Genomic DNA, 57,671 nt, shown 5'->3' on the forward strand with positions numbered 1-57,671 from the left:
CGTGTCGGCGTCGGCGGCATCGACCTCGGCACGCTTGCCTGCGCGCAGAACGGCCGCGCACGCCACCTCGACGAAGAGCTTTTCTTTGGAGCCGTAGTAGTAGGTCACCTGGTTGGGATGGGCGCCGGCGGCCGTGCAGATCTGCGCGATGGAGACGCTGTCGCCGTGCTCGAGGAACAGCTCGGTTGCGGCGTTGAACAGCGCCATGCGCGTCTGCTTGCCCGACTCACGCGTCGCGCGCGCTGCGGGAACTGCCTCGGTGGCCATCACGAACTCCTACTTGTTTGTACGACAAACAATAACTCGGCGTTGTTTGTATGGCAAACAATTTCTTCCCGACGCGATGACATGTCGACTTCTATCGACATGTCTGATGTGCGGGATTACTCTCTGAACATCGAGCACCCGAGAACTTCGGCTTTTCTGCGAGGAGGCGCCCTGCAATGCTCGCGCGATCCGGCTTCTCCCTGCCCACACGCACGACTCTCACGGGCGACTGGGCAGATTTGTTGCGCGAGCATTTTGTCGCGCTCGACGTATCCGATATCGGAGACGGCGATCGATTCAGCGGGGCCGTCCACTCGGCCCAACTCGCACACGTTCGGGTATCCGCAGTTCAATCGATGGAACAACGAATAGTCCGTAGCAACAGCCTCATCAAAAGCGACGGCGCGGACTATCTGCAGATCGGGATGATCCGCCGCGGTAGCGCGGTAGTGCGCCAAGACGACCGCGAATGCGTCCTGCGACGTGGCGACTACGTCCTGTACGACACCACGCGCCCCTTCGATTGGCAGATCGAGGGACACGCACACGACGGCATCTGGGGACTCGAGGTGTTCACCTGGCCACGGTCGTACCTGTCGCTCAGCGACGCGGAGGTCACGAGCCTGACCGCCATCGCCTTCGACGGACACGCGGGCCTGAGTGGCCTGCTCGGTCGCTTTCTTCACGATCTTGCCTCCGTCCGCATGACGTCCGACGCAAGCGGAGACGAAGAGGAAGTCGTCAACGAGATCGGCAACCTGGTCAAGTCCGTTCTTCACACAACTGCGCGACCGATCACCTCGCGGCGAACCAGCCTCTACGAATCCGCCCTGTCGGTCATAGACGCCCGCATCGCAGACCCGGCCCTGTCTCCGGTGGACATCGCGGGATCGGTCAAAGTCTCCATTCGGCAGTTGCACCGAGCCTTCGCCGAACACGGCACGACGGTGTCACGGTCGATTCGCAGCCGTCGACTCGACGGTTGCCGTCGTGAGATCGTGCAACGACACGGAGTAGAGCGGTCGCTGACCCAGATTTCTCACCGCTGGGGATTCACCGACCTGGCCGCCTTCAGTCGAGCCTTCAAGGCGGAATTCGGGATCAGCCCGCGGCGGTACCGGTCGCAAGCAGCGGCCCCCACAAGTACTACCCGCTGATCTGTAACATCTTCGGACACTTACCCATTGAACATGGTGTTCAAAATTTTCTGTCGCCGAAGCGTATCCACAATTCTTGGCACGGTAGGCCAAGCATCGGGCGCTGACGGCCAAGTTTGCCCGGCTGAGCGGGCGTAGATTTTCGGCACGGCGTTGCCAAGTGCCAGGCACCCGATTCGACCACCTACATCACAGGGAGCACTCATGGAATCTGCAATCGGCGAACACCTTCAATGCCCGCGCACTCTGACCAGGCGGGTCCCGGATACCTATACGCCACCGTTTCCCATGTGGGTCGGGCGCGCAGACGACACATTGCACCAGGTCGTGATGGGCTATCTCGGCGTGCAGTTCCGCGGCGAGGATCAGCGCCCGGCAGCACTGCGGGCGATGCGGGATATCGTCGCCGGCTTCGACTTGCCGGACGGACCGGCACACCACGATCTCACCCATCACATCGACAACCAGGGCTACGAGAACCTGATCGTGGTCGGTTACTGGAAAGATGTTTCTTCCCAACATCGTTGGAGCACATCACCTCCAGTGTCCTCCTGGTGGGAGTCCGAAGACCGCCTGTCGGACGGATTGGGGTTCTTCCGCGAGATCGTGGCACCGAGAGCCGAACAATTCGAAACGCTCTACGCGTTCCAAGACGACCTCCCCGGGGTGGGAGCTGTCATGGACGGTGTCAGCGGCGAAATCAACGAGCACGGCTACTGGGGTTCGATGCGCGAGCGGTTTCCGATCTCCCAAACCGACTGGATGCAGGCCTCGGGCGAACTGCGGGTCGTCGCCGGTGACCCCGCCGTAGGTGGACGCGTAGTAGTGCGGGGACACGACAACATCGCACTGATCAGGTCCGGGCAGGACTGGGCCGACGCGGAAGCAGACGAGCGCAGCCTCTACCTGGACGAAATCCTGCCCACTCTTCAATCGGGCATGGACTTCCTCCGCGACAACGGCCCGGCCGTCGGGTGCTACAGCAACCGATTCGTACGCAATATCGACATCGACGGAAACTTCCTCGACTTGAGCTACAACATCGGCCACTGGGCCTCCCTCGACCAACTCGAACGGTGGTCGGAATCCCACCCGACCCATCTACGGATCTTCACGACGTTCTTCCGGGTGGCCGAGGGCCTGTCGAAATTGCGTCTCTACCATGAGGTCTCGGTATTCGATGCCGCCGATCAGCTCTACGAGTACATCAATTGCCATCCCGGGACCGGAATGCTGCGCGACGCGGTGATCACCGCCGAGCACTGACCGAAGTCGCCGGCAATCTTCGGCCACATTCTTTCCCTCGGAGGCAACTCGAGATATGTTGACGGGTGTCGACATATCTCAGTAGAGACCATCGAGGAAGCGCGGACAGCAGACAGTGACTACTCAACGAAACGAAGAGTTGGCGTTTGCTGTGCTGGCCGACCAAGTGCGTCGACAGATTCTCGACACGCTGGCTACCCACGGCGAGTGCAACGCGGGCTTCATCAGCGATCAAATTTCGACGGTCGGTCGCACCACGGTATCCACACATCTCAAGGCGCTGCGGTTGTCCGGCGTGATCGTCGAACGGCGTCAAGGACGTCATCGCCTGTTCTCGATAGATCCATCGGGGCCCGCCAACGATGCACTCCAGTTCCTGCGCGACGTCCTCGGGCGAGCGCTGGAAGCAGGTTCGAACGCCTCCGAGTTGCCGGCCACTGCGACTGAGGATTCAGACGTCGCATCGGTGCGTCGCCGAGCGTGAGGCCCTGTTGAGCCCCAGCACCTATTTCAGGCAGGAAGTAGAACGTGCCAGGTCTCTCCGTAACGGCACAGATCGTGACGACCGACCCACCAGGGTCAGCCTTCGAGCGCCTCGAAACGGGGCAACTGCTCGAACTCGAATGTGAGCAACTGACGGTCGGGGCCGCTGCCGCCATCTCCCTTCCCGTCGGCGACGGCGCACGCGCAGATCCAGTCGGAATGCCGATCACGCTGTTGGGATACGTCGCCGGCGTGAAGCGGGGCCGATCGGTCGTGATCGTGCACCACCAACCGTGGCGCGGCCGCCTGACGATCCGGTTCTTTCCCGACGGCGCCGGGACCCGGATCGTTCTCGAGTCCAGCCTCGATCAGGACGGCATTTCCTGGCTTGCCAACAAGCGCGGATTCGCTCCACCCGAACCTCCGCGTTCCGACCGACATCGGATCGGGCTGCTGGTCAGCAAATCCGGCCCGGCAGCTGTATTCGCCCAGGCGACAGAAACACTCGCAGCACTGGCCGTGGAAGAAATCAACGCCGACGGAGGCATCGGCGGCGTTCTCGTCGACTTGGTGATCGGCGATGACGCTTCCGACTCGGCGGCCGGAGCGGCGACCGCACTGCGATTGGTGAAAAGCGGATGTCGCGCCGTTTTCGCGTGCGTGACATCGTCGACCTTCAATGCCGCTGCATCTGCATTGCAGAACACCGGTGTGCTGTTGGTGCACACAGTTCTCAACGAGGGAGGTCGATCGCGTCCGGGAGTCCTTCGATTGGGTGAGCGCCCACTCGACCAGACGCGAGCGGGTATACCCGCAATGATGTCCGAGACCGGTTCTCGCACTTGGTTCCTGGTCGGCCAGCAGTATTCGTGGTCGTTCGGTGCGCATTGGGCGGCCCGGCGTGTGATCGCCGAATCCACAGGTTCGGTGGCCGGCGAAGTCTACGTACCGTTGGGGACAACCGACTTCTCACGCATCATCGAGTCGATAGCCGACTCCGGGGCCGAACTGATTCTTTCCACCCTGGTGGGCCATGACGAGGTCTTCTTCGAACGACAATGCGCCCAGCACGGACTGCGGGCCACCACGCGGACGTTTGCATTGGTCCTCGACGAGGCCACTCAGCAGCTCATCGGCAATTCCGATGCCGACGGAGTCTGGGCGGCATTCGGCTACTTTCAATCCGCAGCCGGCGATCACGACCTCGAAAAGCGATACAGCGCGAGCTCGAACGAACTCCTGCCTCCGCTCAGTTCCCTGTCGGAGACAACGTACGAAGCGATCGTCGCTTACGCACGCGCCGTCGAACGAACGTCCGCAGGCGATCCGGAAACAGTACTTCGGCAGCTTGTCACGACATCGAAAAGCTCTACGAACAACGGTGTTCCACTGCATCGACCGATTCTGCTCGCTGAATCACGCCGTGGGCGCCTGTACCCCCGCTCTCTCTGAGCGCGCGTAACCCGAACTTAACGAGTCAATATGTCGATACCTATTGACGCAATTATGGATCCGGCCCTAGTCTGAAAGACAAGTGAAGCCGATCACATCAGGAGCACACTTCTCATGGCGACAATCCGACCTGACGACAATGCAATAGACACCGCCGCAAGGCATTACGGCATCACTCTCGACCAATCAGCCCGGCTCGAGTGGCCGGCACTGATCGACGGAGCACTGGGCTCCTACGACGTCGTCGACCAGTTGTACGCCGACGAGGCAACCCCGCCGACCACGTCACGTGAGCACACGGTGCCAACAGCGAGCGAAAATCCTTTGAGCGCTTGGTATGTGACCACAAGCATCCCGCCGACGTCGGACGGCGTTCTGACCGGCCGACGCGTGGCGATCAAGGACAACGTGACCGTGGCCGGAGTTCCGATGATGAACGGGTCTCGGACAGTAGAGGGGTTCACTCCGTCTCGCGACGCGACTGTGGTCACTCGACTACTGGCGGCCGGTGCAACCGTCGCGGGCAAAGCTGTGTGTGAGGACCTGTGTTTCTCCGGTTCGAGCTTCACACCGGCAAGCGGACCGGTCCGCAATCCATGGGACCCACAGCGTGAAGCAGGTGGATCATCCGGTGGCAGTGCGGCTCTCGTCGCAAACGGTGACGTCGATTTTGCCATCGGCGGGGATCAGGGCGGATCGATCCGGATCCCGGCGGCATTCTGCGGCGTCGTCGGACACAAGCCGACGTTCGGGCTCGTCCCGTATACCGGGGCATTTCCCATCGAGCGAACAATCGACCATCTCGGCCCGATCACACGCACGGTCCACGATGCTGCACTGATGCTCTCGGTCATCGCCGGTCGCGACGGTAACGACCCACGCCAAGCCGACAGCGTCGAAGCAGGTGACTATCTGTCCACCCTCGACTCCGATGTGGATGGTCTGCGAATCGGGATCGTTCGAGAAGGTTTCGGGCACGCGGTCTCACAGCCCGAGGTCGACGACGCAGTCCGCGCAGCGGCACACAGTCTGGCCGAAATCGGTTGCACGGTAGAGGAAGTAAACATCCCGTGGCACCTACATGCTTTCCACATCTGGAACGTGATCGCCACGGACGGTGGTGCCTACCAGATGTTGGACGGCAACGGATACGGCATGAACGCCGAAGGTTTGTACGATCCGGAACTGATGGCACACTTTGCTTCTCGACGCCTTCAGCACGCCGACGCTCTGTCCGAAACCGTCAAACTGGTGGCTCTGACCGGCCACCACGGCATCACCACCCTCGGCGGCGCGAGCTACGGCAAAGCCCGGAACCTCGTACCGCTCGCCCGCGCCGCCTACGACACTGCCTTGAGACAATTCGACGTCCTGGTGATGCCCACACTGCCCTACGTCGCATCCGAATTGCCGGCGAACGACGTGGATCGTGCAACCTTCATCACGAAAGCTCTCGGGATGATCGCCAACACAGCACCGTTCGACGTGACCGGACATCCGTCCCTGTCCGTTCCCGCCGGCCTGGTGAACGGGCTTCCGGTCGGAATGATGATCACCGGCAAGACCTTCGACGATGCGACGGTCCTCCGGGTCGGGCGCGCATTCGAAAAGCTTCGCGGCGCGTTTCCGACGCCTGCCGACCACATCTCCGACTCTGCACCACAACTCAGCCTCACCTAGTTCTGTATCCGCACTTGCACAACAAATTCCACCGATTCACACATGATCAGCCCGCATAGAAAAGGTGAACCAGATGTCAGTAACGATCGACCACACAACGGAGAACGCCGCACCGGCCCAGGCGCCGGTCTCCGACCGGGCGTGGGCCCTGTTCCGCGCACTCGACGGTAAGGGATTGGTACCCGACGGTTACGTCGAGGGATGGAAGAAGACCTTCGAGGAGGACTTCAGTCCAAGGCGCGGAGCGGAATTGGTCGCGCGGGCGTGGACCGACCCCGAGTTCCGGCAGTTGCTTCTCACCGACGGTACCGCCGCGGTTGCCCAGTACGGATATCTGGGCCCCCAGGGCGAGTACATCGTGGCAGTCGAAGACACCCCGACCCTCAAGAACGTGATCGTGTGCTCGTTGTGTTCATGCACCGCGTGGCCCATTCTCGGCCTGCCCCCTACCTGGTACAAGAGTTTCGAATACCGTGCGCGAGTGGTGCGTGAGCCACGGAAGGTTCTCTCCGAGATGGGAACCGAGATCGCGTCGGACGTCGAGATCCGCGTCTACGACACCACCGCCGAAACTCGCTACATGGTTCTCCCGCAACGTCCCGCAGGCACCGAAGGCTGGAGCCAGGAACAGCTTCAAGAGATCGTCACCAAGGACTGCCTGATCGGCGTCGCAGTCCCGCAGGTCCCCACCGTCTGATCACCCCGACAAGAAAGAAGCACACCATGGATGGAGTACACGATCTTGCCGGAGTTCAAGGCTTCGGCAAAGTCCCGCATACCGTCAACGCCGACATCGGCCCCACCTTCCACGCCGAGTGGGAACACCTGCCGTACAGCCTGATGTTCGCCGGTGTCGCCGAACTCGGGGCATTCAGCGTCGACGAAGTTCGATACGTCGTCGAGCGGATGGAACCACGCCACTACATGATGACCCCGTACTACGAGAGGTACGTCATCGGCGTCGCGACACTGATGGTCGAAAAGGGAATCCTGACGCAGGAAGAACTCGAAAGCCTTGCAGGGGGACCGTTCCCACTGTCGCGGCCCAGCGAATCCGAAGGGCGGCCGGCACCCGTCGAGACGACCACCTTCGAAATCGGTCAGCGAGTACGCGTGCGCGACGAGTACGTTCCGGGGCATATTCGAATGCCTGCGTACTGCCGCGGACGAGTGGGAACCATCTCTCATCGGACTACCGAGAAGTGGCCGTTTCCCGACGCAATCGGCCACGGGCGCAACGACGCCGGCGAAGAACCGACGTACCACGTGAAGTTCGCCGCCGAGGAATTGTTCGGTAGCGACACCGACGGCGGCAGCGTCGTAGTCGACCTTTTCGAGGGTTACCTCGAGCCTGCGGCCTGATCGTCCAACATTCCGGGCGGCGGTCACGCGATCACAGCGTTTCGCGTGACCGCCGCCTGATCACAGCAATTCTCTCATTCGGAAGGACACTGGAAATCATGGTCGACACACGACTTCCGGTCACGGTGCTGTCAGGTTTCCTGGGCGCCGGGAAGACGACACTACTCAACGAGATCCTGCGAAATCGAGAGGGTCGGCGGGTCGCGGTGATCGTCAACGACATGAGCGAAATCAACATCGACAGTGCAGAAGTCGAGCGTGAGATCTCGCTCAGTCGCTCCGAAGAGAAACTGGTCGAGATGACCAACGGCTGCATCTGCTGCACCCTGCGAGAGGATCTTCTCTCCGAGATCAGTGCCTTGGCCGCCGATGGCCGATTCGACTACCTACTCATCGAATCTTCGGGCATCTCCGAACCGCTGCCCGTCGCAGAGACGTTCACATTCATCGATACCGACGGCCACGCCCTCGCCGACGTCGCCCGACTCGACACCATGGTCACCGTCGTCGACGGCCACAGTTTTCTGCGCGACTACACGGCTGGGGGCCGCGTCGAAGCCGATGCCCCGGAAGACGAACGAGACATCGCGGATCTGCTTGTCGATCAGATCGAATTTGCCGACGTCATCCTGGTGAGCAAGGCCGATCTCGTCTCGCACCAGCACCTGGTCGAATTGACCGCAGTCCTGCGCTCTTTGAACGCATCCGCTGCGATAGTTCCGATGACGCTCGGTCGCATCCCACTCGACACGATTCTCGACACCGGTTTGTTCTCACTCGAAAAGGCTGCACAGGCCCCCGGATGGTTACAAGAACTCCAAGGTGAACACATCCCCGAAACCGAAGAGTACGGAATCAGTTCGGTGGTGTACCGCGAGCGCGCACCCTTCCACCCCCAACGGCTGCATGATTTCCTCAGCAGCGAGTGGACCAACGGAAAGTTACTTCGGGCCAAGGGCTACTACTGGAATGCCGGCCGGTTCACCGAGATCGGGAGTATTTCTCAGGCCGGTCATCTCATTCGCCACGGATACGTCGGCCGTTGGTGGAAGTTTCTACCCCGTGACGAGTGGCCGGCCGACGATTACCGTCGTGACGGAATCCTCGACAAGTGGGAAGAACCCGTCGGAGACTGCCGACAAGAACTCGTCTTCATCGGCCAATCCATCGACCCGTCTCGACTGCACCGAGAACTCGACGCGTGTCTACTCACCACAGCCGAGATCGAACTCGGGCCAGACGTGTGGACCACCTGGAGCGACCCCCTGGGCGTCGGCTATACCGACCAGACCGTTTGATATTGGTCCGGTTTGCCGTAAGTTGTGCGCAATGGGGGTATCACGCAACCGAACTCGGGCGTTGTTGATCGTCGCGGCGATCGCAGCCGGGACCGTGGCGGCAGCTACGCCGGCGGGGGCCACCTGGACAGTCGCGCCGATGTGCGGCGAGTGGCGGGTCGAAACCGTAGCGCAAGGGTTGGAACAGCTCGAAAACCTCGAGCCCGATGACAACGGCGGGTTCTACCTCTCCGGCGAGTCGAAGATCTATCACGTCGACGCCGCAGGACAGGTACGAACTGTCCTCGACGACATGGCTGCCCCTGGCGGTTTGCAACTCGACGGTTCGAGGCTGTCCTTCCTCACCAGACAGGACGGCAAGCTGTGGCACCTGGACACCTCGACGGATCAGCTGTCCGCACCCGTCGACTTCGCGGGCAACGGCCTGCTCCGGCTTCCCGACGGCGATCTGCTGACCACGTGGGTCGGAACAGAAGGAGGTCCGCCAAAGGGCGTCTCGCGCTATCTGCACGACTCCGGAGCCGTCGTTCCCAATTGGTCGACAGTGCCGCGTTCGGAGGGACTCGCGCTCAGTCCGGATCATCGAGCCGTGTACACCGATGACCTGTTCACCGGTCAGATCATTCGAGTGCCCTTGGATACCCCTGACGCGTGGACAGTTGTAGCGACGGTCCCGAGCCTGATACCCGGACTCGACGATCTGACCATGTCGCAGGATGGAATGCTCTACGCCGCTGCTCACGTCGAAGGCTCGATCTATCGCGTACACCCTGAAACCGGCACTTCCTGCGTCGTCGCTTCGGGTCTGTCGAATGGGTGGAACGGGCCGAGTTCCGTGCGTATCGGACAGGACGGCGACGGCTGGGCGCTCTACGTCACCGGCTTCGACGGAACGCTGCGTCGCCTGGTACCTCCGTCGGGCGTCGAACTCGCACCCGTCCGCTGACGCCGATCTCTTCGGCACGAGATTCCCCGACCTGGCGATACTTAAAATCACGCTGATTTGAAGGCATGCCCGCAGCGCAACGGCCCCTTGTCCGAAAACTGTCAACAGTTCTACACGGAGAAATGGCTACCCTTAGGTTTACGCTGCACGCATGTTTTCTTCCGTCGCAGCGAAGATCCGCCTGGTGGTGGCACTGCTCCTCACTGCCCTCCTGGCGCTGACTCTGTCATCGTGCTCGAGTGGCTCGGATTCGTCGGCAGCCCCCACAGACCTGTGTGCACCTCCAGGAGTGGGAGCTGCAACCGCGGCGCCCACCAATCTGGACGCGGCAGCGGGTGCGGGCGCCGAAGACCGCTACACCACGGCCACCGTCACCCCTGTCGATCAGATCGACACCTCGAAGCTGAATCTGATCAAACCCGGGGTCATCACGGTCGGCACGCTCGGTGACGCGCCCCCGAGCATCTGCGTCAACTCCGAGAATCAGTACACCGGATACGACAACGAGCTGCTGAAGGCCGTCGCGGACAAGCTGGGCCTGAAGGTCGAGTTCGTCGGCACCGAGTTCGCCGGGCTTCTCGCCCAGGTTGCCGGTCGACGCTTCGACGTCGGCTCGTCGTCCATCACCACCACGGACGACCGTCGCAACACCGTCGGCTTCACCAACGGTTACGACTTCGGATACTTCTCCCTCGTCGTGCCTAACGGCAGCCCGATCACCGGCTTCGGAGACCTGGATGCCTCCAAGCGCATCGGCGTCGTGCAGGGAACCGTGCAGGACGACTACGTCGTGAACACGCTCAAGCTCGATCCCGTGAAGTTTCCCGACTACGCCACGGCGTACGCGAACCTCAAGTCCGGACAGATCGACGCCTGGGTAGCTCCGTCTCAGCAGGCCGAAGGTGCAATCGCTCCCGGTGACCCGACCTCGATCATCCAGAACACCTTCTCGGTCAACAACTTCGTCGGCTGGGCGGTGAACAAGGAAAACCAGCCGCTGATCGACGCCCTCAACTCCGGCCTCGACGCAGTCATCGACGACGGAACCTGGTCTCAGCTGTACGCCGACTGGGTACCGCGCCAACTCCCTGAAGGCTGGAAGCCCGGATCCAAGGCCGCGGCCACTCCGGAACTGCCCGACTTCGCAGCCATTGCCGCGGAAAACGCAGCAAACGGCGACGGTGGCGATACCGCGTCGTACCAACCGAAGTCGACGCTCGAACAGCTCAAGGACACGTTCTTCGACTGGGATCTGTACAAGAAGGCATTCCCCGATCTCCTCAAGACCGGTCTTCCCAACACCCTGATCCTTGCGCTCGCGTCCGGCATCATCGGCACGATCCTCGGCATGCTGCTCGCTGTCGCCGGTATCTCGCGCACCCGTTGGCTGCGCTGGCCGGCCCGCGTCTACACCGACATCTTCCGTGGCCTGCCCGCAGTCGTCATCATCTTGATCATCGGGCTCGGCGTCGGACCGATCGTCAAGGGAATCACCGGTAGCAATCCGTACTGGCTCGGTGTCGCGGCGCTGTCCCTGCTCGCGTCGGCATACATCGGTGAGATCTTCAGATCCGGAATCCAGAGCGTCGAGTCCGGGCAGCTCGAGGCTTCACGTGCCCTCGGTTTCAGCTACCGAAAGTCCATGTCGCTGGTCGTCATCCCGCAGGGTGTACGACGCGTTCTGCCGGCGTTGATGAACCAGTTCATCTCGCTGATCAAGGACTCGTCGCTGATCTACTTCCTCGGTCTCCTCGTCACCCAGCGGGAACTCTTTGCCGTCGGACGTGATCTCAACGCCCAGACCGGCAGCCTGTCCCCGCTCGTTGCGGCAGGCTTGTTCTACCTTGCTCTGACCATCCCGCTGACGCACCTCGTCAACTACATCGACAACCGACTCCGGACCGGACGCGCCGACACTTCAGGCACGTTGGATCCGCTCGAGCAGGCCATCGTCGTGGAAAGGGGCTGAGGACATGACCACCAGCTCTGAACTGAAGTCCGTATCGCTCACCGGCAAGGACCTGCATCTGTCCTTCGGCACCAACAAGGTGCTTCGCGGCGTCAACCTGCACGTCGACGCCGGAAACACCGTCACCGTCATCGGGCCCTCCGGTTCAGGCAAGTCGACGCTCCTGCGCGTGCTGAACCGTCTGCACGAGCCCGAGCAGGGTGACGTGCTGCTCGACGGGAAGTCCGTCCTGAAGGACAACCCCGACGAGCTTCGCCAGCGAATCGGCATGGTGTTCCAGCACTTCAACCTGTTCCCGCACAAGACCGTCGCGGAGAACATCGCACTCGGGCCGAACAAGCTCAAGGGTTTGTCGAAGGAGCAAGCTCGGGCGCTCGCGCTCGAGCAGCTGGATCTGGTGGGGCTCAGGGAGAAGGCCGACTCGCGGCCCGGCAACCTTTCGGGAGGTCAGCAGCAGCGCGTCGCCATTGCCCGCGCCCTGGCGATGAAGCCCGAGGTCATGTTCTTCGACGAGGCGACGTCAGCTCTCGACCCCGAACTGGTCAAGGGTGTTCTGGCATTGATGGCCGATCTCGCGAAGTCCGGCATGACCATGGTCGTCGTGACGCACGAAATGGGTTTCGCGCGTTCCGTTTCCGACAAGGTGCTGTTCATGGATCGCGGCGCCGTCGTCGAAACCGGTACTCCGGAACAGCTTTTCGACGATCCCGAAACAGATCGACTGCAGGCGTTCCTGTCACAGGTTCTCTAACCCAGGACGCTTCAGAGATCGACGGGCGTTGATCCTCGACGCCTGAAGCATCAGATGGTCACGTTCGGCGAGGTTGGATGCCTTGTGCGCTGCATCGGCATACAACCTCGCCGCCGTCTCCAGGTCTCCGTCGCGTTCACGCAGATAGGCCTCGACTGCGGCATGGCGTGGAAGTGAATCGTCCAGCGCTGCAAGAGCTGCCAATCCGGCGCGTGGTCCGTCTGCCTCGCCGACGGCCACCGCTCGGTTGAGCCGGACGATCGGGCTGTCGGTCAAGGCTGCGAGTTCGTCGTACCACTCCACGATCTGCACCCAGTCGGTCTCGTCTGCTGTGAGAGCGTCGGCATGGAGTGCAGCAATGGCGGCCTGGGCCTGGAACTCACCGAGCCGGTCGCGGGCGAGAGCTGACTGGAGGATTGCGACTCCTTCGGCAATCGAATCGGTGTCCCACCGGCTGCGATCCTGCTCGGCTAGCGGAACCAGACGGCCGTCCGCGGCAGTTCGCGCGGCTCGACGAGCGTGATGGAGCAGCATCAGTGCGAGCAACCCTGCGACTTCGGGGTGATCGATCGCGGCCGCCAACTGCCGGGTGAGCCGGATGGCCTCGGCAGCCAGGTCGACGTCGCCGGAGTACCCCTCGTTGAAGACCAGATAGAGGACACGCAGGACGGTGGCGACATCGCCGGGTTGCTCGAACCGGACGCCGGAGACCGTGCGCTTGGCTCGGCTGATGCGCTGAGCCATAGTCGCCTCGGGCACCAGGTAGGCCTGCGCAATCTGGCGGGTGGTCAGCCCGCCGACAGCGCGCAGCGTGAGTGCGACGGCGGACGACGGCGTCAACGACGGGTGCGCGCACAAAAAGTAGAGCTGGAGTGTGTCGTCCACGCCCGGCACCGACCCGCTGACCGGCCGCTCGCCTGGCTGCTCGTCCGCCAGAAACTCCCGCTTGCGACGAGCCGCATCCGAACGGATCCCGTCGAGGAACCGCCGCCAGGCCACCGTGACCAGCCAGCCCTTCGGGTCCCGCGGCGGGTTGTCCGGCCAGACCCTGACCGCCTCGAGCAGAGCGTCCTGCACGGCGTCCTCGGCCGACGCGAAATTTGCTCCGCGGCGGACGAGGATGCCGAGCACGCTCGGAGTCAGACTCCGAAGCAGGGCGTCGTCCATGACAGGTTTCAGTCCGTGATGGTCGGCGGCTCGGTCAGGAACGGGCGCAGTTCGAGCCATTCGTGAATCGGCTTCCCGCCTGCGCCGGGCGCGGCCGAGAGCTCGCCGGCCAATTGGACGGCACGGTCGTAGTTGTCGACGTCGATCACCATCCAGCCGGCAATGAGGTCCTTGGTTTCCGCGAACGGACCGTCGGTGACCGGCGGGCGACCCTCACCGTCGTACCGGACAAAGGTGCCCTCAGGAGCGAGAGCCTGACCGTCGACGAACTCGCCCGCCTTCTCGAGCCGATCCGCGAAGTCCTGCATGTACTTCACGTGGGCAGTGATCTCGTCCGGCGTCCACTGGTCCATCGGCACGTCGTTGACTGCAGCCGGAGCGCCGCGGTAGTGCTTGAGCAGCAAGTACTTGGCCATCGTGAATCTCCTCTGTGTCGGTGCCACCCATTCTGGTCGCACTTCACTACAGGGACGAAGCAAGTCGGGGATTCTCGACATCGCGGGGCCTTCGGCCCTGTGCGCCTTTTTGGTAGTGCCCGCAACCAGAAAGGCGCACGGGGCCGGAGGCCCTAAATCCACCCCTGCCGGCGGGCGATCACCGCAGCTTCGTGCCGGTTGGCTGCACCGAGTTTGGTGACAGCTGACGACAGATAGTTCCGGGTGGTTCCTGCCGAGAGGTGTGCCCGGGAAGCGATCTGCTCGATGGATGCTCCGTCGGCCGCGTACTCGAGTACGTCCGCTTCGCGCGGAGTAAGCGGTGAGTCGCCGGCGCCGATTGCCTCGGCAGCCAACGACGGATCGACGTACCGCCCGCCCGCGTGGACGCTGCGGACCACCTCGGCGAGCGTCGCCGCAGGCGTCGTCTTCGGCAGAAATCCTCGGACGCCTGCCGACAGTGCCTTCTTCAGATACCCGGGACGCCCGTGGCTCGTCACGATGATCGAGACGCACCCCGAGACCGTCTGCGCAATCTGTTGCGCCGTCTCGATGCCGTCGATACCTGCCATTTGAAGGTCGAGCACGGCTACGTCAGGTTGATGTTTTGCAGCAGCGACCACGGCATCCTCGCCGGATTCGGCTTCCGCGACGACAACTATGTCGTCCTCGAGCGACAACATCATGGCCAGAGCCGAGCGGATCAGGTTCTCGTCGTCGGCCAGCAGTACCTTGATCGGCTCGGTCACCGAGACTCCTTCGTTCGGGACGGAAAGTGGGCGGTGAGGGTGAAGCGATCTTCGTCCTGCACGGTTTCGACAATTCCTCCGACGGCGCCGACGCGCTCGCGCAATCCGTTCAGGCCGGTTCCGTTGTTCGGCTCTGCGATCCGTGCGCCGTCGTTGGCGATCACGACGCCGTCCGCGAACACTTCGATGCTGCAATTCTCGGCACTGGAGTGCCGGAGAATGTTGGTGACGCCTTCACGGACGACCCAGGCGGCAGCTTCGGCCAGTTCCACCGGCAGCTGATCTGCCGATCCACGTATCGCGGTGGAGATTCCGGCGGCCTCGAGCAGAGACTGCGCACCGGCCAGCTCGGACGCCAAGGCGATGGACCGGTATCCCCGAACCAACTCGCGCGCTTCGTCGAGTGAATCTTGCGCAAGTTCGCGTACTTCGTCCATCTGCGCGGCGGCACGATCGTCGCCGCGTCGTGAAAGAGTAGCTGCAAGTTCACTTTTCACCGCAATTGCAGACAGTGCCCGCCCTACGACGTCATGGAGATCGCGTGAAAATCGCAACCGTTCCTCGGCGACGGACAGAGCGGCAGCGGCTCCGCGTGCCTCGTCCAATTCGGTGACCATCCGCAGCAGCCACACCGACATGTAGACGGTCAGCCCCATGAAGGCGGCGACGATTCCGACGGACACGCCGCTTTCCGGACCCGCAAGCAGTCCCAGTACAACCCCGGCGGCCACCGAGCCCACGATCAGCCAGCGCAACGACGTCAACCCCGCAAGGGGCACGACAAGGATTGCCGCCAGCCAGAAGTACGGGCCGTTCTCGCCATTGCTTCCCAAGGCAATTCCCGCCGAGCAGAACGCCGACAACGTCATCACGGCAAGAGGAATCTGGACGGGCTTGGCCACGACTCCGCCCAGATCAGGCATCCGAGACACGGCGATGACGCACGCAACGGCACTGATTCCGAGGAAGACACCCGACAGGTACCGATCCGCAACTATCTCGGTGACCGCACCGAAGCCACCGAAAACCACTGCGACCATGATGAACGATTGCCGCGTGTAGAGGCGAACCTTGTCGACGTTCGACGCGGTTCGCCACGTCCGTCTCGGATTCCAGCGTCCGAAGTTCTGCGCGATCATGCCCACTACCTTCTCAGAGTTCTACGAACGCGGTTCCCAGCGGAAGTGGACGTTCGCGATCAGAACCGAACCGACGATCCACGCCAGCATGACCAACAACGGTTGCGCAGCCGAACCGAAGGTGTCGACAAATCCCGCTGCCGCACCGGGCGCATCGCCCAGATCAGCCAGTTCGCCAGTGGTCCGCCCCAGCCATCCGAGATTGAGAAGGTCGACTACCGCGGCCAGCGGAGTGAAATCGAGAATGCGAGCAACGTTGTCCGGCACGACATTCCTGATCGAAGACATACCTGCCGTCGCCAGAATCAGAATCGGCATGCAGGTGATCTGCGCCGCCTCTGCATTTCGCGTTACAGCCGAAGTGATCAATGCCAGCGCCGTGAAGAGCGCGGCGCCGCCGATCACCGCGACCAGCACCAGGACCGGATTGACCGGAGCACTACCGCCCAGAACCATCACGGCGATTCCGATCACCACCGTCAACAGGCCGGTGAGAACCCACGACGGCACTGCCGGGCCCGCGAGGATCTCGGCGTCGCTGCATTCCCCGGTCCGTAGTCGCTTGAGAACCAACTCGTCACGACGCGTCGCGTACACCGACAGGAGGTTGTAGAAGACCACGAACACGAGCAGGAAGAGTGCAAACACCTCGAGGCCTGCCGACACCGACTTGTCGGACAACCCGCCATCGCGTGAGAGGTACAGCATTCCCACGGGAAAGATCAACGGGAGGACGATTGCGTTGAAGAGCAACAGTCGATTTCGTCCCAGGAGCGTGAACTCCGAACGAGACAGGGTTGCTATGCGGTTCATGCCGACGCTCCTTCGAGAGTTGCGTGATGATCGAATTGGTCTGCAATGGAGAGGAATACGGTCTCCAGGGATGCCGCGCGGGCATCCAGGCCGGTCAGCAGGATGTTGTTGTGCTGTGCCCACAGCAGCAGTTCCGTCAGCGTCTCCTGCACTGTGCGAGTGGTGATCACCACCAGATCGTTTTCGACGCGTACCTCGGCGCCGGCCAGGGCCGGGAGCGGAAGACCGGGACGGTGCAGTTTGATCTGGGCAGGATGATCCGCGACGACGTCCGCCACGGTTCCGCTGCGCACCACCGATCCTCGGTGCATGATCGCCAACTGGTCGCACAGGGACTCGGCTTCGTCCAGGTAATGCGTCGTCAACATGATGGTGACGCCCGACGCTTTCAAGTCAGCGATCAATTGCCAAGTGTTACGTCGACTTTCGGGATCCAAACCAGTAGTCGGCTCGTCGAGAAACAGGACGAGTGGCCGGCCGATGATCGCGCACGCCAGATCCAGTCGCCGCGCCTCACCTCCCGAGAGGAACTTCACGCGGGTATCACCACGGTCACGCATGTCCACGCGCTCGAGCACCTCGTCCACGGGCAGCGGATTCGAGCAGGTTCCGGCCCACATCGCCAAACTCTCACGAGCAGTCAGGTCTTGGGGCAAGCCACCCTTCTGGAGCATGATGCCAAGCGACGGGCGAATCTGCTTGCGGTTGCGCACCGGATCCATGCCCAGAACGCGCACCGTTCCGGCACTGGCTCGTGAAAGACCCTGAATCACTTCGAGGGTGGATGTCTTGCCGGCACCATTGGTTCCGAGGAGGCCGAACAGCTCGCCTTCCTGAACACTCAGATCCAGATTGCGAACAGCATCGAACGCCTCCTTACCGGAGCCGTAACGCCGCGACATTCCGACTACGTCGATCACGGGATCGCCCTTCATCGCTGCGCCTCCGCTCGGTTCCAGCCGCGCAGTCCGATCACGAATCGGATACCCGCATAGACAGCGAGAGCGGCAACAAGAATCCAGAACACGGGATTGGAGCCGATGATCGCGAACAGCACTCCGATGATCGCGATATTCACGACGATCACAACAAGTTCGCGGCCCATCGTGGGTGCGGGTCCGATGTCCATCAGGTCCGTCAGGAGGCTTCCCTCATGTGGTTCTCTCATGCATCCAAGCTTCGCGGGAAGTCAGAGCCGAAAACAGTGCACAGCGTCATCACCTGCGGTGACACCGTCACGGATCAGCGATGACAAATGTCATGCGACGTCCCCGCGGGGACGCGTCGTAAACCGCGGGTAAGGGTCACCTCGTTGTTTTGCCGTTCATTTTTACGTTCCTTTACCCTTGCTTCGAGCTTCTACGGTTCCCGAAGTCCGTACATCGAATCTCGGGAGTTCACGGTGGCTATCAAGCCTTTGGCCTTGTTCGTCAAACACGACGGCGTGTCTGCACGCGCGTCGATCACCTGCCAGTACAAGTGCGGAAACGCGTGCTCTCACGAGGTCCCCAACACCTCGGGCGGCGAGTACTTCCGCGACATCGCACGCACAGCGCTGAGTCGTCGCGGCTTGCTCCGGGGCAGCGGCATGGCAGTGCTCGCGGTGGGAGCGGGCAGCGCCCTCGTCGCCTGTTCGGACGAATCCGCAAGTGCCGAACCGGGAACCGGATCGACGAGCGGCAGCAGCAGCGGATCGACACCGGCGGGGACGAACTTCGGCGCCGTCGCGCCCAACAAGGAAGACAAGGTCACCGTCCCTGACGGATACGATCAAGCCGTCGTGATTCGCTGGGGTGACGCCGTTCTCGCCGGCGCCCCGGCTTTCGACTTCGACAAGCAGACTGCGGCAGCGCAGGAACTGCAGTTCGGATTCAACAACGACTTCGCCGGATTGCTCCCGGTCGACGGGCAGCCCAACACCTACCTACTCGTGGTCAATCACGAATACTCCACCGAGCCGGCGATGTTCCGCGGCTACGATGCGGAGAACCCGACCGAGGAGCAGTTCAAGATCGGCCTCGCCAGCCACGGACTGTCGGTCGTCCAGGTCAAGGGCGAATCCGACAACGGCAAGCTCGTACCGGAGATCGGATCGAACAACCGCCGCATCACCGGAACCACGGAATTTGTCGTGACCGGCCCCGCTGCAGGCAGCGACTTCCTCAAGACGAGTGCCGATCCCACGGGAACCAAAGTGCTCGGCACCCTCAACAATTGCGCCGGCGGCGTCACACCTTGGGGCACAGTGCTTTCCGGCGAAGAGAACTTCAACCAGTACTTCGCGAACGCCGAGGGTGTCACCGATCCCACGGTCGCAGCGCGACTGAAGCGCTACGGTCTTGCCGGCGCCGCTTCCGAGCGCAAGTGGGAACGCTTCGACAAGCGGTTCGATCTGGTCGCAGAACCCAACGAGGTCAACCGATTCGGATACGTCGTCGAGATCGATCCCTGGGATCCGTCGTCGACTCCGATCAAGCACACAGCGCTCGGACGTTTCAAGCACGAAGCCGCCACCATTTACATCACGGCGGACGGCACCGTCGTCGCCTACAGCGGCGACGACGAGCGCTTCGACTACATGTACAAGTTCGTCTCCAGCCGAAAGATGCAGGACGGCAAGAGTCAAGCAGCCATGCGCCACAACATGACTCTGCTCGACGCCGGAACACTGTACGTCGCAAAGCTCAGCGGAAACTCCGCCGGCGAGATCGACGGCAGCGGCAAACTTCCGTCGGACGGCAAGTTCGACGGAACCGGCGAGTGGGTAGCCATCCTGCGCACCGGCGAAGACGGCAAGGGCGAATCGCTGGTAGACGGTATGAGCGCCGAAGAGGTCGCCGTCTTCACCCGCCAGGCCGGTGACAAGGTCGGGGCAACGAAGATGGATCGCCCCGAGGACTTCGAGGCAAACCCGAAGAGCGGCAAGGTTTACGTCGCACTGACCAACAACACCAAGCGCGGAGTCGACGGTGGCGCCGCGGCCGACGAGGCGAACCCGAGGAACAACAACAAGAACGGCCAGGTCCTCGAAATCACCGACGACCACGCCGGCACCACCTTCGGCTGGAATCTTCTTCTCGTCTGCGGAGATCCGGCCACAGCCGATACTTACTTCGGCGGGTTCGACAAGAGCAAGGTCAGCCCCATCTCATGCCCGGACAACCTTGCCTTCGACCCGCACGGCAATCTGTGGATCTCCACCGACGGCAACGCACTCAAGTCCAACGACGGGCTGTTCAGCGTTGTCCTCGAAGGCGAAAACCGCGGTGAGACAAAGCAGTTCCTCACCGTTCCCATCGGCGCCGAAACCTGCGGCCCCATCGTGGACGAGAAGCGCGTCATCGTCTGCGTCCAGCACCCCGGCGAGACCGACGACGCCAGCATCGAAAGCCCCGCATCCCATTGGCCCGACGGTGGTTCCGCCCAGCCTCGCCCGTCGGTAGTTGCAGCCTGGAAGAAGGACGGATCTCGGCTCGGCTCGTAACACACATGAAAACGACGTGGGGCAGATCGCATACTCTGCGATCTGCCCCACGTCGTTTACCTCAGATTCTCAAGAGAATCAGTTGTCACCGTCCTCGCGACGCTTACGCGTCAGGAGAACAACACCCGTTCCCAGCGCCAGCAGCAGAACCAATCCACCTGCTGCGAGCAACCCGGTGTTCACGCCACTCTCACCAGCGCCACCACCCGAGTTGATCGTCCCGCCCTGAGGAGCAGACGGCTTCGGCTGACCCGGCTGACCCGGGTTTGCTGTCGGCGGCTTCGGCTGTCCCGGAACCGTGCTCGGAACCGGCTGACCCGGAACCGTCGGCGGTACGACGATCGGAGGCACAACGACGATCGGGGGAATGATGATCGTCGGTGTAACCGGCACCGTCGTGTTCGGAACCGTCGTGGTCGGCGGAACTGTCGTGACCGGCGGCGTTGTCGTCGGCGGCGTCGTTGTCGTCACGCCACACGGATCCACAATCTCTTCCGCGACAACTTCTTCTGTCGTGGTCTCCTCTGTGGTGGTCTCCTCCGCGGTGGTGGATTCCTCCGTACCGGTCACATCAGCGTCACCGGCAGTGATCGCGCTAGCCGTCGTCGTCGCAACCGTTGTCGTCGGAACCATCCGCGTGGTCGTCGTCGGAGGAACACAGGGCTCCGTCGTGACCGGCGGCGTCGTGGTGGTCGTCGGCGGCACCGTAGTGGTGGTCTCCGGCGGGTCTATCGGGTGTTCGGTGCAGAGAGCGTCGCCCGGGACACAGTCCACTGGCGGGTTCTCGCCACCAACCACCAGGTAGTTGTTCAGGACACCCGGAGTGAATCCGGGACCTGACAACGTTCCGATCTCAGGATTGACCTTGACGGTGTACGTCACTGTCGCGGTCTCGCCCTTGGCCAGCTTTCCGGTGACCGTGAAGACGTTGTCGACGACACCCGAAACAACCAGCGTGGAAGTGGTAGCCGGATCCTTCGTCATTACTGCATCGTCGAGAACGTCGGTGAGATCGTCGTAGAAACTGATCTCACCATCCGCGGTGCCCACATTCTTGAACGTGAGCGTGTACGTGATCTCCTGGCCGCCAACCACACGGTTCGTGGTGGACGGAACAGAGGACTTCAGTACCTCGATCGCGGGTGTGCCATCCACCGGATGCTCGGTCGTCACCGGCGGAGGAGTGATCTCCGGACCCGTCGGCGGCTTCGCAGTACCGGTGACCTTGTTGTTGATCAGAACCCCGCCGGCAACACCGTCGTTGATCTTCACCTGATAGGTCAGAACAACCGACTTACCGGCCTCGAGAACGCCAGTCCACGAGAGCGTCGTCCCCGACAGGGTCGGAGCAGCACCGTCGACACCGTCGACAGTCGCCTTCAGCGAACCGTCCACCAACGTCGCGTTGTCGAGAACCTTCGACAGATCATCGGTCAACACCACCGGATCAAGGGTCGTGTTACCCGTGTTGGAACCGGTCACCGTATACGTGATCGTCTGACCCGCAGCAACATTGGTACCCGACACCGGATCAGCAGCCTTCGCAACCGTGAACCCCGGAACCTTCACCGGATGCTCGGTCGTCACCGGCGGAGGAGTGATCTCCGGACCCGTCGGCGGCTTCGCAGTACCAGTGACCTTGTTGTTGATCAGAACCCCGCCGGCAACACCATCGTTGATCTTCACCTGGTAGGTCAGGACAACCGACTTACCGGCTTCCAATGCACCGGTCCAGGTGAGCGTGGTGCCCGACAGGGTCGGAGCAGCACCGTCGACACCGTCGACAGTCGCCTTCAGCGAACCGTCCACCAACGTCGCGTTGTCGAGAACCTTCGACAGATCATCGGTCAACACCACCGGATCAAGAGTCGTGTTACCCGTGTTGGAACCGGTCACCGTATACGTGATCGTCTGACCCGCAGCAACATTGGTACCCGACGCAGGATCGGCAGCCTTCGCAACCGTGAACCCCGGAACCTTCACCGGATGCGTCGTGCACAGCTGCGTCACCGGATCACACACCTCCGGAGGATCAACCGGCGGAGTCGTCCCCGGAACAACGAAGTTGTTCACGAACACCCCACCGACCACATCGGCATTGACCTTCACCGAATACGTCACCGTCTTCGTTTCGCCGGCCGCCAAGGTTCCCGTCACCGAGAAACCATCACTGCCGACCATCGTCGCAACCAACGGAGCATCAGCAGCCAAACCACTCAATGCACCCTTGTCCACAACCTGACGCAAATCATCGAAGTACGCCACCTCACCCGCACCGTTACCGGTGTTCGAGAACGTAAGCGTGTACTTGATGTCCTGACCGGCAACAACATTCGAACCCGACACCGGATCAGAAGACTTCACCACAGCAATCTTCGGAGAGACCACCGGATGCGTCGTGCACAGCTGCGTCACCGGATCACACACCTCCGGAGGATCAACCGGCGGAGTCGTCCCCGGAACAACGAAGTTGTTCACGAACACCCCACCGACCACATCGGCATTGACCTTCACCGAATACGTCACCGTCTTCGTTTCGCCGGCCGCCAAGGTCCCCGTCACCGAGAAACCATCACTGCCGACCATCGTCGCAACCAACGGAGCATCAGCAGCCAAACCACTCAATGCACCCTTGTCCACAACCTGACGCAAATCATCGAAGTACGCCACCTCACCCACACCGTTACCGGTGTTCGAGAACGAAAGCGTGTACTTGATGTCCTGACCGGCAACAACATTCGAACCCGACACCGGATCAGAAGACTTCACCACAGCAATCTTCGGAGACAGAACCGGATGCTCCGTCGTCACCGGCGGAGGAGTGATCTCCGGACCCGTCGGCGGCTTTGCAGTACCGGTGACCTTGTTGTTGATCAGAACCCCGCCGGCAACACCATCGTTGATCTTCACCTGGTAGGTCAGAACAACCGACTTACCGGCTTCCAATCCACCGGTCCAACTCAACGTCGTACCCGACAGGGTCGGAGCAGTCGCAGCAGCACCGTCGACAGTTGCCTTGAGCGAACCGTCCACCAACGTCGCGTTGTCGAGAACCTTCGACAGATCATCGGTCAACACCACCGGATCAAGAGTCGTGTTACCCGTGTTCGTACCGGTCACCGTGTACATGATCGTCTGACCCGCATTGACGCCGGTACCCGATGCCGGATCGGCAGTCTTCGCGACAGTGAAACCGGGAACCGAGTGATTCGTCTCAACCGGCGGCGGAGTGATGTCCGGACCGGTCGGCGGCTTCGCAGTACCCGTGACCTTGTTGTTCAGGACCGTACCCGCAGCGACACCGTCGTTGACCTTCACCTCGTAGGTCAGGACAACCGACTTGCCGGCTTCGAGAACGCCAGTCCACGAGAGCGTCGTACCCGACAAAGTCGGAACAGCCACGGAAGCTCCGTCAATGGTCGCCTTCAGCGAACCAGGAACGACAGCAGCATTATTGAGGACCGCACCCAGATCGTCATTGATCTGTACCGGATCAAGCTTCGTCTTGCCGGTGTTGGTGCCGGTGACGGTGTACTTGATCGACTCGCCGGCCTGAACCGTCGAACCGGAGATCGGATCAGCAGTCTTCTCCAGTTTGAAGCCGGGAACCGAGTGATTCGTCTCCACCGTAGGAGGAGTGATGTCCGGACCGGTGGGTGGCTTCGCAGTACCGGTGACCTTGTTGTTCAGAACCGTGCCCGCGGCAACGCCGGCATTGACCTTCACCTGGTAGGTCAGAACAACAGACTTACCAGCCTGGAGATTGGCGGACCACGACAAAATGCTGCCCGACAGGGTCGGAGCAGCGACAGCAGCACCGTCGACGGTCGCATTCAGCGAGCCCGGAACGATGGCAGCATTGTTGAGAACCGCACTCAGATCGTCTTTGATCGTCGCGGGAGTCAGGGCCGTCTTGCCGGTGTTAGCACCGGTGACCGTGTACGTAATGGTATCGCCGGCCTGAACCGTCGAACCTGTCGCGGGCACAGCGGTCTTCGCGACTGTGAACCCGGGCATGGGATGCGTCGTGCAGAGATTGGTTGCAGGATCGCATGTTGTGGGAGGAGTTGTTGTCCCCGGAACGAGGTAGTTGTTCAGGACTTTGTTACCACCGTCTTTGACCGTGACAGTGTAGGTGACTGTCCCTTTGCCGCCGGCTGGCAATGTGCCGCCGACTTTGATTTTGTCGGCGCCATCCAATGCAGCGGTGAGTCCGCCGGTAGCAGCACCGACCGCAACCGTTCCGTCATCAATGACGTCGGCAAGGAAGTCCGTGTAGTCGATCAGTGCCGGCGCAGTGCCGGGATTCTCGAAATTCAGAGTGTAGGTGATTGTTTGGCCGATATTGACCGTCTCACCGGTAGGTGGTGACGACGACTTCTTCACGAGAACCGGGGTATTGATGATCTTGCAGTACGCGTTGTCACCAGGTGCTAATGCTGTCTGCGCAACTCCACCAGCTTGAAGATTCTTGGCCACACCATTGACCTGGCAGTCCCACTTCGTCGCGTAGTTCGCGGTCTTGGTCGCCGAAGTAGTGGGCTTCTCCCAGAACGTGACGGGGGTAGGCGTCGTGTCAGCGAGGAGCATCCGCCAACCGGTGGACGCGGTGGTATCCGTAGCTCCGGTATCGGTGGTCTTGAGCACCTGTCCGCTCGCAGCATTTGCATCGGCGAAAGTACCGGTGCTTGTTCCGATGGTGAAGTCGTCGCCAGGACTGACTCGCGTAAGTTCCTTGTCGATCTTGACCCTCGGCAACAAGATGCCGAACGCAACACCCTGTCGGGACGTTGAATCCGTGGTGTTTCCGAAAGTGCCCGCGAAGGAAGTCGGCGCTGTCGCAGCCAGTACTACCGCTCCAGGTGAGTAATTCTTGCTGAAATCGTTGTCCCACCACGAGTCGCACCGAACCGAGTTCGTTCCCAACCCGGTCAGTCCATCGGCACCCCCGACCGTGCCGTTGCAGGCCCGAATCGGCGGCCATCCGGCAGTTCCGGGTATACCCATGGTGCGATCGATCTGACGGAAGCTCTTGTCCGACTGGAACGACAGGAATTCCTTGTTGTTTGCGGCAACAGGGTCCGTCGATTCGGCATCCGCCACAACAAGCCCGTAGTTGTTGACGGCTCCGTTGGGCCCATTCATCACGATATTGTCGAGCTTGACTGTTCCGCCGGACTGGACCCTCGTCGACCCGTTCATGTCCGGAACCGTTTGGTACAAAGCAGGCTTGACTGTGTTGGGAACACCCGTATACGCGACAGTGCCGAGCGACGAGAATTTCGCCTCGGCAGGCAAGGGACGCGCAGTGACGCCCGTATGCGGCTTTGTCGTAGATCCGTCGATCGAGTTGACCAGCTTGGCATTGAAGCTGATGGAGTAGATATCCGTCAGCTTCACCGTCATCGGCTGTCCAGCTGCTGAGGTTGCGGCAGCCTGGTTGAACGTCGACATATCGATCCAGCAGATGTTCTGCGAGAGATTGCCGGTATTGGGCGCACTGAACGCACAGCCCGTGGGCGGTTGCTCGTCCGGCAGGACAGCAGCGCGAGCCGGCGTCTGAGCCTGAACGGGACCGCCGAGCGTTGCGGCCGGCTGCGCTGATGCAGCTACTGCCGTCGCGCCGGAGAGGCCGAGAATCATCGCGATGGCGGTCCACACCACCGTCCACGCTCGCACCCAGGGCGGGAGCCCTGCGGTGAATATGGCCGACCTTGTCGGCGGTATGTCGTTAGGCATTTCTTACTCCCCAGGATGTGCCTGATCGATGTTCGATGGACGGAGATGCGAGAGCGCTGGCGCGAACTCCCGGTTGATCGGTTGGTTCGGGTCGATGCGCCTGTTTTCGGCTGATCGACCTCACACCGGACGCTGTTGCCGGTCCTGTCATTCGAGCTCCTCTTCGGAAACACCTGCGTGTTGGAAGAGCCGCCCTGAACAGGACCTTGGCCCTCGAAATCCGCGCAAATCGAGAGCAACCTTCCAGTTATCAGGAACAAGATAACAGATAACCGGGAGCTTGCCCATCGAAAGTCAGACAAAGCAGACCGATCGACGTTTTTGTTCGTAGATCGGACAAGCTTCGAGGAACAGTGTTGTCCGAGCGGACAATTCAGCCCTCGGAGTGCGGCACCGCGGCGAACGCGATGACATTCAACGTTTCCGCTGACCAGATCGGGTGACGACCAACCTCAAGGAAGGTACGGAATCTGGACAAATGCCCAATATGGATAAGGCCTGTTGGATGCGCCACAGACCCTCGAACGACGGTCGGAAACCCCGTCCTGAATGGAGTCCGATCACCCGTGCGAGCACGTCGAAATTGATCGAATTGATCCAGACCACACTCAGCGACGGCTGCCGGTAACGAAGCATCCCGAGGCTCCGATAATTGGATTGCGAGGCACCAACTTCGCCCGAAACCGGGCGGCCGCCTTCGATTCAAACCCAACTTCAAGTCCGTTTTGTAGCTTTTCAGGCAGAGCAGTTCTGCTCATTTTCTGCCATAGCTATTTTCTGATCCTGCTCAGCTAGTCGAAAGTTCAGCGACCGTGGCTACCGCCCGGCAGAATTCTCGTAACTGACGAGCAACAACCGGACTAACCAGCCAAGCGTCACAAGAGTGCCAAAAAGGGCCCTTCCGCGTGCCTCGAGGCAAATGCATCGAGGGCGAAAGGGCCCGAACCGGGCACCACGGAGCCAAGGGCCCCGCCGCAAACTAGCTGCTGCCGAACCCCACACTGTTGGCGTAGCGATCGAAATCGCCCTGGGCTCCGCTGTAGACGTTGATATCAGTGTTTCCGGTGATTCCGGGGATGCGTCCGGTGCTGGTGTACTGCCAGAAAGTCCAGTTGGACCAACCGCCGGGTAGCGGCCCCGGTGCGTTCTGCCCGTTGTAATCGGCGATCCACAGCGGGTAGTGGTTGAACTCGGTGGTGTTGGCCATCTGAGTACGCCAGAAGTTGGGATACGTGTAAATGATGGGCTGCCGCCCGGTAAGTGCCTGGACTGTATTCAAGTAGCGATGAGTCCAGTCGATGACCTGCCCGGCGGGCAGTCCCTTCGCGTCCTCGAGATCCAGAACGGGCGGGAGGTCACCAGGTCCGTTGATACCCAGGACGATCGCCGAATAGAAGGCGGCCTGGGCTTCGGGGGACTGGCGAACGTCTGCGTAGTGGTAGGCCCCGCGCGAGACGCCGGCAGCACGCATGACCAGGCAATCCTGGATGAAGTACGGATTGACGTAGTTGAGCGACTCGGTGGCCTTGACCATCGCGAACTCGTGCCCTGACGCCTTGACCTGGAACCAGTCGATTCCGGTTCCGTCCACGTGCTGCCACGAAGAGACGTCCGGGCCGCGGGGAGCGTCGGCAGCGGCGAGGCCAGGTGCCGTGATCGCGATGGCAGCTGCCATCGCGATCGGGGTGAGCTTGCCCAATGTCCTGACGATCCGTCGCTCGACCATTTCCCGAGACTAAGGTCGACTAGTCCGTTTTGTCCCCTAATTCAGGGAATGTTCACTCAACCGAGCCAATCGAGAACAGCCGCAGCGGTCCACGACTGTTGCATACTGCCCAGCGGCTCACCGGTGAAAGGCTCGTAGTATTCGGCAAAACTGCCATCGCTGGCCTGCCGCAACCCCTCCGAACGCAAGACGTGCGATCTCTCGGCCCACCCCCGACGCGCGAACGCCCACGAGAACAACCACGTGATCACCGGCCACACCGGGCCACGCCAATACTCCCGAGGACGGAAATCGCCGGAAACCGGAGACGTCGACGGTGGGACAGCAAACCGCATGTCCGGGTGACCACAGAATTTGGGCCCCTCGAAAGTGCGCAACAGAGCGCGCTCGGCATCGCGGCTCAGGCCGCCGCACAGCAACGGCGCAAACATCGCGATGGTCTCGGTATGAACCCATCGCCCGGTGCGAAGATCGAAATCCTTTGCTGCACCTGATCGTTCATCGGTGGTGGCAATCACGCCCTGCCGGAATCGATCTGCCCAACCGCGCAGATCACGGACGTCGGAGTTCGGCCGCGAATGCTCCTCACCGATAGTTGCCAAGACGTCGCATGCCATCGAGAAAACCGCACTGACAAACACGTCCTCGACGGCAAAACTCATGGCAGTGGCGAGTTGAGAATCCTCGTACCGCACGGCCTTCATCTCTTCGAGAAGCCAAAGGTAGCGGTCGTATTCGTTATCCGTGGGCCGCTGAGACAGGTCCGTCACCACAGCGAGATCAGCACGCTGATACGCAGGAACTTGTCCCGCAACAACATTCGCGTACGCCAGATCCCACCGCGGAGAGTTGTCCATCCCAGATTCCCACCCGTGATAGAGCGCGATACGGCCGTTGCCGTCGAGATCGCGGGCCTCCGCCAACCACCGGTGCCACCGAACCAGATCGCTCCAGCGCCGGTCGAGGAACTCTTCCGCGACCGCACGCGTCGTACGTCCGTGCCGACGCGAATGATCGAGAATCCGCTGCACCGCGATCGCGTGAACGGGGGGTTGGGTGATTCCCGATGTAGCGGTACCCAAAGGAGCATGCGCTGCCAACGCATTGACATCCCACCGCGTCGGGCCGGGGAAGTAGCCGTCGACACCGTTCGCGAACACGATGTGCGGAATCATTCCGTTCTTCCACTGAGCCGAGAGCAAGGTATCGAGCTCTACTACCGCCCGTTCGACGCTGAGCGGCGCCAGACCTACCGCCACGAACGCGGCGTCCCAGCTCCACATGTGGGGATACAGCTTCGGGGCAGCACTGGTCATCGTGCCCAGGTCGTTTCCGCGCAGCAAGTAGGCAGCTCGGGCGGCGAGCTGAGTCGGGGTAAATCCGCGGTCGGCCATAGATGTCTATTTTGCGACGCGTCGAGCCTTTGCGCTCACCGAGCACGAATCCGGCGCCGCGGCCGCAATAATGAAGGAAGTCCGTCAGGTGATCTCGGAGTGGAGGCCTAGTGCGCGAGAAGATCAAAGCACTGCTGTTCGACGTCCAGGGCACAGCGACCGATTTTCACAGCACACTGTGCCGAGAGGCCCGTCGAATCACCGACGCCGACGTGGACTGGCCAAGATTCGTCAATCTCTGGCGCGCTGAGTACTTCGCGAACACCTCCGAGGCCGACGACTCCACAGGCGAATGGGTGACAGTACATTCGGTGTACCGCGAGGCTCTGCGCAAGCTGTTGGCCCGCGAGAGCATCGAACTTTCCGATGCCGAACAGGAAGAACTCACCACCGCCTGGAAATTCCTGGACCCGTGGCCCGACACTGTCGCCGGCCTGACAACCCTGCGCCAGCAGTACACAATCGCTGCCTTGTCCAACGCCGACGTGAATGCCGCAGTCAGCATCTCCCGGCACGGAAATCTGCCATGGCATGCCGTCTTCACTGCCGAAATGGCCGGCGTCTTCAAACCAGATCCGAAGATCTACCACCTGGCTGCTCGATATCTCGGGTACGACCCGGCCGAGATCATGATGGTTGCCAGTCACAAATATGACATCCGGGCGGCCAAAGCTCTCGGATTCCGCACAGCCTTCATAGCTCGACCACTCGAATTCGGAGCCAGGGGCAATCCCGATGTGTCCTTCTCCGACGAGTTCGACATCAACGCCGAGGACTTTCTCGATCTGGCAGCGCAATTGGTCCACTGATCCCGTGCCTGCGCGTCGTTGCTGGTATTCCTACGTGAAGGAATATCGAAACGGACAGGCGGTTTGGAATTCATGGGCACCAAGGAAGACAGCGCTACCCGCGAACGCAAGGCCCTGCGGTACTCGCTCGTGGTCGCAACGGCGTTGGCTGTGCTCGCCGCATTCTGGGGCTGGATCTCGCAGTCCCAGGTGATCCTGCTCGACGGTGTGTACGCCCTCATCGGAATGGTGTTGACGGCGATCTCACTGCGGGTCTCGCGGATAGCCGACTCGGGCCCCACCGCACGCTTCCCGTTCGGAAAGGAGGCATTGATCCCGGTCGTCATCGCTGTCCAGGGCATGGCACTACTGGCGACGCTCGCCTACGCCGCAGTCGAGGCAGTTCGTGTCATCCTCGCGGGCGGAGCCGACGTCACCGCGGGGTCTCTGGTGGCATACGGCGCTGTCAGCGCAGTGGTGTCGATCATCATCTGGCGCTACGTCGGACAAGTCGACCGCACATCTGATCTGCTCGTCGCCGAAGCCAGGCAATGGGGAGCGTCGGCTGCCTTCAGCGCGCTGGTCGCGGTCGGTGCTGTCGTCGCAATGATCCTGGGCCGCACCGATTTTTCCGACGCCGACCGATATGTCGACTCCGTCTTGGTCCTCCTCGGCTGTGCGATGCTGGTCCCGCAACCGTACGCACTTCTGCGAACCGCACTGATCGAACTCCTCGAAGGTGCTCCCGGCGAAAACGTTCAGGCCCGCGTGCACGAAGCCATCGCCGTCGTCCGCGACGAATTCGGTTTGGACGAACCGACTCTCACCATGAGCAAGGTGGGTCGCAAGCTGTATGTCGAAGCGACGTTCATGGTCGCGCCACACAGCTGGGACATCGACGGTGAAGACGCAGTACGACGCTCGTTCGCCACCAGCCTCGCCGATCTCCCCTACGAACCGTGGCTGAACATCGAACTGACTACAGATCCGGCGCTGATGCTCTAGCGACGGAATCTGCTCTCGAACAACAGAATCACGACGGCCGGGCCCACCTCACCTTCTCGAAAAAGCCCTTGACTCGAAAGTATGTTCGAGTATGATGGGAGGTGGAACGGGGGGTTCTCATGACGATCAACATCACCGAAGATGCTGTCACCGACGTGGTCAACAACTCCGCCGTGGGTGTGCGCGGACGATTGTGGCGGCTTCACCCCAGCGACGTCCGCGAGATCGCCATCACCGCGTCAGCGGAAATCCTTCGCCTGGAAGCCATTCGATTGGCCGCTGTCGACACCCTGACGTTGAACCCGGACGAACAAGTACTCTGCTACCGCGGCACCGGACAATGGCTCGCGAACCACACCATGCTGCAGATCTCCACCGGCAGAAGAATCGCAGCCCTGGGCAAAGCGCTACGGTCGTTTCCCGAGATCGAAGACCAATTCGATGCCGGTGACCTCACTTTCGAGCACGCAGCACTGATCGTGGCGTTCTGCGAATCCCCACCCAAGGCAATGCCCGACGCCGCACTACCGTACTGCCGCGACACACTCCTCGCCGCAGCATCGGGAACCGAAGCAACCACCGTCAAACTGCGCTACGCCATCAGCGTCCTCGAGCACATGTTCGAATCCGACGACCCACCACCAAGCGAAGACACCGACCGCAACGAACTGCGCATCTCCCCCACCCTCAACGGAAGAGTCGCCGTCCGAGGCGATTTCGACGGAGTGACCGGCGAAATGCTTCTCTCCGCCCTCTCCAACCTCTCCATGCCCACCCCCGCCGAAGACGGCACACCCGACAAACGACCCGCCGCCACACGCAACGCAGACGCCATGGCAGAACTCATCCGACGCTACCTCGACAACGCTGCCACCGGCATCGACGGCGGCCAACGCCCACACCTGAACGTGCACATCAACGCCAAAGACCTGGCCTACCACCGTGAATGCGCCACAACGAGTGATGGCTCAACACCTGTCCCCTCCGAGGACGACGATCCCGGCATGCTCGATCTCGACTTTCACGATCTCGACAAACACGATCTCGATGTCGGCCACATGCCCTGGATGGGTCCACTGAGCGTCGGCCGCACCCGCATGATCGCCTGCGACTGCATGCTCTCCAGCGTCCTCCTCGACGGAAACGGTGCCCCACTCGATGTCACCCCACTCAAAAGGCTTGTCACCGCAGCACAACGCACCGCCCTGATCGCCCGAGACAAAGGATGCGCCTTCCCCGGCTGCGACTGCGTCCCCGCCTGGACCGACGCCCACCACATCAAACACTGGGCCAAAGGAGGACCAACCGTCATGGACAACCTGGTCCTACTCTGCCGAACCCACCACACCCTGATGCACCGAAAACCCGGATTCACCGGCAAATGGGAAATCCGAATGGGCACCGATCACCTGCCCTGGTTCATCCCACCACCGGGCATCGACCCCGACCGGAAACCCCGCCGCTCCACCACGCGGATCTGAACCCGGAGGTCACCGAGCAAACGCCTCGGTGACCCATTCCGGCATGCTCTCAATTGCCTGCCCACTCCAAAAGATCTTCGGCGGTCCAGGTATTGATCACCCGATCGGCTTCGACACCGCACTTTTCGGCCCGGTCACAGCCGTAGCCCTGCCAAGCCAGCTGACCGGGGGCATGGGCGTCAGTGTCGATGGAGAAAAGACAATCGAGATCGCGGGCCAACTCGATCAGACGCGAAGGCGGGTCACGACGCTCCGGTCGGGAATTGATCTCAACGGCTGTGCCTGATTCGCGGCAGGCCTCGAACACTTTCTCCGCGTCGAACTGCGACTCGGGCCGGGTTCCGCGAGCACCCTCGACAAGACGCCCGGTGCAGTGTCCGAGAATATCGACACGCGGGTTTCGCACTGCAGCAAGCATTCTGCGGGTCATCGCCTCACGTTCGGACCGCAGCTTGGAGTGGACGCTCGCCACCACGATGTCGAGTTCGTCGAGCAGATCGGGATCCTGGTCGAGTGAACCGTCCTCGAGGATGTCCACCTCGATTCCCGTGAGAATGCGGAAGGGAGCCAATTCGGCATTCAACCCGGCTATCACGTCGAGTTGAGACCGTAGGCGCTCCGCGGACAGCCCGTTGGCAACTGTGAGGCGAGGCGAATGGTCGGTGAGGGCGCAGTAGTCATGGCCGAGTGCTGCTGCGCGTCGCATCATTTCTTCGATGGGGCTTCCACCATCGGACCAGTCGGAGTGGGTGTGGAGGTCGCCGCGGAGGGCTTGTCGCAATGGGCTGTCGCCGATGGGCTCAGCCTGCCCCCGCAGTTCCTCGAGATACTCGGGGATGCCGTCGTACGACTGAGCGATAATCGTGGCAGTCTTCGGCCCGATGCCGGTGAGGGCCTTCCAACTGTCGGCTTTCCGGCGAGACTCCTTCTGCTCGTCGGACAATCCTGAAAAGACCTCCGCAGCTCGGCGATAGGCCTTGACGCGGTGCGTTTCAGCGCGTGATCGTTCGAGCCAGTAGGCGATCTCCCGAAGCGCTTCATCCGGTTCCATGAGACCACTGTTCCGTCAGCAGCGGCTCGCGGCAACCCTTGATCCCCTTACGCTGTGAATATGGACGACCCGAGAGCACGATTTGAAGCCGCGCGGGTGGCTCACCTGGCAACGGCAGATGCGGCCGGCGTTCCGCACATCGTGCCGCTGGTATTCGTCTTGGTCGGCGGCACCGTCTATTCCTGTGTCGACCACAAACCGAAAACCACGACCGCTCTTCGCAGGCTCCGGAACATCACCGAGACGGGGCGCGCAAGCCTGCTGGTCGATCATTACGACGACGACTGGTCCGCGCTCTGGTGGGTCCGCGTCGACGGACATGCGGAGGTTCTCGACCCCGGCACCAAGGAGTCCGAGAGCGCGATCGATGCTTTGGCCGCAAAGTATCCGCAGTACGTAGATCACCGACCGCACGGACAGGTCATAGCTGTCCGCGATGTGGAGTGGTCGTCGTGGTCCGCAGCAGCCTAAGGTTCTGTCCTAGTGTTCAAGGAGCGAAAGTGATTGCAACACTCTCAATTCGGACAAATTGGCGGGGGATCGATGAAACGACGGCAGTTACTTCAGCGCGCAGCCACAGGTCTGGCGCTGGTAGCGGGACCTCAGGTGATCGACATGGGTAGCAGTTCCGGAAGCAGTCAAGACGCAACAAGCCCGTTGAACGAACAGTTGTCGGTTGTTTCGCTCTCACACGTGAACGACCCGGCGACGACACCGGTTTTTCCAGGCGACCCCGAGTTCACTCTCGACACAGCGGCCACCATCGCAAACGACGGCTACTACCTCCAGTACGTCAAGGAAGGTGAGCACACGGGCACGCATTGGGGCGCACCCGCACACTTCCAGGAAGGCGGCCTCACAGCCGACCAACTCGATCCGGCGGACCTCTTCCTCCCCGCAGTGAAGATCGACATCCGGGACAAGGCTGCCGCCGATTCGGACTATGCGCTCACGGTCGCGGACCTGCAGGAATGGGAAACGCGCAACGGCAAGATCCCCGATGGAGCGGCCGTAGTTCTCTGGACCGGGTGGGAATCGCGCTGGGGTAGCGAAGAATATGCCAACTCCGATGCCGAGGGCGTCACCCACCAGCCCGGCTTCTCGGTGGACGCGGCGCGGTGGCTGATAGACACCGGCCGTTTGGGCACCCGCGGAGCATTGGGAACCGACACGTTCGGTCCCGACCTCGGAAACGACGAAACCTACCCCGTCTCGACAATCCTGTACGACAAGCATCGAATCAGCCTGGAGAACTTGAACAATCTTGCCGCCCTGCCAACCACCGGGGCTAGCATCCTTGTCGGTGGTGCGATCAACAAGGCCGGATCGGGTTCACCGGCAACGATTTTCGCACTACTACGGCGATAACCATTTGCGACGGTCGCCGTAGACAACGACCGCTCCCTTCCCACTTCTCTTCGCCTCGTACATCGCCGCATCGGCCTGGCGAAGAAGAGTGTGCGCGCTGAGCGGTTCGTCCCCGAACTCGAACTGCGCGGACTCGAAATGCGCGACACCAACGCTCGCACCCACCGACACCGATGTGTCTGCCGTCTGATCGGACCTGAGCGCGTCGACGATCCGGCGAGCCACGACGACGGCGTCGTCGATCGTGCCCTGCAGGAGCACTGTGAACTCGTCGCCACCGAATCGAGCGACAAACGCACCCTCGGGAACCGCTTCGCGCAGACGTGCTGTGAGAGCAACCAGTAACCGGTCGCCGGCCGGGTGCCCGTATCGATCGTTGATCTGTTTGAAGTCGTCCAGATCGACAAGCATCAGCACCCAATCGGAGTTCGTGTGGCGATAGTTTTCGATGGCGCTCGCAAAGTGTTCGTCGAACGCGGCCCGGTTTGCAAGCTCGGTGAGTGGGTCGTGATGTGCTCGGTACCTCAGCTCGTCCTGGGCAGCGGAGATCTGTTGGAGGAGCGCGTCGTTCTCGAGGAGCGTGAGTATTTGGCGCACCAGCGCGAGAACCAACACGCCGACGCCGAGTATCACGACCACGGCATCGAGGTTGCCGACGATCAGCGCCTGAACAGTCACGATCGTCGCGATCACCGCGATCAACAGATACGGCAGCAGCAACTGAGTCCGATCGCTTCGCCACTGCTGTGGCGCGTTGCGGTTCCGAGGCTCGGTTCGCTTCGTCAGCGCCGCCAAGGCGATCAACGGCGGCCCCGCGATGAACCCGGCATCGGCGATGGTCGGCATACTCTCGGCGCCGATCGCCACCAAGTACGCGTACAGGCTGTCCGATAGGGAGAGCATCACCAACCCGCACCCGAGGAACGTCAGCGGTTCACGGATCTCTGCTACGGCCTTCGGTCCGATGACCATCAGCAAGACCATGGCGATCAGAACGAAGTCGGTGATCGGATACATCACCGCGACAAGAAACCCGAGAGATCCCGTCGGACCGGTATGAACGACGGCGCCCAGGGCCGTTGTCCACGTGAGGATGAACAATCCACCGACAACGACAAGACCGTCGAGCGTCAGCACGAGCCAGAGATGGATCGGACCGATCGCCTCACGCCGGGGCGACTGACGCACCAACGACAGAAGCGCCGGCACGGCGAACACCGGGAACATGAAGAAACCGATATCCGCGATCGACGGCGACGGAAGTGGAACGTGGAGAACCGAGCGGTAGAACGCCCAGAAGAACATCCCGAGAGTCCAGCCGGCCATACCCAGAGCCATCAGAGTTCGCCAACGACGCTCGACGCCGTGATAGCGCCGCGATGTCCACCAACAGACCGCAGTTGCGGTGGCTCCGCCGACGAGCTGGGCGATATCGTCCACCAGAACCGAAGTTCGTGGGCTGAGCAGCCCGGATCCGGCGAGAGCGATGACCGCGACAACGACGCCGAGAACCAGCCACGTGCGTCGCGCTCGGAACTGCGTCATCGAAGAACCCATCGGTGTTCAAGGCGTCACCACCGATCGTCTTGCAGCCGGCATCGTTGCGGCCGGAATGTTGTGGTGACGAATGCCCGTACGAACCTACCCGATTTGGTAGCGGATTGTTAACTGGACGAACGATCAGGAAGGCTCGTACGCCCCGCGGCGCTGTATTCCGCTCGGGTCCTACGCCGCTGCGAGGTCCATTTCGCGATCACCCCTTGCGATGGGCTGAACAGGTACACCAGGGCGAATACGATGCCCTGCGTCATCACAACCATGCCCCCGGAAGCTGTGTCGAGGTAGTAGCTGACGTAGATACCCGTAATCGCGCAGATCGCGGAAACGACGGGAGCTATCACCAGCATCCGCGAGAACTTGTCAGTGAGAAGGTAGGCCGTCGCGCCGGGGATGATCAGCATCGCCACCACCAGCACGACGCCGACGGCTTGCAACGCCACAACGGACGTGAGTGCGAGGACGCCGAGTAGCAGCGCACCCAGGCGCTTGGGCGAAAGACCTATCGCGTTCGCATGGATCGGGTCGAAGGCGAACAACGTCAGATCACGACGCTTGATCAACAGAATGCTCAACGCCAACGCGCCGAGTATCGCGACCTGCAGAAGATCAGACGAGCTCACCCCCAGCAGGTTGCCGAAAATGATGTGGTTGAGATCGGTCTGGCTGGGGGTCACCGAGATGAGAACCAAACCGAACGCAAAGAGAGTCGTGAAGACGATACCGATCGCGGCGTCTTCCTTGACGCGGCTGGTGTTACGGATCAGTCCGATCAGGGCTACGGCGATCAACCCGAAGATCAAGGCCCCGATCGCAAATGGAGCGCCGACGACGTAAGCGAGGACAACACCCGGCAGCACGGCGTGCGAGACGGCGTCGCCCATCAACGACCACCCGATGAGCACCAACCAACAACTGAGCACCGCGCAGACAACCGCTGCCACAACCGCAACGGCCAACGCGCGCACCATGAATCCGTACTGGAGAGGATCAAGTAGGAGTTCTACGAGGTTCATCGATCAGGTCCTGTCCATCACGTCGAGACCGAAAGCCAGGGCGAGGTTTTCCGGTTGCAGCACGGTGTCCGGGTCGGAATGCACCAGGACCTTGCGCATGAGCAGTACCGCCTCGTCGCAGAGTTTCGGCACAGCGTGGAGATCGTGGGTCGAGACCAAGATCGACCGGCCGTCGGAGGCCAACTCTCGTAGCAGCATCGAAATCGTTGCCTCGGAACGCTTGTCGACGCCCGCAAACGGCTCGTCCAGCAACAGTATCGACGCGTCCTGCGCGATGCCGCGTGCGACGAACGCGCGCTTCTTCTGACCACCCGAGAGCTGACCGATCTGACGATCCGCAAATTCGGTGAGTTCCACCCGCTCGAGGGCCTCTGCCACCGCCTCGCGATCTGCACGCCGCGGACGTCGCAAGAACCCGAGGTGGCCGTACCTGCCCATCATCACGACGTCACGGACGCTGATCGGGAAGGTCCAGTCGACGTCTTCACTCTGCGGCACGTATCCGACGCGGCCGCTCTTGCGCGCAGTGGCTGCGTCGAGACCGGCGATTCTGACAGAACCGTTGTCCGGCTTGATCATCCCCATGATCACTTTGAACAGAGTCGACTTTCCTGAACCGTTCATACCGATCAGTCCGCAGACGCTACCCGAGTTCAACGTCAGATCGACGTGGTCCAGTGCGTGGACCTCGCCGTAGTGAACGCTGACGTTTTCGACGCGAATGGCATCGTTCATGATTTACCGCCGGTCAGACCGCCGAGGATGACGTCGGTGTCGTGGCGAATCATGTCCAGGTAGGTGGGCACGGGACCGTCGGCTTCGGACAGCGAATCGACGTACAGCGTTCCGCCGAACTTCGCGCCGGTCGCCCCGACAACCTGCTGCATGGGGGCATCCGAGACCGTCGACTCGCAGAAGACGGCGGGAACGGAATTGGCTCGGACGAAGTCGATCGCGGCAATGATCTGCTGCGGCGTCGCCTGCTGCTCGGCATTGACCGGCCAGATGTACGCCTCGCTGAGTCCCGCGTCCCTGGCCAGATAGGAGAACGCACCCTCGCAACTGACAAGTGCGCGCTGACCTGCGGGCAATGCCGCCAGCCCACTGACCAGGCCGTCCTGAACTGCTTGCAGTTCCGCCTTGTACTTCGCGCCGTTCTCCGCAAATGCCGAGGCGTTGTCCGGGTCGAGGTCGCTGAAAGCAGTCACCATGTTGTCGACGTAGATCTGTGTATTCAGCGGAGACATCCATGCATGCGGATTGGGCTTGCCCGCATACGCGTCGCCGGCGATCGGAATGCCTTCGACGCCGTCGCTGACCACGACGTGTGGCACGTCCAGTCCGTTGACGAATTTCGCGAACCACGCCTCGAGGTTCATGCCGCTGTCGAGGATCAGATCGGCTTCGCTCGCCCGCCGAATGTCTCCGGGCGTCGGCTCGTAGCCGTGAATTTCGGCCCCCGCCTTGGTGATCGACTCGACGCGAAGATGATCGCCGGCAACGTTCTGGGCGATGTCCGACAGCACGGTGAACGTGGTGAGCACCACCGGGCGGTCGTCGTCGGAGCCAGAACTCACCGCAGAACAGCTGGACAGAAGCAGGGCGGCGAGGGCGGCAATTCCCAGGCGGCGGAAGTTCTTCGCGTCGCGTGTCGTCATGGTCGAACTCTAATATGTGGGTAAACAAATACACAAGTTCGTCTCGCCGAACAATCTCCACTCGATAGGCTCGGGCCATGCGTCCTACTGCCTTGATCACCGGTTCCAGTCGCGGCCTCGGAGCTGCCATCGCACGCGAACTGGCGCCGACACACGACCTGCTGCTCGGTGCACGATCCGCGCAGGCCCTCGAGCCGATCTGCGCCGAACTGCCCGGATCGACGCCTCTACCCCTCGACCTCACGGACTACGACGCCGTCGCCGCCGCCGCCTCGTCCATCACGACGCTCGACGTGCTGGTACACAACGCCGGCGTGGCCGACATCGGAACCATCGAGGAATCCTCGGTCGATCAGTGGCGACGCACCCTCGAGGCAAACGTCATCGCCGTCGCCGAACTCACGCGGGTTCTCCTGCCCGCGCTTCGTGCGGCCGGAGGTCACGTCGTGCTGATCAATTCGGGTGCCGGACTGCGCGCCAACGCCGGTTGGGGCTCGTATGCGGCCAGCAAGTTCGCCCTGCGCGCTTTCGGAGATGCGTTGCGCCTGGAAGAGCCGGCACTTCGGGTCACCTCCATTCACCCCGGACGGATCGACACCGACATGCAACGCGACATCGTCGCCGGTGAGGGCGACGAGTACGACCCTGAGCGCTTCCTGAAAGCCTCCACTGTGGCGCGTGCCGTACTCACTGCCGTCCAAACACCGTCCGACGCACACCCTACCGAGATCGTGCTTCGACCTACCGGCCGGTAAATCCCCAGTTCGGCGGTAACGGAATGGTGACGATGGCCATCCGGATATCGCTTTTCCGGGCACTGGCCCGATACTGACATCAGTTGTCGGACAAAGAGACTGGACTTGTCTCAGGAGTTCATCGAGAGGTGGTGTGCGATGCATGATCATACGGATACATGGGGGATCCCCAGCCAGACTTTCCTTCAGTGGTACCTGGTGGCGGCTGCCGTCGCGATCGGACTCTCGCTGTACAGCCGAATGACTGCGCGCCGGTCACCGGTGGTCGTCGACGCTGTCCGTCGGCCGCTCACTCCTCCCGAGATCGGTGCCTTGACCAGTGACTACCAAGCGGTGCTGGCGTCGATGGCTATTCTGCGCAGCGCCGAGCTGATCAGCACCGAAGGCAAGACCAAGCTGGCACTCACTGCGGAGGACAAGAATCGTCTCGACTGGTTCACCCGTACGGTGCACAAGCGGCTCGGCAACGGAAAGGTCCCGCTGCGGCAGGTGCGTCTGATGGGACGGCTGAACATCGCACTCGCACAACTACGTACGACGTTGATCGACGAGGGATATTTGCAACGCCAGCAGGACGGTCTGACCGCTGCCCTTCGGACCGTTCCGATCGTGGCGGTCATTGCTCTCGGCGTAGTCCGTCTCGTCGCCGGAATCGCCGGCGGTAAGCCGGTCGGGTTCCTGCTCCTCACCATCATCGTTCTCGCTCTGATGATTCCACTTCTTCGCATCAAGCGTCGTCGGACAGCTTTGGGAGACAGCGAGCTTCGACGCCTCAAGCACGAAAACTCGTACCTCTCACCGAAACTGCGGCCCGCGTACACCAGCTACGGTCCGTCGCTCGCCGGGCTGTCGGCGGCGCTCTTCGGTGCGGGCGCTCTGGTTCTGATCGATCCGGCGCTGGCGGGAGCCGTGGCTGCGGGCGCCGCGTACAGCCCGGGTGGCGGAAGTTCGAGCTACTACAGTTGTGGCTCCTCATCCGGATCATCCGGCTCGGACGGCGGTGGCGGCAGTGGGAGCAGTTGCGGCGGCGGGGGGTGTGGGGGATGAGCACGCATGCAGCCGACACGTGGGGGATCCCCAGCGAGGATTTCCTCTACGGCTACATAGCCGTTGCGGCCACGCTCATGGTTCTCACTCTGGGGTGGCGTCTGATGATCCGGGCACGCCGGCACGGGTACTCAACCGAGCACGGGTATTCCGCCGAGCAACTGACGCCTCCGGAAGTCGGAATGCTCACCGGCGAGTCACGCGCCATCGCAGCATCATTGGCAATCCTGCGTAGCGCTGACCTGATCACCACCGACGGCGCTGTCCTGCGCCCGTTGGGCCCTGGCGACGAGACCCTGGACTGGTACACCCTCACCGTGTACCAGCGCCTGGCCCAGCAGGCTCTACCCCATCGTCGGCGCCAACTCGCCGAGCGTATGACGGTGGAAACAGCTCGCCTACGAAACTCTTTGGCGGACCGGGGATACCTGACCTCCGACAGCACCAGGCGTTCAATCTTTCTCTCCACAGTTCCGCTGAAGATCCTGGTGGCCGTGGGTATCGTCCGCATTGCTTTCGGACTGCACAACGACAAGCCCGTCGAGTTTCTGATTCTCGCCGTACTCGTCACCGGGTTCAGCATCCCGCTGCTCGGGCTCAACTTCGATCGAACCACCTCTGGCAAGGCGGCACGTTCGGAACTGACCACGGCACACGCCTACCTGTCCCCGCGCAACAAGCCTGCCTTCTCCGCCTACGGACCGCGTTTGGCGGGAATGTCCGCTGCTCTCTTCGCCGGTTCGGCGATGCTGATGATCAATCCCGCCTTGGCCTCCGCCGCCGGAATCGGTGCCGACGGCAGCGGAAGTAGCGGGGGTTCGGACGGTGGCGGTTCAGGCGGGGGAGGCAGCAGCTGCAGCGGGGGCGGCGGATGTGGCGGCGGCGGTGGATGCGGGGGATAGCCGCGCCCGGGCGAGCATAAGCGCTGCAGCCTCGGTAGTGATGCCACGTTCCTCGCTCAACGAGTACACCTCGTCCAAGGTTCGACCGATCCCGCGGGTTCGTTCAACGACGTCGTCTTCGTTCCACCCCAGGACTTCTCGCCCCACGAGGTGAAAGGCTCCGCCTGCGTTCGCGACGAAATCAGGGGCACAGAGAACACCGCGGTCTCGCAGAACCTCACCGGCAGCGGCGTCGGTCAAGATGTTGTTTGCTGCGCCCGCCACGGCCAGAGTCGGAATCGACGCAGCCGCAGCGAAATCGATGATGCCTCCCATCGCGCAGGGGGCAAAGAGGTCACACGGTGTTCGGAGGACCTCGCCGGCAGGAACGACCGTGTGCCCCGCGAGAGAAGCCGCCTCGAGGCGCTGCGGGTCCGTATCGGCAACCAGCAGACGTGCGCCAGCCTGCGCTGCGAGACGGACGACGTCGCCGCCGACGGCGCCGAGCCCCTGTACCAGTACCGTTCGGCCGTCGAGTGTTCCGAGTCCTCGGCGACGCGCCGTGGCCTTCATCGCTTCGAACACACCCAGAGCGGTGGCGTGCGCGCTGGAACCGGCGCCACCGTTGTCAACCGAACGCCCGAAGACGTATTTGGTGGTGCGGCTGAGCTGATCCATGTCGGAAGAGTTGGTGTTGACGTCAGGACCAGTCCAGTAGTTTCCTTCGAGCTTGTCGATGTTCTCGGCGTGGATGTCGAGGATACGGGTCCAGGTTGCGGCGTCGATCTGATTGCGCGGTGCAGGTAGCGCTATTACCGACTTCCCGCCACCCATCGGCAGATCGGAGACCGCCATCTTCAAAGTCATTGCGCCGGCCAGCTTCCCGGCGTCCGCCAATGCGTGACCGATGGAGGGAAAGTGAGCGGCCCGCGTGCCACCCGACGCCGGTCCCAGACGGGTGGAGTCGATTCGAATCACGAAAGTCGTGCCGGTCTCCCGATCATGGCGTGTGACGGTCAGTTCACCGTCCCAGCGCAGTTCGTCGTCGATACTCATTGAATCTCCTTTTCTGTCTCCGGGTCAGTTGTGGGCGTGCAGTGGTGTTCCCGCGAGTGCGAGCATGGCCTCGCCCAACGCTTCGTTCTGACTGGGGTGCGCGTGGATGAAACGCCCCACTTCATCGGGAAGTGCTTCCCAGGCAACGGCCAACTGCGCCTCACCGATCAGTTCGCCGACGCGGTCTCCCACCAGGTGAACTCCGACAACAGGGCCTTTCGTTCCGCTTCGAATCACTTTGATTCCGCCGGTAGTTCGCAGGATCTGACTCTTGCCGTTACCTGCCAGGTCGTAGATGACGGTGGAGACGTCGGCGTACTGCGTGCGCGCCACCTCTTCGCCGAGCCCGACCGATGCAACTTCGGGATGTGAGTACGTCACGCGAGGAATCAGGTGTTCGGCGACCGGTATCGGATCCTTGCCGGCAATCTGTTCAGCCACAAAGATTCCTTGTTGGAAACCTCGGTGCGCCAACGCAAGACCGGGCACGATGTCGCCGACCGCGTACACACCGTCCACGGACGTACGGAGGCGTTCGTCGGTGACGACAAATCCCTTGTCGAGGCTGATTCCGCGTTCTTCGAAACCGTTACCGTCCGTGCGAGGTCCGCGGCCGACGGCGACCAACAGTAGGTCGGTGTCGAGTATCGTTCCGTCGCTTAGTTCGATGCGGACGGAACCGGCTGCTTCTTTCGCGGAATCGACCTTTGTGTCTGTCTTACAGACGATTCCACGTTTCCGATATGCCCGCTCCAGCTGCTTCGACGACCACGGATCCTCGGCGGCGATCAGTCGGGGGAGTGCCTCGACGATCGTTACTTCGGCGCCGAACGAGCGCCAGAGGCTTGCGAACTCGACGCCGATGACACCGCCACCGAGTACCGTTGCGCTGGTGGGCACCCGGTCGAGTTCGAGTGCCTGGTCGCTGGTGACGATCCGTCGGCCGAGTTCGATGCCGGGGAGTTCCCGCGGATACGAGCCGGTGGCCAGAACGAGTGATGTTCCGGTGTAGCGGGTTCCGTCGACGTCGATGCTTCGCCCACCGACATACGTCCCGTATCCGTTGACGATGGTGATCTTGTGTTGCGCCAACAAGCCTTGCAGACCGCTGTACAGCCGCTCGACTGTCCCGTTCTTGTAGTCGTGCACCTGCGCGACGTCGATGCCGGCAAAAGATGCCCGGACACCGAATTGCTCACTGGTGCGTGTCGAATCGGCCACCTCGGCGGAATGCAGCAGTGCCTTGGTCGGGATGCATCCGCGGTGCAGGCACGTTCCGCCGACCTTGTCCGCCTCGATCAGCGTGACCGACAACCCGAGTTGGGCGGCGCGGATCGCGCAGGCATAGCCGCCCGATCCTCCACCGAGGATCACGACGTCGCTGTGGGGTTCTGCAGTTGTCATCGGAGCCTTGGTCATCAGAGCCTTCCCAGGACGCGGATCGGGTTCTCGATGTAGTCACCGAACAGCCTCAGGAATCCGCCGGCTTCGCCCCCGTCACAGACGCGGTGGTCGAAGCTCAACGAGATCTGAGTGACCTTACGAACGGTCAACTCGCCGTTCACCACCCACGGCTTGTCGATGATGCGTCCGATCCCCAAAATTGCCGCCTCGGGGTGATTGATGATCGGAGTCGATCCGTCGACCCCGAATACCCCGTAGTTGTTGAGTGTGAACGTGCCGCCGGTCAGGCGGGCGGGTTCGAGCTTGCCGTCGCGGGCAAGGTCGGTGGTCACCCGAAGTGCTTGTGCGAGTTCGACGGTGCTCAGGGCGTCCGCATTTCGAATGACCGGTACCATCAATCCCTTCGGTGTCTGCGCGGCGATCCCCAGGTGGGTGCGGGCGTGTCGGACGATCTCGCCTCGAGCAGTATCGACCGACGAGTTCAGTTCGGGGTACTGCGCCAACGCCGCGATCGTCAGCCGAGCCAGGAGCGCCATCAGGCTGATCTTGTCGGAATCGGGCAGTGACTTGTTGATCTCGGCTCGCGCCGCCAGCAGTTCGGTGGCGTCGACGTCAACCCAGGTTGTTGCGTCCGGGATCTCACGGCGGCTGGTGGACAGCTTGTCGGCCACCACCTTGCGTAGTCCCTTGATCGGGATGCGTTGGTCGCTCACGTGCGACGTTTCCGTCTCCGGGCCGGTGTTCGACCCGGCCTCGACGTCAGCACGCGTTATCACCCCGCCGGCACCCGACCCGGAGAGCAAGGACAGGTCGATATCGTTGTCAAAGGCCAGTTTACGAACGATTGGTGAGATCACGCGTACCGACGGAGCCGCTCTGCGGCGGCGCAGAGGTGCATCCTCGCTGGTGCCGTAGCCGATCAGGACGTTGCCCGAACCGGCGCGTTCCTCTTCGCGGTAGCGCTCGTGGTTGGCCGAAACGACCGCGTCGACACTCTCGCCACCACTCACAGTGATCAGCGGTGTGCCCACCTTCAGGGTGTCTCCGTCTTTGCCGTGTAGTTCGATCACGGTCCCGCCGAACGGGATGGGCACATCCACAGCAGCTTTCGCAGTTTCCACCTCGACGACGATCTGATCGATGGTAACCACGTCGCCTACCTTGACGTGCCACTCCGCGATGTCGGCCTCCGCCAGTCCTTCGCCGAGGTCGGGGAGCATGAAAACCTGATTGCTCATGCCGTCACCGCCCAACGGGTGTCCGGGGCGTCGTTCCACTGCAGACGGTCGACGGCGTCCAGGACCCGGTCGATGCTGGGCAGGTGGTGACGCTCGAGCTTGGGAGCGGGGTAGGGGACGTCGAAGCCGCTGACCCGGAGCACCGGGGCATGGAGATGGTGGAAACACCGTTCCTGCACGCGGGCAGCAATTTCTGCACCCACACCGGCAAAACCCTGCGCTTCCTGGATGACGATGCAGCGTCCGGTCTTTCGCACCGATGCGGTGACCGTCTCGTCGTCGAACGGCACTATCGAGCGGATGTCGATCACCTCGATGTCCCGGCCCTCGGCTGCAGCGGCCTCGGCGGACCTCAGTGCAACGTCCACGGACGGACCGTAGGCGATGAGCGTCGCGTCACGACCGGGGCGACGGACGACGGCGCGACCGATCGGCTCGCGTGCGGTCAGTTCGACATCTGCTCGCGCGAAGTACAGCTTCTTGGGCTCGAGGAAGATCACGGGATCGGGGTCCTCGATCGCCGAACGTAGCAGCGAGTACGCATCTTCCACCGTGGACGGCGCCACAACCTTCAGTCCGGGTGTGTGCGCGTAGTAGCCCTCACTGGAATCACAGTGATGCTCCACCCCGCCGATACCGCCGGCAAAAGGAACACGAATGACTATCGGAATCGACAGCGCGCCCTTGGTGCGGTTGCGGATCTTCGCCACATGGGAGGCGATCTGCTCGAACGCCGGATAGGCAAACGCGTCGAACTGCATTTCCACGACCGGACGAAAACCGGCCATGGCCATGCCGATTGCGAATCCGATGATGCCGGACTCGGCGAGGGGAGTGTCGAAGCATCGGTCGTCGCCGAAGTCGCGGGTGAGGCCGTCGGTGACGCGGAAAACGCCGCCCAGGGTGCCGACGTCCTCACCGAAGACGACAACGTTGTCGTCCGCAGCCAGAGAGTCGCGTAGCGCGGTGTTGAGGGCCTGAGCCATCGTCAGCATGGGCATGGTCAGTGTCCCCCTGTGTCAGCGGCTTCGGCAGCAAGTTCGGTTTCGAGTTGGGCTTGTTGCTCACGCAATTGCGGTGTCTGCTCGGCGAAGACGTACCGGAACAGATCGAGCGGATCGTGCGGGCGGTCGACGTTCATGCCGGCGCGTAGTGTGGCGGCCTCTGCTTCTGCCTCTGCGGTCAGTGATTCCACGAACGCGTCGTCGATCAGATCGTTTGCGCGCAGATACTTTTCGAGACGCGGCAACGGATCTCGCCCGAGCCAGGCTTCCACCTCGGCGCTGTCGCGGTAGCGGGTGGCGTCGTCGGCATTGGTATGTGCGTCGATGCGATAAGTGTGTGCCTCGACGATCACCGGTCCGTTTCCGCTGCGAACGAAGCGCGCTGCCTCGTCCATGACGGCCATCATCGCGACGGGATCGTTGCCGTCTACCTGCTCGCTGCCGATCCCGTAGCCGACGCCCTTGTGCGCCAACGTCGGTGCTGCGCTTTGGCGCGACAGTGGCACGCTGATCGCAAATCCGTTGTTCTGCACCAGAAAGATCACCGGCGCTTTGAAGACGGCGGCGAAGTTCAGCGCCTCGTGGAAATCGCCCTCACTGGTGGCGCCGTCACCACAGAGCGCCAAGGCGACGGTGTTCAAGCCCCGTCGAGACTCCCCGTATGCCACTCCGGCTGCATGCAGCAATTGCGTTGCCAGCGGGGTGCACTGCGGCGCACTGCGCAGTGCGACCGGGTCGTATCCGCAGTGCCAGTCGCCGGCGAGCATGCTCAGAATCTGCACCGGATCGACACCCCTGGCGGCCAACGCCATCGAATCCCGGTAGGTGGGGAAGAGCCAGTCACTCGGCTCCAGACTCATCGCTGCCGCGATCTGACATGCCTCCTGCCCTCGCGAGGACGGATACACGGCCAGGCGCCCCTGTTTGGTCAGCGCCGTAGCCTGCTGGTCGAAACGCTTGCCCAGGAACATCTTTCGATACATCGCGATCAGGCGATCGTCGCTCGGTTTTGCGTAGCGGGCCTCGCTGCGCGTCAGTTCTCCGGCAGGGTCGAGGTACTGCACCGCAGAATCGGCCGGCAGGAACTTCTGATACCGCAGTTCCCCCAAGGGCTCGACAAGTGTCACTTCTACCTCCAGAAGACGTTGTGTCCATCAGTATTCGCACTTCGGCGACGTAATGGCAGCAAGCGTCGAGGATTCAAGACAAACGGCCTATCATGAGGATTCGGGCAGCAATATGTCCATCAACCGACTCGACTACCGAACCAGGAATGGACAGATGGCCACCGAACCGCACGCTCTCGATGCGATCGACCGCCGCATCATCGCCGAACTGGTCGCAGACAGTCGCATCTCCATGCGTGCACTGGCTGAAAAGGCGCACATATCCCGCGCTCACGCCTACGTCCGCATCGAAAGGCTCGAGGACGCCGGAATCATCACCGGATTCACGACGCGGATCGCCCATGAGAAGGCCGGACTCGGCTCCTCGGCGTACGTGGCACTCTCGATCCGGCAGCACTCGTGGCGAGGTCTGGCGGCGTCCTTGAAGGCCCTGCCGTTTGTCGAGCACTTCTCCCTCCTCGGCGGCGACTTCGACGTTCTGGTGCTGGTTCGAGCCCCGGACAACCAGGAACTACGCCACACCGTTCTCGAAGAACTCCAGGGACTCGACGGGGTTCTCTCGACCAAAACGTGGCTGATCTTCGAAGAAGGCAACGGTCCGGGACCCAACTGGTTGCCCGGCTGACCCGTCTATAGTCGCCGTTAGCAGTTGCACACGGGAGGTGACTCGAATGACCCTGCACGGCCTGGGAATCGGTTGGCGCCCCGAGGTCTCCGGAATCATCGCGCAACTCGACGGCCTGGCATTCTGCGAAGTCATTGCCGAATCCGTCGGAAACGAGATACCGCCGCACCTCGGCTCGCTGGGAGTTCCGGTGATCCCGCACGGAATCTCGCTCTCACTTGGCGGGGCCGAGGCGGTAGATCAGGCACGGATCGATCACCTTGCGCGTGCATCCCAGCTACTGGGCGCTCCCTTGGCGAGCGAGCACATCGCATTCGTGCGTGCAGGCGGCATCGAGGCCGGCCACCTGCTCCCACTTCCGCGCACCTACGAAGCCGTCGACGCCCTGGTACGCAACATCACCCGGACTCAGGACGGTCTACCGGTGCCGTTCGCCGTCGAAAACGTTGCCGCCCTGTTCGACTGGCCGAACGACGAGTTGACCGAAGGGGAGTTTCTCGCGGAGATCGTCGAGCGCACCGGAGCCCTGCTGGTTCTCGACATCGCGAACGTCTATGCCAATGCCCTCAACCGAGGGCGTGATCCCTGGGCCGAGCTGAGCCGGCTACCACTCGAGCGAATCGCATACTGCCACATCGCCGGTGGCAGCATCAGCGACGGCAAATACCACGACACGCACACCGATCCGGTACCCGAAGCCGTGCTGGAACTCCTTGCGCAGTTCACCGCCGCCGGTCACCATCCCGCGATCATGCTCGAGCGCGACGGAAACTATCCGCCGGCACTGGAATTGCTCGACGAGCTCGATGCCATCGCCGACGCAGCAGGGCTCGATCGCATCACCGCGGGCACCGATTGGTCACGCACATGAGCCCGCTCGGTGAGCGTCAAGAGGCGCTTATTCGCGCACTGGTGGCGGGTGGCGAACTACCCGAAGGCTTCGACAAAGACGATGCCGCCGTTGTCTCGGCGGCACTGCTCCGAAAGCGCGCAGGAGAAGTGGCGCAACACCTTCCGGTCGTGCGCCACACTCTCGGCGATCGTTATCTTCAGTTGTTCACAGCGTGGGCGGACGGACGGCCGAAGACGTCTTCGCGTTCGGATGCCCAGGCCTTTGTCGCCCATCTCCAGGACATCGGCGAACTGCCTCGCCCGCCCTGGTATCAGAGGTTTCGAAAGCTCTCACGCAAGTGAGACAACAGCTTCGCTGGTGTACATGAGGAACGTCATCGATTCCTGGAAGTACAGCTCGACGGAGTTCGCATCGTGCGAGAGATAGCCGATGGACAGGTCCTGGCCGAGGTGCAATTCGTAGTCACCGCCACGCGTCGACAGCAGGAAAGCGCCGTCGATGGCCGGGGCCCAGATGATCTCGCCGTCGAGTACGCGTCGCAGGTGCTCGCGGATGGGGTAGCCGTGATCGGAGGTCTCGTTGATCGCGGTGAACGCATCTGCATTCAGGAGCAGTGAGTACGGTCCGTTGACACCGGCCAAGCGCAGCGACGTGATCGCCTGGCTGATGGCTTCCGGGTAGTCCTTGGCGTCGATGGGGAGCTTCAGTTCCGGGTTGGAACCGCTGGCCCGCACGCCGGTGATGCTGGCTGCGGGGTATCCCTCGAAGATGGCGCGGTCCTCGGCGAACGCGATCTGCTTGGCCGCGTCCTTGACGGGCTGCCAGTCGGAGTCCTTGGCGCCGCGTTCGACGTCGTCGATGGCCTGACGGCTGACGGTGAACGGGACCCGCAGTTCGATGATCGGCTGGGACTGACGAGCATGTGCGATGACGCCGTCGGCCAAGGGATTGATCGGCACCTGATGCCCGAGTGGGATGGCCGCGAGATCGTCACCCGACGGTCCCTCCACATCCACGACACGACGACCGGCGACGTGACGCTTGAAGGTACGGCTCGCCTCTTCTTCGATCTCGGCCCAGGCTGCTGCCGAAATGGGTGCTAGGTCGCGGTGCAGGTTTGTCATTGCTGGGCACTCCTTTTGAGGCTGCCGATTCCGAGAGAACCGTCAGAGATGGGCGCTGTGAACGTCGCTTCGGGAACGAGCCTGGTCGGCAAGTCCGGGGGATCGTCGAGAAAGTCCGCCGTCGGAACGAAGAAATTGATTCCGGTGACGGCGGTGGAGAAATCGAGAATGCGGTCGTAATTGCCGACGGGATTCCCGATGAACATGTTGGTGAGCATCTGCTCGGTGACCGTCGGCGACGCCGAGTAACCGATGAAATAGGTACCCATCTCAGCGGAGCCGACGTGGCCGAACGGCATGTTGTCGCGCAGAATCTGGATCTGCTCACCGGATTCGTCTTCGATGACGGTGAGTGCGGTGTGGGAGTTGGCCGGCTTGGTGTCGTCGTCCATCTCGAGATCTTCGAGCTTGGAGCGTCCGATGACGTTCTCCTGCTCCTCGACGGGCAGGGAGTTCCACTCCGACATGTCGTGGAGGTACTTCTGGACGATGACGTAACTGCTGCCTGCGAAATCCGGATCCTCGTCACCGACGGTGACCGCGACGTAAGCGGCCTGCCCGGACGGGTTCTCGGTACCGTCGACAAAACCCATGAGGTCGCGTTGCTCGAAATACTTGAACCCGTGGACCTCGTCGATCACCGACGCGGCCCCGGCCAACCTGTTGGTCACGACCGTGGCGAACTCGAAGCACAGGTCCATCTGACGGGCCCGGATGTGAAACAACAGATCGCCCGGCGTGCGCGGGGCGTGGTGTTTGTCACCGGTCAACTCGACGAACGGATGCAATTCCGCCGGCCGTGGACCGTCGAAAAGTCGATCCCACGCATCCGAACCGATGCCGACGACGGCAGCCAAGCCACCGGCGGGAACCCGGAATCCGATCGAGCGTTGCAGCCCGGAAATATCCGCCAGAACGTCGTGAACTGCCTGCTCACCACCCTCGTCGATGGTGAAAACCAGGAAGATCGCAGCTTCCGTGAGCGGGGTCAGCAACGGCTGCGGTATCGCGGGAAGGGCCACTTCGGCCTCGTCGATCTCACTCGTTTCCGCCATGCAGACCAGTATGGACGATTCCGGCAGTCCCGGCATCAGTAGTGGGTAAGTCGCGTCAGGGTGTCGCGTCAGGGTGTTGCGGCCTGGGCGCCCGCGTCGAAGCCGGCCGGAATCTCGAAGATCTTTCCGTCGAACCCGGCGCGGTAGAGATGCCCGGCCGCGAAACCGGAATTGCCACGCCCGTAGGTCAACACACTCGACGCTTGCAGTCCGCTGGTGAGCGAGCAGTACTGGCCGGGTCCGTCGATCCGCCACACCTCACCACTGATGTCCGTGGGAACAATTGCGCGATCTCGCGAGTCCAAGGTCAAACCATCTGGGGCAGAGAAGGTTTCGAAACCACCGAGATCGACCAACGACTCCGAATATCCCGGATTGTCCACGGAGATGCGGCTGACACCCGGGTTTGCGAACGTGCGCGAAACGTAGAGCCAGCGATTATCGGCGCTCAGGGCAGCGCCGTTTGCACTCGGGAAGGTTGCCCACGCCGGGTCGACGGAACCATTCGGGCTGACCTTTCCGATCAGCGAACCGAAATCGTTGGTGGCGTAGATCGTCCCGTCGTGCGCGACGGCAAGGCCGTTTGCAGCGCTCAGACCACCGGCTATCGGCGTCACGGCACCCGAGTTCACGTCCACCCGCGCGACCGACGCAGCACGCGTCAGATCGCCGATCAGCACGCCGGCGTTTGCTCCGGTACCCACCAGCAGTGAACCGTCCGGGCTCCACGCGAGTGCGCCCGCACCGCCGGGAACCGTCGCGATCGGAACTGCGGCCTGACCAGGCCCGTCGACGCGGAAGATCCGCCCACTCACCAGGTCGGTCGTATACAGGCGCCCTTGCCCGTCCACCGTGACACCCTCGAGGGCAGCACCCGGAATCTGGGCGCTGAGTATGGCGGGTGACGATCCAGGGCAAGGCGGAGCGGCGGCGGCACTGGACACGCCCAGAGCCAGAAGCGAACCGGCAACAAGAGCACCGGTGATACCTACCCGAATACCGCGATCGAAGATCCTGGTGCGCATCTGCGCAACGCTAGACCTTCGGCCCGATTTCGCCTAGAGCGACCGAAGGAAAGAGATCAAAAGTTCATCGACCTCGGCAGCGTGTTCTTGTTGTACGAAGTGCCCCGCACCGCCGAGGAGATGTACACCCCGCAGGTCGGGGACAGTGTCCTTCATTCGGTCCAGTGCCTTGGGACCGCTCATCGCGATGACCGGGTCTTCCGCGCCCGCAACGAAGAGCGTCGGGACCTCGACGTGCGCGCCGTCCAGATCCGCGCTGCGTTCCCAATTGGCGTCATACGCTCGGTACCAGTTCAAGCCACCGGTGAAACCTGTTGCAGTAAAGGCCTTTACATAGACATCCAAATCATCCTCGGTGAGCCACGACCACGGCAACGCCGGCGCCTCGGGAAGTACGTCGAGATAGCCGTTTCCTTCGGAGGGGTTCTTCCACACATCGAGGTACCGGTAAGCCCCGGACAAGGCGTGGAAGAGCCGCTGAAGGAATTCACGTGGACGGGCGTCGAGTTCGCGCTCCGCGACACCCGGTTCCTGAAAATAGTGAATGTGCAGAAAGTGCTTGCGCGCCAAGGCGGCGTAGATGGCCGAGGGCTTGGCCGGGAATCTGTCCGGCGCATAGGGAACCGCCAAGGAGACCAGTCCCGCAACGCGATCGGGGTGACGAAGCGCTGTCGTCCACGCGGCCGGAGCGCCGAAATCGTGTCCGACGAACACCGCTTTGTCGATTCCGAGAGCGTCGAGTAGGTCGATCAGCCGGTTCGCGACGGCGTCGTTGGTGTAGTCCTCGATCGCGTCGGGGCGGGTAGTGCCGCCGTAACCGGGCATGTCGAGTGCAATCGACCGAAAACCCGCTTCCGCCAACGCTGCCGACTGATGGCGATAGCTGTATCCGAGGCCGGGAAAGCCGTGGCACATGACCACAGCTGTCCCGGAACCGGAATCGTCGATCTGCCAACAGAATCCGTCGACGTCGATCGTCTTGACCGTCATGTCAGGCGGTGATCATGTCTTCCTGGTTCCAGAATGCGCGCATCGACAGGATCTTTCCGTCGTCGTCGAAGGTCATGACGTCGATGGGTGCGATGGTCAGGGTCTGCTCGCCGAGCTTGGTGATCAGCGAGAAGTGGAATGCCGCTTCGTTTCCGGCGATGCGGAGGGTCTGAAGGTGAGCTTCCTGGTCGAAATTCTCGATCACGGAGTAGAACTCGAGAATGGACTCGCGGGTGGTGCGCACGTCGGTACCAACCGGGTCTTCGACCGTTGCACCCTCTGCGTACAGGGCCACAACCTGGGCAGCAGTGCCCGTCGCAACGGTCTCGATGTAGGCGTCGACGGTCTTGCGGATTACCTCTGCGGACGGTGCCATGGTCTACCCCTCGTAGTTAGAACAGGTTCTAATTCTGAGGATAACCCACGTCTCCCGTCCGCGGGTCAGGTTTCGAGCACCCTGCGCAAGCGAGCCTTCTTCCGGTTCTCCCGCACGATCCAAACAACATCGGTGTCGTCCGACGCCTCCAGGGAGAGGAATGCCGGCAGTGCATTCTCCGGATCCGCCGCAACCGCGACACTCCAGCAGTATCCAAGCGCCTGCCGGAGAGTCCGTGTATCGGCGTCACGACGGGCGTCATCCGGTTGCGAGACGATCCACTCGGTAGCGTCTCGGCACACCTGAACGGCCAGCGCAGCGTTGGTCTTGTCCTTCAGCAACCGTGGCTCGCAGATCCCCGCAGCCGCTGCGCGCAGCGTCAATGGATGGGTGGAGCGCGCCCACTGCTCGATGATCGCCCGGAACAATTCCGGATCCGTGTCGCCTATCGCTTGAACGGCCATCGCGGCAGCTTCACGTGCACGCCACGACGCACTGGTGGTCGCCTCCGTGAGACTGTTCAGAACAGCCTTGTCGCGTGAACGAACAAGGATGAATCCGAGCCCGACGATCCCACAGCAGCGGATGTATTCGTCCTCGGACTCCGCCGCCAGCAGGATGTCGTCGTCATCGGCGCCGCGCGCGAACTCGAGCATGAGCCCAAGGTTCGCGCGCGGGCCGGGCAATCCTGAACGCTCCTGCAGATAACTCCACAGTTCATCGCCGTCCAGATCCGCGAACGTCATGGGAGTCCTGCTTTCTCGAGTGCGGGTGCACCCATCATTTCACCGAAAGCCCTCTCACGACGGGAGTTCGAAGCTCACTTGCTTCCGTCGTCGCGCATAGAGGAATCCACCGACAAACGCGAGCACCAGCACCCCGGTCATCACCACGGCCAGAATGTTGCCGCCCAGTAGGAGCGGAAGGTTTCCGGCAATGGCGATCGCGAATCCGATCAGCCCGACAAGACCCAAGCTCGGGGCAAGTTTGGTGTGCCAGAATCGCTGATCGACCTTCGTACGATGAAAGAAGACGAGCACCGCCAGGCACGTGAGCAACATGAGGGCCACGATCCCCACCGTTGCAACGCCGGCGAACCACGCGAAGATCTGTGTCACCGGATCCAGACCGATAACGATGCAAGCTCCGAGAAGTACCAGAGCACAGCAGGATTGCACCACTGACGCGATGTGCGGCGAACCATGCACGCGGTGCGTCCGCCCACCTGCGCCCGGCAGAACGCCGGTGTTCGACAGAACGAAGATGTATCTGGCCAAGACATTGTGGAGAGACAGAACTGCGGCAAAGAGACTGGACACCAACAGAATTTGAATCAGGTGGGCTGTCACCGTTCCGGCAAAGTCGGTGGCAGTGGTGATCAGCATGCCGTCGGGGTCAGTACCCGCAATGTCCACTGCACCCTTGTCGCCCCAGGCTGTCACAACCGCCCAACTGGAGAGAGCGTAGAAGCCGCCGATGAGGATCAAGGCGGCGTATGTCGCTCGCGGGATAGTCCGCGCGGGATCCTTCGCTTCGTCACGGAAGATCGCCGTCGACTCGAACCCGATGTAACCGGCAAGTGCGAATACCAATGCGACGCCGGGGGATCCGGAGAATATTTCCGACGGAGAGAACATTGCTGTCGACGGGCCTTCCGGACCACCGTCGGCGATGATGAAAGCGTCGAGTACGACTACGATCCCGACCTCTGCGATCAACAGGATGCCGAGCACCTTGCCCGACAATTCGATATGACGAAATCCGAGGACGGCTACCAGAGCCAACGAGGCGAGCGAGAAGATCCACCACGGCACCTCCGGACCACCGTAGGAGGTGATCAACGAACTCATTGCCGGGCCGAGGTAGCCGTATACGGCCAATTGCACCGTGCTGTAACTGACGAGGGCCAACATCGCACTGCCGACGCCGGCACCACGGCCGAGACCATGTCCGATGTAGAGATAGAACGCTCCGGTTCCCGGGATGTAACGCGACATCGCGGTGAACCCGACGGCGAAGAGCAGAAGTACACCGGTTGTCACGGCGAAGGTCATGGGGAAGCCCGCACCGTTGCCACCGGAAATACCCAGCGGCACAAGACCACTAATCACAGTCAGGGGAGCAGCTGCGGCAACGACCATGAGGACTATCGAGCCGGTACCCAGCGAGCCTCGAAGAGTTCGGTCATCGCCGGATGCATCACGTGAAGCATTGACGGAAGTATGGGTCATACGGGCGATGTTAGAACCATTGAAGTCGATTCGGGACCCAATTCACAAAACTTTTACTTGCGAAAAACGGGACGAACCGTCCGTTCGTCGCGCTCCCGTCAGCCTTCTTCCTGCAGCGCCAAGCGTTTGAGCTCGTCTTTTGCGTGCAGAATGTGACGTTCCATTGCCTCCGCCGCGCGAGCGCTGTCGCCCCGCTTGATCGCCTCGAAGATTTCCTTGTGCTCCACCCTCGAAGCCTCGACCTGGTCTTCGAACACGAGATGATCGACGGGGACGAACATTTCGCCGCGAGCCTCGACCACAGCGGCCTCCAACCTGCTGTTTCCCGCCGCTCTGGCGATACCGCCGTGGAACCTGGCGTCACAAGCCCGGAACGATCCCCGACTTCCGGAAACCCCCAATTGCTCAATGGATTCGAGCAACTCGAGAAGATGACGATCGGTTCGCCGGACCGCCGCGAGGCTTGCCGTGCGCATTTCCAACCCGATACGGAGGTCGACGATCTCGTCGATGTCTGCTTCTCGCGCTTTCAACTGGCCAACCCAGTCTTCATAAGGCCTGGTCAACTCCGAAACGAACGATCCACCCGTGGCTCCTCGCCGCACCTCGATGTATCCCATCGCCTGAAGGATTCGGACCGCTTCTCGCACACTGACTCGACCGACTTCGAGTTGCTGAGACAGTTCACGCTCGGACGGCAGGCGATCACCGGGGCTGAGCGCGCCGCTGTGAATGAGCAGTCGCAAGCGTCGAGCGATATCCTCCCCCAACGTCGGTGCACTGACCATGAATTCGATGGCCGGCAGCTTGTCGATCTGCACGTCTCGTACCCCCTACTCGGTGCCTGGACCGACACTTACGCTTCGTCTTGACCTACGAAATCGAACGCTCCCATTCGCAACTGTCCTTGAATAGATACAGCAGCGCGCGGCACTTCGAACCCGTTACCCCAACTTTACAAGCCAAACTCTAGCGAAAAGCCATTCAATGGTTCTATGCTCGCTCCTATGACCCAATTCACGATGACGGCGGAGGCACTCCCCGCCATGCCCCTGATCGGAGTCACCGGCCGCGTCGACCGCGGCGGGCCGTCACTACCCAACGTCGTCGGCGACGCGTTGATGGAAATGTTCTTCACCGATTTTCCGTCGAAGATCCGCGCCGCCGGTGGTCAACCGATCCTGCTGAGCATCCACAGTGATCCGCGCCGAATCGTCGAGCATCTCGACGCCCTCGTCCTCAGCGGTGGTTCCGACGTGGACCCCCGACGATACGGCCGCACCCCCGGCCCCAACTCGTCACCCATCGACCCCGCTCGGGACGAATTCGAGTTCGCCCTGGTCGATGCAGCCTGGGAAATCGGACTGCCAATCCTGGGAGTGTGCCGAGGACACCAAGTCGTCAACGTCGCCCGCGGCGGCACACTGGTTGCCGACCTTCCGACCGACGCCGGTGAGGCGCACAGCTTCTTCGGCTATCCGCGTTCCTACCGACCACAACAGGTCGCCCTTGAATCCGGCTCCATCCCATACAGTCTGTACGGCAACAGCATTCACGTGAACAGCCTTCACCACCAAGCCGTGGACACCCCGGGGAGCGGGCTTCGGATCGTCGGACGCGCGCTCGACGGCGTCGCCGAAGCCATCCAGGCCGCCGATCGCCCCGTGGTGGGCGTGCAGT

At 62.0% G+C, this 57,671-nt stretch carries 53 protein-coding genes (2 of these 53 running past the window's edge); 24 read left to right on the forward strand and 29 right to left on the reverse strand.

Annotated elements, in window-relative coordinates; all coding sequences use genetic code 11:
- Positions 1 to 267, reverse strand: the beginning of a protein-coding gene (locus KTR60_RS28700) for a TetR/AcrR family transcriptional regulator C-terminal domain-containing protein (protein WP_030537647.1). It extends 369 nt beyond the left edge of the window; the window shows 267 of its 636 coding nt (coding positions 1-267); it begins with the start codon at positions 265 to 267; its stop codon lies beyond the left edge, outside the window.
- A gap of 176 nt (positions 268 to 443) precedes the next feature.
- Here KTR60_RS28700 and KTR60_RS28705 point away from each other — a divergent pair, with 176 nt between their 5' ends.
- The 11 genes from KTR60_RS28705 to KTR60_RS28755 all read left to right on the forward strand — a co-directional run bounded on the left by KTR60_RS28705 (position 444) and on the right by KTR60_RS28755 (position 12,631).
- Positions 444 to 1,424, forward strand: a complete 981-nt coding sequence (locus KTR60_RS28705) for a helix-turn-helix domain-containing protein (protein ID WP_047270147.1) — start codon at positions 444 to 446, stop codon at positions 1,422 to 1,424.
- 204 nt (positions 1,425 to 1,628) lie between these two features.
- The gene (locus KTR60_RS28710) at positions 1,629 to 2,690 is read left to right on the forward strand and encodes a phenylacetaldoxime dehydratase family protein (RefSeq protein ID WP_007735242.1); all 1,062 of its coding nucleotides are present in this window, start codon (positions 1,629 to 1,631) and stop codon (positions 2,688 to 2,690) included.
- A gap of 115 nt (positions 2,691 to 2,805) precedes the next feature.
- Complete coding sequence (locus KTR60_RS28715; RefSeq protein ID WP_007735244.1) at positions 2,806 to 3,174, forward strand: ArsR/SmtB family transcription factor; 369 nt, start codon at positions 2,806 to 2,808, stop codon at positions 3,172 to 3,174.
- Positions 3,175 to 3,218: 44 nt separating this feature from the next.
- Positions 3,219 to 4,625 (forward strand): substrate-binding protein, encoded by a 1,407-nt coding sequence (locus KTR60_RS28720; protein ID WP_054187255.1) that lies wholly within the window; start codon positions 3,219 to 3,221, stop codon positions 4,623 to 4,625.
- Positions 4,626 to 4,739: 114 nt separating this feature from the next.
- A complete protein-coding gene (locus tag KTR60_RS28725) occupies positions 4,740 to 6,305 on the forward strand; it encodes an amidase (protein ID WP_030537651.1) in 1,566 nt (521 codons plus the stop codon).
- Between the two features lie 73 nt (positions 6,306 to 6,378).
- Entirely contained in the window at positions 6,379 to 7,002 is a 624-nt protein-coding gene (gene nthA, locus KTR60_RS28730) for a nitrile hydratase subunit alpha (protein WP_042450854.1), read from the forward strand.
- Between the two features lie 26 nt (positions 7,003 to 7,028).
- Positions 7,029 to 7,667: a nitrile hydratase subunit beta gene (nthB, locus tag KTR60_RS28735; RefSeq protein WP_007735254.1), complete on the forward strand. Its 639-nt coding sequence runs from the start codon at positions 7,029 to 7,031 to the stop codon at positions 7,665 to 7,667.
- Between the two features lie 98 nt (positions 7,668 to 7,765).
- The gene (gene zigA / locus KTR60_RS28740) at positions 7,766 to 8,965 is read left to right on the forward strand and encodes a zinc metallochaperone GTPase ZigA (RefSeq protein WP_042450649.1); all 1,200 of its coding nucleotides are present in this window, start codon (positions 7,766 to 7,768) and stop codon (positions 8,963 to 8,965) included.
- Positions 8,966 to 8,996: 31 nt separating this feature from the next.
- Positions 8,997 to 9,911 carry an SMP-30/gluconolactonase/LRE family protein gene (locus KTR60_RS28745; protein WP_054828106.1) on the forward strand — a complete coding sequence of 305 codons (915 nt, stop codon included), beginning with the start codon at positions 8,997 to 8,999 and terminating at the stop codon, positions 9,909 to 9,911.
- A gap of 151 nt (positions 9,912 to 10,062) precedes the next feature.
- The gene (locus tag KTR60_RS28750) at positions 10,063 to 11,880 is read left to right on the forward strand and encodes an ABC transporter substrate-binding protein/permease (RefSeq protein ID WP_003946057.1); all 1,818 of its coding nucleotides are present in this window, start codon (positions 10,063 to 10,065) and stop codon (positions 11,878 to 11,880) included.
- A gap of 4 nt (positions 11,881 to 11,884) precedes the next feature.
- Entirely contained in the window at positions 11,885 to 12,631 is a 747-nt protein-coding gene (locus tag KTR60_RS28755) for an amino acid ABC transporter ATP-binding protein (protein ID WP_003946070.1), read from the forward strand.
- Here the strand turns inward: KTR60_RS28755 and KTR60_RS28760 are convergent.
- From KTR60_RS28760 to KTR60_RS28790, 7 genes are all read right to left on the reverse strand, one after another.
- Entirely contained in the window at positions 12,617 to 13,798 is a 1,182-nt protein-coding gene (locus tag KTR60_RS28760) for an RNA polymerase sigma factor (RefSeq protein ID WP_007735260.1), read from the reverse strand. The two genes, KTR60_RS28755 and KTR60_RS28760, sit on opposite strands and share 15 nt — an antisense overlap.
- An 8-nt stretch (positions 13,799 to 13,806) precedes the next feature.
- Positions 13,807 to 14,214, reverse strand: a complete 408-nt coding sequence (locus tag KTR60_RS28765) for a YciI family protein (RefSeq protein ID WP_003945999.1) — start codon at positions 14,212 to 14,214, stop codon at positions 13,807 to 13,809.
- Between the two features lie 152 nt (positions 14,215 to 14,366).
- Positions 14,367 to 14,981 (reverse strand): response regulator transcription factor, encoded by a 615-nt coding sequence (locus tag KTR60_RS28770; protein WP_003946002.1) that lies wholly within the window; start codon positions 14,979 to 14,981, stop codon positions 14,367 to 14,369.
- Entirely contained in the window at positions 14,978 to 16,120 is a 1,143-nt protein-coding gene (locus KTR60_RS28775; protein ID WP_007735262.1) for a sensor histidine kinase, read from the reverse strand. The genes KTR60_RS28770 and KTR60_RS28775 overlap by 4 nt, the downstream gene beginning before the upstream one ends.
- Positions 16,121 to 16,141: 21 nt before the next feature.
- Positions 16,142 to 16,933, reverse strand: coding sequence for an ABC transporter permease (locus KTR60_RS28780; RefSeq protein WP_003946064.1), 792 nt, complete (start codon positions 16,931 to 16,933; stop codon positions 16,142 to 16,144).
- Positions 16,930 to 17,868 (reverse strand): ABC transporter ATP-binding protein, encoded by a 939-nt coding sequence (locus KTR60_RS28785; RefSeq protein ID WP_003945975.1) that lies wholly within the window; start codon positions 17,866 to 17,868, stop codon positions 16,930 to 16,932. Before KTR60_RS28785 ends, KTR60_RS28780 begins: the two co-directional genes overlap by 4 nt.
- A complete protein-coding gene (locus KTR60_RS28790; RefSeq protein WP_228401538.1) occupies positions 17,865 to 18,101 on the reverse strand; it encodes a hypothetical protein in 237 nt (78 codons plus the stop codon). The genes KTR60_RS28785 and KTR60_RS28790 overlap by 4 nt, the downstream gene beginning before the upstream one ends.
- 234 nt (positions 18,102 to 18,335) lie before the next feature.
- Between KTR60_RS28790 and KTR60_RS28795 the strand changes: the two genes are divergently transcribed.
- Positions 18,336 to 20,417 (forward strand): PhoX family protein, encoded by a 2,082-nt coding sequence (locus tag KTR60_RS28795; RefSeq protein ID WP_228401539.1) that lies wholly within the window; start codon positions 18,336 to 18,338, stop codon positions 20,415 to 20,417.
- A gap of 78 nt (positions 20,418 to 20,495) precedes the next feature.
- Here KTR60_RS28795 and KTR60_RS28800 read toward each other — a convergent pair whose 3' ends face one another.
- From KTR60_RS28800 to ggh, 3 genes are all read right to left on the reverse strand, one after another.
- Positions 20,496 to 26,156, reverse strand: coding sequence for an isopeptide-forming domain-containing fimbrial protein (locus tag KTR60_RS28800; RefSeq protein WP_228401540.1), 5,661 nt, complete (start codon positions 26,154 to 26,156; stop codon positions 20,496 to 20,498).
- Positions 26,157 to 27,135: 979 nt separating this feature from the next.
- Positions 27,136 to 27,831: a glycoside hydrolase family 25 protein gene (locus KTR60_RS28805; RefSeq protein ID WP_370334015.1), complete on the reverse strand. Its 696-nt coding sequence runs from the start codon at positions 27,829 to 27,831 to the stop codon at positions 27,136 to 27,138.
- Positions 27,832 to 27,938: 107 nt separating this feature from the next.
- A complete protein-coding gene (gene ggh / locus KTR60_RS28810; protein ID WP_042449890.1) occupies positions 27,939 to 29,276 on the reverse strand; it encodes a glucosylglycerate hydrolase in 1,338 nt (445 codons plus the stop codon).
- A 110-nt stretch (positions 29,277 to 29,386) separates the two neighbouring features.
- Here ggh and KTR60_RS28815 point away from each other — a divergent pair, with 110 nt between their 5' ends.
- The 3 genes from KTR60_RS28815 to KTR60_RS28825 all read left to right on the forward strand — a co-directional run bounded on the left by KTR60_RS28815 (position 29,387) and on the right by KTR60_RS28825 (position 32,550).
- Positions 29,387 to 30,085, forward strand: coding sequence for a haloacid dehalogenase type II (locus KTR60_RS28815; RefSeq protein WP_007735269.1), 699 nt, complete (start codon positions 29,387 to 29,389; stop codon positions 30,083 to 30,085).
- 72 nt (positions 30,086 to 30,157) lie between these two features.
- Positions 30,158 to 31,069, forward strand: a complete 912-nt coding sequence (locus KTR60_RS28820; RefSeq protein WP_065351664.1) for a cation transporter — start codon at positions 30,158 to 30,160, stop codon at positions 31,067 to 31,069.
- A 119-nt stretch (positions 31,070 to 31,188) separates the two neighbouring features.
- A complete protein-coding gene (locus KTR60_RS28825) occupies positions 31,189 to 32,550 on the forward strand; it encodes an HNH endonuclease signature motif containing protein (protein WP_228401541.1) in 1,362 nt (453 codons plus the stop codon).
- A gap of 49 nt (positions 32,551 to 32,599) precedes the next feature.
- Here the strand turns inward: KTR60_RS28825 and KTR60_RS28830 are convergent, their stop codons facing one another.
- The gene (locus KTR60_RS28830; RefSeq protein ID WP_003942580.1) at positions 32,600 to 33,601 is read right to left on the reverse strand and encodes a PHP domain-containing protein; all 1,002 of its coding nucleotides are present in this window, start codon (positions 33,599 to 33,601) and stop codon (positions 32,600 to 32,602) included.
- Between the two features lie 60 nt (positions 33,602 to 33,661).
- On the opposite strand from KTR60_RS28830, the gene KTR60_RS28835 reads away from it, so the two are divergent.
- Complete coding sequence (locus KTR60_RS28835) at positions 33,662 to 34,072, forward strand: TIGR03668 family PPOX class F420-dependent oxidoreductase (RefSeq protein ID WP_030537452.1); 411 nt, start codon at positions 33,662 to 33,664, stop codon at positions 34,070 to 34,072.
- Between the two features lie 144 nt (positions 34,073 to 34,216).
- Positions 34,217 to 34,969, forward strand: coding sequence for a cyclase family protein (locus KTR60_RS28840; RefSeq protein ID WP_172403480.1), 753 nt, complete (start codon positions 34,217 to 34,219; stop codon positions 34,967 to 34,969).
- On the opposite strand, the gene KTR60_RS28845 is transcribed toward KTR60_RS28840, so the two are convergent.
- From KTR60_RS28845 to KTR60_RS28860, 4 genes are all read right to left on the reverse strand, one after another.
- Complete coding sequence (locus tag KTR60_RS28845) at positions 34,958 to 36,514, reverse strand: GGDEF domain-containing protein (RefSeq protein ID WP_065456423.1); 1,557 nt, start codon at positions 36,512 to 36,514, stop codon at positions 34,958 to 34,960. The two genes, KTR60_RS28840 and KTR60_RS28845, sit on opposite strands and share 12 nt — an antisense overlap.
- 119 nt (positions 36,515 to 36,633) lie before the next feature.
- A complete protein-coding gene (locus KTR60_RS28850) occupies positions 36,634 to 37,542 on the reverse strand; it encodes a metal ABC transporter permease (RefSeq protein WP_228401542.1) in 909 nt (302 codons plus the stop codon).
- Positions 37,543 to 37,545: 3 nt separating this feature from the next.
- Positions 37,546 to 38,277 carry a metal ABC transporter ATP-binding protein gene (locus KTR60_RS28855; RefSeq protein ID WP_047272639.1) on the reverse strand — a complete coding sequence of 244 codons (732 nt, stop codon included), beginning with the start codon at positions 38,275 to 38,277 and terminating at the stop codon, positions 37,546 to 37,548.
- Positions 38,274 to 39,200: a metal ABC transporter substrate-binding protein gene (locus tag KTR60_RS28860; RefSeq protein ID WP_228401543.1), complete on the reverse strand. Its 927-nt coding sequence runs from the start codon at positions 39,198 to 39,200 to the stop codon at positions 38,274 to 38,276. Before KTR60_RS28860 ends, KTR60_RS28855 begins: the two co-directional genes overlap by 4 nt.
- 77 nt (positions 39,201 to 39,277) lie before the next feature.
- On the opposite strand from KTR60_RS28860, the gene KTR60_RS28865 reads away from it, so the two are divergent.
- The 3 genes from KTR60_RS28865 (at position 39,278) to KTR60_RS28875 (ending at position 41,904) form a co-directional block, all read left to right on the forward strand.
- On the forward strand, positions 39,278 to 39,955 hold the full coding sequence (locus KTR60_RS28865) for an SDR family oxidoreductase (protein WP_003942455.1): 678 nt from the start codon (positions 39,278 to 39,280) through the stop codon (positions 39,953 to 39,955).
- A 138-nt stretch (positions 39,956 to 40,093) separates the two neighbouring features.
- Positions 40,094 to 41,002, forward strand: a complete 909-nt coding sequence (locus KTR60_RS28870; RefSeq protein ID WP_054826027.1) for a TIGR04222 domain-containing membrane protein — start codon at positions 40,094 to 40,096, stop codon at positions 41,000 to 41,002.
- On the forward strand, positions 40,999 to 41,904 hold the full coding sequence (locus tag KTR60_RS28875; protein ID WP_228401545.1) for a TIGR04222 domain-containing membrane protein: 906 nt from the start codon (positions 40,999 to 41,001) through the stop codon (positions 41,902 to 41,904). The genes KTR60_RS28870 and KTR60_RS28875 overlap by 4 nt, the downstream gene beginning before the upstream one ends.
- On the opposite strand, the gene KTR60_RS28880 is transcribed toward KTR60_RS28875, so the two are convergent.
- From KTR60_RS28880 to pdhA, 5 genes are read right to left on the reverse strand one after another with little or no spacing between them, the layout of a single operon-like run.
- Positions 41,836 to 42,939 carry a Glu/Leu/Phe/Val dehydrogenase family protein gene (locus tag KTR60_RS28880; RefSeq protein WP_228401547.1) on the reverse strand — a complete coding sequence of 368 codons (1,104 nt, stop codon included), beginning with the start codon at positions 42,937 to 42,939 and terminating at the stop codon, positions 41,836 to 41,838. The two genes, KTR60_RS28875 and KTR60_RS28880, sit on opposite strands and share 69 nt — an antisense overlap.
- Before the next feature lie 24 nt (positions 42,940 to 42,963).
- Positions 42,964 to 44,358, reverse strand: a complete 1,395-nt coding sequence (lpdA, locus tag KTR60_RS28885) for a dihydrolipoyl dehydrogenase (RefSeq protein ID WP_228401549.1) — start codon at positions 44,356 to 44,358, stop codon at positions 42,964 to 42,966.
- Positions 44,358 to 45,581 carry a dihydrolipoamide acetyltransferase family protein gene (locus KTR60_RS28890; protein ID WP_228401554.1) on the reverse strand — a complete coding sequence of 408 codons (1,224 nt, stop codon included), beginning with the start codon at positions 45,579 to 45,581 and terminating at the stop codon, positions 44,358 to 44,360. The genes lpdA and KTR60_RS28890 overlap by 1 nt, the downstream gene beginning before the upstream one ends.
- Positions 45,578 to 46,582, reverse strand: coding sequence for an alpha-ketoacid dehydrogenase subunit beta (locus tag KTR60_RS28895; RefSeq protein ID WP_193594716.1), 1,005 nt, complete (start codon positions 46,580 to 46,582; stop codon positions 45,578 to 45,580). Before KTR60_RS28895 ends, KTR60_RS28890 begins: the two co-directional genes overlap by 4 nt.
- Positions 46,583 to 46,584: 2 nt before the next feature.
- Positions 46,585 to 47,712, reverse strand: coding sequence for a pyruvate dehydrogenase (acetyl-transferring) E1 component subunit alpha (gene pdhA / locus KTR60_RS28900; protein ID WP_228401556.1), 1,128 nt, complete (start codon positions 47,710 to 47,712; stop codon positions 46,585 to 46,587).
- A 154-nt stretch (positions 47,713 to 47,866) separates the two neighbouring features.
- Between pdhA and KTR60_RS28905 the strand changes: the two genes are divergently transcribed.
- From KTR60_RS28905 to KTR60_RS28915, 3 genes are read left to right on the forward strand one after another with little or no spacing between them, the layout of a single operon-like run.
- Positions 47,867 to 48,337 (forward strand): Lrp/AsnC family transcriptional regulator, encoded by a 471-nt coding sequence (locus KTR60_RS28905; protein WP_020971454.1) that lies wholly within the window; start codon positions 47,867 to 47,869, stop codon positions 48,335 to 48,337.
- A 46-nt stretch (positions 48,338 to 48,383) separates the two neighbouring features.
- Positions 48,384 to 49,208, forward strand: coding sequence for a DUF692 domain-containing protein (locus KTR60_RS28910; protein ID WP_228401558.1), 825 nt, complete (start codon positions 48,384 to 48,386; stop codon positions 49,206 to 49,208).
- On the forward strand, positions 49,205 to 49,531 hold the full coding sequence (locus KTR60_RS28915; RefSeq protein WP_228401560.1) for a hypothetical protein: 327 nt from the start codon (positions 49,205 to 49,207) through the stop codon (positions 49,529 to 49,531). The genes KTR60_RS28910 and KTR60_RS28915 overlap by 4 nt, the downstream gene beginning before the upstream one ends.
- Here KTR60_RS28915 and KTR60_RS28920 read toward each other — a convergent pair.
- The 8 genes from KTR60_RS28920 to KTR60_RS28955 form a co-directional block, all read right to left on the reverse strand.
- On the reverse strand, positions 49,520 to 50,314 hold the full coding sequence (locus KTR60_RS28920) for a family 1 encapsulin nanocompartment shell protein (RefSeq protein WP_003942478.1): 795 nt from the start codon (positions 50,312 to 50,314) through the stop codon (positions 49,520 to 49,522). The two genes, KTR60_RS28915 and KTR60_RS28920, sit on opposite strands and share 12 nt — an antisense overlap.
- Positions 50,311 to 51,369 (reverse strand): Dyp-type peroxidase, encoded by a 1,059-nt coding sequence (locus KTR60_RS28925; protein ID WP_042447536.1) that lies wholly within the window; start codon positions 51,367 to 51,369, stop codon positions 50,311 to 50,313. Before KTR60_RS28925 ends, KTR60_RS28920 begins: the two co-directional genes overlap by 4 nt.
- Before the next feature lie 68 nt (positions 51,370 to 51,437).
- Positions 51,438 to 52,394, reverse strand: a complete 957-nt coding sequence (locus tag KTR60_RS28930) for an SMP-30/gluconolactonase/LRE family protein (RefSeq protein WP_228401561.1) — start codon at positions 52,392 to 52,394, stop codon at positions 51,438 to 51,440.
- Between the two features lie 33 nt (positions 52,395 to 52,427).
- Positions 52,428 to 53,384 (reverse strand): alpha/beta fold hydrolase, encoded by a 957-nt coding sequence (locus KTR60_RS28935; protein ID WP_228401563.1) that lies wholly within the window; start codon positions 53,382 to 53,384, stop codon positions 52,428 to 52,430.
- A 1-nt stretch (position 53,385) separates the two neighbouring features.
- The gene (locus tag KTR60_RS28940) at positions 53,386 to 53,760 is read right to left on the reverse strand and encodes a nuclear transport factor 2 family protein (RefSeq protein WP_003942502.1); all 375 of its coding nucleotides are present in this window, start codon (positions 53,758 to 53,760) and stop codon (positions 53,386 to 53,388) included.
- A gap of 65 nt (positions 53,761 to 53,825) precedes the next feature.
- The gene (locus KTR60_RS28945) at positions 53,826 to 54,506 is read right to left on the reverse strand and encodes a hypothetical protein (protein ID WP_149357875.1); all 681 of its coding nucleotides are present in this window, start codon (positions 54,504 to 54,506) and stop codon (positions 53,826 to 53,828) included.
- A gap of 54 nt (positions 54,507 to 54,560) precedes the next feature.
- Positions 54,561 to 55,991 carry an APC family permease gene (locus tag KTR60_RS28950; protein WP_050655905.1) on the reverse strand — a complete coding sequence of 477 codons (1,431 nt, stop codon included), beginning with the start codon at positions 55,989 to 55,991 and terminating at the stop codon, positions 54,561 to 54,563.
- A 98-nt stretch (positions 55,992 to 56,089) separates the two neighbouring features.
- Positions 56,090 to 56,812, reverse strand: a complete 723-nt coding sequence (locus KTR60_RS28955) for a FadR/GntR family transcriptional regulator (protein WP_021332595.1) — start codon at positions 56,810 to 56,812, stop codon at positions 56,090 to 56,092.
- Positions 56,813 to 56,998: 186 nt separating this feature from the next.
- Between KTR60_RS28955 and KTR60_RS28960 the strand changes: the two genes are divergently transcribed.
- On the forward strand, positions 56,999 to 57,671 hold the 5' portion of the coding sequence (locus KTR60_RS28960; protein ID WP_225320216.1) for a gamma-glutamyl-gamma-aminobutyrate hydrolase family protein. 134 nt of this gene lie beyond the right edge of the window; only the first 673 of its 807 coding nucleotides appear in the window; it begins with the start codon at positions 56,999 to 57,001; its stop codon lies beyond the right edge, outside the window.

This window comes from Rhodococcus sp. C1, assembly GCF_020809065.1.
Taxonomy (GTDB): domain Bacteria; phylum Actinomycetota; class Actinomycetes; order Mycobacteriales; family Mycobacteriaceae; genus Rhodococcus_F; species Rhodococcus_F qingshengii.

Coding starts and splice junctions, on each gene's coding strand:
- KTR60_RS28705 (WP_047270147.1), top strand. CDS start 444: ATGCTCGCGCGATCCGGCTTCTCCCTGCCCACACGCACGACTCTCACG.
- KTR60_RS28710 (WP_007735242.1), top strand. CDS start 1,629: ATGGAATCTGCAATCGGCGAACACCTTCAATGCCCGCGCACTCTGACC.
- KTR60_RS28725 (WP_030537651.1), top strand. CDS start 4,740: ATGGCGACAATCCGACCTGACGACAATGCAATAGACACCGCCGCAAGG.
- nthA (WP_042450854.1), top strand. CDS start 6,379: ATGTCAGTAACGATCGACCACACAACGGAGAACGCCGCACCGGCCCAG.
- nthB (WP_007735254.1), top strand. CDS start 7,029: ATGGATGGAGTACACGATCTTGCCGGAGTTCAAGGCTTCGGCAAAGTC.
- zigA (WP_042450649.1), top strand. CDS start 7,766: ATGGTCGACACACGACTTCCGGTCACGGTGCTGTCAGGTTTCCTGGGC.
- KTR60_RS28745 (WP_054828106.1), top strand. CDS start 8,997: ATGGGGGTATCACGCAACCGAACTCGGGCGTTGTTGATCGTCGCGGCG.
- KTR60_RS28750 (WP_003946057.1), top strand. CDS start 10,063: ATGTTTTCTTCCGTCGCAGCGAAGATCCGCCTGGTGGTGGCACTGCTC.
- KTR60_RS28755 (WP_003946070.1), top strand. CDS start 11,885: ATGACCACCAGCTCTGAACTGAAGTCCGTATCGCTCACCGGCAAGGAC.
- KTR60_RS28760 (WP_007735260.1), bottom strand. CDS start 13,798: ATGGACGACGCCCTGCTTCGGAGTCTGACTCCGAGCGTGCTCGGCATC.
- KTR60_RS28765 (WP_003945999.1), bottom strand. CDS start 14,214: ATGGCCAAGTACTTGCTGCTCAAGCACTACCGCGGCGCTCCGGCTGCA.
- KTR60_RS28775 (WP_007735262.1), bottom strand. CDS start 16,120: ATGATCGCGCAGAACTTCGGACGCTGGAATCCGAGACGGACGTGGCGA.
- KTR60_RS28780 (WP_003946064.1), bottom strand. CDS start 16,933: ATGAACCGCATAGCAACCCTGTCTCGTTCGGAGTTCACGCTCCTGGGA.
- KTR60_RS28785 (WP_003945975.1), bottom strand. CDS start 17,868: ATGAAGGGCGATCCCGTGATCGACGTAGTCGGAATGTCGCGGCGTTAC.
- KTR60_RS28790 (WP_228401538.1), bottom strand. CDS start 18,101: ATGAGAGAACCACATGAGGGAAGCCTCCTGACGGACCTGATGGACATC.
- KTR60_RS28800 (WP_228401540.1), bottom strand. CDS start 26,156: ATGCCTAACGACATACCGCCGACAAGGTCGGCCATATTCACCGCAGGG.
- KTR60_RS28805 (WP_370334015.1), bottom strand. CDS start 27,831: ATGGCAGCTGCCATCGCGATCACGGCACCTGGCCTCGCCGCTGCCGAC.
- ggh (WP_042449890.1), bottom strand. CDS start 29,276: ATGGCCGACCGCGGATTTACCCCGACTCAGCTCGCCGCCCGAGCTGCC.
- KTR60_RS28820 (WP_065351664.1), top strand. CDS start 30,158: ATGGGCACCAAGGAAGACAGCGCTACCCGCGAACGCAAGGCCCTGCGG.
- KTR60_RS28825 (WP_228401541.1), top strand. CDS start 31,189: ATGACGATCAACATCACCGAAGATGCTGTCACCGACGTGGTCAACAAC.
- KTR60_RS28830 (WP_003942580.1), bottom strand. CDS start 33,601: ATGGAACCGGATGAAGCGCTTCGGGAGATCGCCTACTGGCTCGAACGA.
- KTR60_RS28835 (WP_030537452.1), top strand. CDS start 33,662: ATGGACGACCCGAGAGCACGATTTGAAGCCGCGCGGGTGGCTCACCTG.
- KTR60_RS28840 (WP_172403480.1), top strand. CDS start 34,217: ATGGGTAGCAGTTCCGGAAGCAGTCAAGACGCAACAAGCCCGTTGAAC.
- KTR60_RS28845 (WP_065456423.1), bottom strand. CDS start 36,514: ATGACGCAGTTCCGAGCGCGACGCACGTGGCTGGTTCTCGGCGTCGTT.
- KTR60_RS28850 (WP_228401542.1), bottom strand. CDS start 37,542: ATGAACCTCGTAGAACTCCTACTTGATCCTCTCCAGTACGGATTCATG.
- KTR60_RS28855 (WP_047272639.1), bottom strand. CDS start 38,277: ATGAACGATGCCATTCGCGTCGAAAACGTCAGCGTTCACTACGGCGAG.
- KTR60_RS28860 (WP_228401543.1), bottom strand. CDS start 39,200: ATGACGACACGCGACGCGAAGAACTTCCGCCGCCTGGGAATTGCCGCC.
- KTR60_RS28865 (WP_003942455.1), top strand. CDS start 39,278: ATGCGTCCTACTGCCTTGATCACCGGTTCCAGTCGCGGCCTCGGAGCT.
- KTR60_RS28870 (WP_054826027.1), top strand. CDS start 40,094: ATGCATGATCATACGGATACATGGGGGATCCCCAGCCAGACTTTCCTT.
- KTR60_RS28875 (WP_228401545.1), top strand. CDS start 40,999: ATGAGCACGCATGCAGCCGACACGTGGGGGATCCCCAGCGAGGATTTC.
- KTR60_RS28880 (WP_228401547.1), bottom strand. CDS start 42,939: ATGAGTATCGACGACGAACTGCGCTGGGACGGTGAACTGACCGTCACA.
- lpdA (WP_228401549.1), bottom strand. CDS start 44,358: ATGACCAAGGCTCCGATGACAACTGCAGAACCCCACAGCGACGTCGTG.
- KTR60_RS28890 (WP_228401554.1), bottom strand. CDS start 45,581: ATGAGCAATCAGGTTTTCATGCTCCCCGACCTCGGCGAAGGACTGGCG.
- KTR60_RS28895 (WP_193594716.1), bottom strand. CDS start 46,582: ATGCCCATGCTGACGATGGCTCAGGCCCTCAACACCGCGCTACGCGAC.
- KTR60_RS28905 (WP_020971454.1), top strand. CDS start 47,867: ATGGCCACCGAACCGCACGCTCTCGATGCGATCGACCGCCGCATCATC.
- KTR60_RS28910 (WP_228401558.1), top strand. CDS start 48,384: ATGACCCTGCACGGCCTGGGAATCGGTTGGCGCCCCGAGGTCTCCGGA.
- KTR60_RS28915 (WP_228401560.1), top strand. CDS start 49,205: ATGAGCCCGCTCGGTGAGCGTCAAGAGGCGCTTATTCGCGCACTGGTG.
- KTR60_RS28920 (WP_003942478.1), bottom strand. CDS start 50,314: ATGACAAACCTGCACCGCGACCTAGCACCCATTTCGGCAGCAGCCTGG.
- KTR60_RS28925 (WP_042447536.1), bottom strand. CDS start 51,369: ATGGCGGAAACGAGTGAGATCGACGAGGCCGAAGTGGCCCTTCCCGCG.
- KTR60_RS28930 (WP_228401561.1), bottom strand. CDS start 52,394: ATGCGCACCAGGATCTTCGATCGCGGTATTCGGGTAGGTATCACCGGT.
- KTR60_RS28935 (WP_228401563.1), bottom strand. CDS start 53,384: ATGACGGTCAAGACGATCGACGTCGACGGATTCTGTTGGCAGATCGAC.
- KTR60_RS28940 (WP_003942502.1), bottom strand. CDS start 53,760: ATGGCACCGTCCGCAGAGGTAATCCGCAAGACCGTCGACGCCTACATC.
- KTR60_RS28945 (WP_149357875.1), bottom strand. CDS start 54,506: ATGACGTTCGCGGATCTGGACGGCGATGAACTGTGGAGTTATCTGCAG.
- KTR60_RS28950 (WP_050655905.1), bottom strand. CDS start 55,991: ATGACCCATACTTCCGTCAATGCTTCACGTGATGCATCCGGCGATGAC.